The organism is Bradyrhizobium cenepequi (genome assembly GCF_020329485.1).
GTDB lineage: Bacteria > Pseudomonadota > Alphaproteobacteria > Rhizobiales > Xanthobacteraceae > Bradyrhizobium > Bradyrhizobium cenepequi.
The window spans coordinates 113,837-156,252 of sequence record NZ_JAGKJI010000013.1 but is presented as its reverse complement, the minus strand read 5'-3'; the positions used below and the strand labels follow the sequence as shown (position 1 = coordinate 156,252).

The following is a 42,416-nucleotide window of genomic DNA, read 5'->3' as shown; positions in this document are numbered from 1 at the left end:
CCACCGTCGCCTCTCGCGCAAACTTGTTCGCGCAAAAAACTTAGCGCCAGCGTCGGGGCGCCAGAACCACACGACTTCGCCGTCCACGGATAGTCACGCTCGTCAGTCGCAACACCCGCGTCCACCGCATCTCACCGCAACGTTCGTGACGATCGCGAGCCGCCCCTCATTCGGGTGAGACGCGCGGAGTTAAATCACTGATTTGCCCGACGGGTTAAGCGATTTATTTTTCGCGCGAGGGCTGGACGACCCAAATCACGTTGGAATCGCGGACGAATTTTTCTCCGCCGTCATTCCGGGGCGATGCGAAGCATCGAGCCCGGAATCCATTTAACCACAGAGTATGTTGCCCGATGGATTCCGGGCTCGCGCCAAGAGGCGCGCCCCGGAATGACGGAGAGTGAGAGGCCCGTGGCCCATCCCTCGAGCCGCCGCTTGCGCGGCTCCTCGGGATGAGGACCGTCATTTCGGAGAACGAAAGGCCGCCCGCTGCTACGGGCAGTTCATCTCACGCGTAGCGGCCGTGGCAGTGCTTGTACTTCTTGCCGCTTCCGCAGGGGCAATCCTCGTTGCGGCCGACTTTGCCCCAGGTGGCGGGATTGTTGGGATCTCGGTCGGAGGGGGCCGTCTTCGGCACCAGCGAGGCGTTGGCGAAGGACATCTCGTCCTCGCCGGTGTTCGGATCGAACTTGTGCGCTTCCATCGCCGGCAGCACCGGCCGCTCCTCCTCCGGCGGGATGATCTCGACCCGCATCAATTGCGCGGTGACGGCCTCGCGCAGATGCGAGCTCATCTCCTGGAAGAGATTGAAGGCTTCGGTCTTGTACTCCTGCAGCGGATCGCGCTGGCCATAGCCGCGCAGGCCGATCACCTGGCGCAGATGGTCGAGCATGATCAGGTGCTCGCGCCAGAGATGGTCGAGCGTCTGCAACAGGATCGTCTTCTCGACGTAGCGCATCACGTCGGGACCCCATTGCGCGACCTTGGCCGCCATGCGCTCGTCGACGTTCTTCTCGATCCGCGCCAGCAATTCCTCGTCGGCGATGCCCTCTTCCTTGGCCCATTCGTCGACCGGCAGGTCGACATCGAGCACGCGCGTCAACTCGTCCTTCAGCCCCGCCGTATCCCACTGCTCGGCATAGGCATGCTCGGGGATATGCTTGGCCACCAGGTCCTCGATAAAGGCGTGGCGCATATCGGTGACGGTCTCGGCGACACTCTCGTCCCTCATCAATTCGACGCGCTGGTCGAAGATCACCTTGCGCTGGTCGTTCTGGACGTTGTCGAACTTGAGCAGGTTCTTGCGGATATCGAAGTTGCGCGCCTCGACCTTCTGCTGAGCCTTCTCCAGCGCCTTGTTGATCCAGGGATGGATGATCGCCTCACCCTCTTTCAGGCCGAGCCGGGTCAGCATGCTGTCGAGCCGGTCGGACCCGAAGATGCGCATCAAATCGTCTTCCAAAGACAGGAAGAATTTCGAACGGCCGGGGTCGCCCTGGCGACCGGAACGGCCGCGGAGCTGATTGTCGATGCGGCGGGATTCATGCCGTTCGGAGCCGATGATGTAGAGGCCGCCGGGCTTGGCCACCGTCTTCGCCGGCTTGCTGCCTTTCGCCGGTTCGACCTCGACCACCTCCTCGGCTTTCAAGACGATTTCGCGGAAGCGCTCGATGTCGGCCTTGATCTGCTCGATCTTCGTCGCCTTCTCGGCTTCGTCGGTGATGGTAGCCGTCTCCTGCTGGATCCGCATCTCGAGCGAACCGCCGAGCTTGATGTCGGTACCGCGGCCGGCCATGTTGGTTGCGATCGTGATCGCGCCGGGCACGCCGGCTTCGGCGACGATATAGGCTTCCTGCTCGTGGAAGCGCGCGTTCAGCACCGCGAACAGCTTGGCCGGCTTGCCGGCACGGGCCGCGGCATAGAGCTTGTCGAGCGCGCCGTGATTGCCAAAGTCGATCTGCTTGTAGCCGTGCTTGCGCAAGTACTCAGCCAGCACCTCCGACTTCTCGATCGAGGCGGTGCCGACCAGCACTGGCTGCAGCCGCTTGTTGGCGCGTTCGATCTCGGAGAGGATCGCGGCGTATTTCTCCGTCTGCGTGCGATAGACCTCGTCATCCTCATCGAGGCGCGCGACCGGCAGGTTGGTCGGAATCTCCAGGACTTCGAGCTTGTAGATGTCGAACAGTTCGTCGGCCTCGGTCGCGGCCGTGCCGGTCATGCCCGCCAGCTTCTCGTACATCCGGAAATAGTTCTGGAAGGTGATCGAGGCCAGCGTCTGGTTCTCCGGCTGGACCTGAACGTGTTCTTTCGCTTCCAGCGCCTGGTGCAAGCCTTCCGAGTAACGTCGGCCGGGCATCATGCGTCCGGTGAACTCGTCGATGATGACGACTTCGCCATCGCGGACGATGTAATCCTTGTCGCGGGTGAACAGCGTGTGTGCGCGCAGCGCCTGGTTGACGTGATGGACGACCGAAACGTTCTCGACGTCGTAGAGCGACTCGCCCTTGAGCTGGCCGGCGTCGCGCAACAACCCTTCGAGCTTTTCCATGCCGCCTTCAGTCAGCGTCACCGTACGCTGCTTCTCGTCGACCTCGTAGTCGGACTTGTCGAGCTGGGGAAAGAAGGTGTCGATGGTGTTGTAGAAGTCCGAGCGGTCGTCGAGCGGGCCGGAGATGATGAGCGGCGTCCGCGCCTCGTCGATCAGGATCGAGTCGACCTCGTCGACGATGGCGTAATAGTGCCCACGCTGGACCATGTCCTCCAGGCGATACTTCATGTTGTCGCGGAGGTAGTCGAAGCCGTATTCGTTGTTGGTGCCGTAGGTGATGTCGCAGCCATAGGCCGCCTTGCGCTCGGCGTCGTCGAGCCCGTGGACAATCACACCGGTCGTCATCCCGAGGAAGGAATAGATCTGGCCCATCCAGCCGGCGTCACGGCGGGCGAGGTAATCGTTGACGGTGACGACATGGACGCCGCGGCCAGCGAGCGCGTTGAGATAGACCGCCAGCGTCGCCACCAGCGTCTTGCCTTCGCCGGTCTTCATCTCGGCGATGTCGCCCTCGTGCAGCACGATGCCGCCGATCAGCTGCACATCGAAGTGGCGCTGGCCGAGGGTGCGCTTGGCGGCCTCGCGGACGGTGGCGAAGGCTGGAACCAGGATGTCGTCGAGCGTCTTGCCGTTAGCCAGCTCCTGGCGGAATTCGGCGGTGCGGGCCTTCAGCGCTTCGTCCGAAAGCTTTGCGAGCTCGGGCTCCAATGCGTTGATGGCGTTGACGCGGGATTGGTACCCCTTCACCCGCCGGTCGTTGGCGGAGCCGAACAATTTGCGGGCGAGCGCGCCGATCATGCGTAGTTCCTGTTCTTCTGCGTTGCAACCAGAGCGTGGTGCAGCCGATTATCTATCAACTCACCGTGACGCGCCCCGGCAACGGCCCAAACCCGGGCCCGATCCGCCAATTGAGTGGGAAGCAAGCAATCCAAGGTTCACGGCCAAAAACGTAAGCAAAATGAGTGCTATCGCCATTGACACGATCCGGCACAGATATGGCCCGCCCCGGGGGTTGTCAACGCTCGCAAGATGTCAAGGAATTCATCATTTTGTCAGACTTTTCGCGTTGCCAAGCGGGCTTGGTTGGGCGAGTGTCCGCCCCGCTCAAAAGAACGTCCCCTGTTCGAGACAAGTTAAGGATTTTGCATGACGACGTCGTTCGCGGAAATGAAACCCGGCTTGCGTATCGGGCTCGCATCCCTGGCCGTGACCGGCTCGATCGCTGCGGTTCTCGCCTTCGGCCTGCCGGTCCGCGCCGAGGATTCCAATCCGGTGCTCGCCAAGGTCAACGGGCAGGAGATCCGGCAGAGCGACGTGGCGATTGCCGAAGAGGAACTCGGGCCGAGCCTGCAGCAAATGGACTCCGCGACGCGGAAGGACAACCTGCTGGCCTTCCTGATCGACATGAAGATCGTCGCCAAGGCCGCCGAGGACAAGAAGGTCGACAATACAGACGAGTTCAAGAAGCGCCTCGCCTTCACCCGCAACCGGCTGCTGATGGACAGCCTGCTCTCCAGCGAGGGCAAGGCTGCAACCACCGACGATGCCATGAAGAAGGTCTATGACGAGGCCTCCAAGCAGATCACCGGCGAGCAGGAGGTGCATGCCCGCCATATCCTGGTCGAGACCGAGGACGAGGCCAAGGCGATCAAGGCCGAGCTCGCGAAGGGCGCCGATTTCGCCGAGCTCGCCAAGAAGAAATCGAAGGATCCCGGCGCTTCCGATGGCGGCGATCTCGGCTTCTTTACCAAGGAGCAGATGGTGCCGGAATTCTCCGCCGTCGCGTTTTCGCTTGAGCCGGGCAAGATCTCCGACCCCGTGAAATCGCAGTTTGGCTGGCACATCATCAAGGTCGAGGAGAAGCGCAACCGCACCGCGCCTCCGTTCGACCAGGTGAAGACCCAGATCGAGACCTATGTGACCCGCAAGGCGCAGGCCGACTACGTCGCCAAGCTGCGCGAGGCCGCCAAGATCGAGCGCATGGACAAGCCGGAAGAGACCGCCAAGAGCGACTCCAAGCCGGCCGAGGCGGCCCCCACCAAGCCGTCCGACTCCAAGATGGCGCCTCCGGCGAAGAAGTAGTCAGGTGGTCGTCCCGGCGAGGGCCGGGACCCATACTCCGCGGTGCTGGTTGCTTGCATCGCTGCGACGTCCTTTCTTAAACAATCGATGACGGTGGTTATGGGTGCCTGCTTTCGCAAGGGACGACACCGTGACTGTGTCGCGGCCGCACTCCCGCTCCGACAATTGAAATGATACAGAGCGCTTCCCTCCTCGAAGCCGGAAGCACTCCATGCCCACCGCCGTTTCTCCCCTCGCCCCGACCGATGTTCCCGATTTGCCTGCGATCGCGGGCGTCAGGCTTGCGACGGCGGCGGCCGGCATCCGCTACAAGGGGCGCACAGACGTGCTGCTTGCGGTGATGGACAAGGGCACCACGGTGGCCGGCGTCTTCACCAAGTCCAAGTGCCCGTCGGCGCCGGTGGAATGGTGCCGTGCCAAGCTCGGCAAAGGCGGAGCTTCTAAGGGAGGATTTGCCCGCGCGCTGGTGGTCAATTCCGGCAATGCCAACGCCTTCACCGGCAAGACCGGCAAGCAGGCGACCGCGCTGACCGCGCAGATCGCCGCCAAGGCGGTCGGCTGCAGCGTCAACGAGGTGTTTCTGGCCTCCACCGGCGTGATCGGCGAGCCGCTGGATGCGACCAAGTTCGACGGCGTGCTGGCGACGCTGGCCGAGCAAGCTGCACCCGGCGACTGGATGGACGCAGCGAACGCGATCATGACCACGGACACCTTTCCGAAGGTCGCGACCGCGACCGTGAAGCTCGGCAAGGCCAAGGTGACGATCAACGGCATGGCCAAGGGCGCCGGCATGATCGCGCCCGACATGGCGACGATGCTCTCCTTCATCTTCACCGACGCGCCGCTATCATCAGCTGCGCTGCAGCAGCTCTTGAAGAGCGGCGTCGAGGACACCTTCAATGCCGTCACCATCGACGGCGATACCTCGACATCGGACACGCTGCTGGCATTCGCGACCGGCACCGCTGCCGCTGGCGGCGCGCCGAAAATCAGCCGCGCCAGCGACCCGCGCCTGAAAGCGTTCGCCAAAGCGTTTCGCGACGTGCTCGCAGACCTTTCCGAACAGGTGGCGCGTGACGGCGAGGGCGCGCGAAAGCTGGTCGAGATCATCGTCGATGGCGCCACCACCAAGGCGTCGGCACGCAGAATCGCGATGTCGGTGGCGAACTCGCCGCTGGTGAAGACCGCGATCGCGGGGGAGGACGCCAATTGGGGCCGTGTGGTGATGGCGGTCGGCAAGGCTGGCGAGCCAGCCAATCGCGACAAGCTCTCGATCGCCTTCAACGGCATCCGCGTCGCCAAAAGCGGCGCCCGCGATCCGTCCTACAACGAGGCGGAAGTGTCGCAGGCGATGAAGGAGCCGAAGATCCAGATCAAGATCAATCTCGGCCTTGGCAAGGGCCGCGACCGCGTGCTGACCTGCGATCTCACCAAGGAATATGTCGCGATCAACGGCGATTATCGATCGTGATGCGCCGCTTTCTCCCCGTCATTCCGGGGCGATGCGAGAGCATCGAACCCGGAATCCATTGCTCCACCAATACCTGACGCCCGATGGATTCCGGGCTCGCGCTTCGCGCGCCCCGGAATGACGGCGGAGGCGCCGTCACAGGGCGGCGGATTACGCTTTTCGCTTTCGCCCGTTAAAGCTACAGAGAGCTGGAACGCCAATTCGCCCTGCAGTTCTGCATGACCGACATCAAACTCACCCTCGTGGTTGCCTGCGCACTCATTGACGCCGACAAGCGCGTGCTGCTGGCGCAGCGCCCGGCGGGCAAGCCGATGGCCGGGCTGTGGGAATTCCCGGGCGGCAAGGTCGAGGCAGGCGAACGGCCGGAAGCGACACTGATCCGCGAGTTGCACGAAGAGCTCGGCATCACCGTCGCCGAGCCCTGCCTAGCGCCGCTGACTTTTGCGAGCCACCCCTACGAGACGTTCCACTTGCTGATGCCGCTTTATATCTGCCGCCGCTGGGACGGCATGGTGACGGCACGCGAGGGACAGAACCTCGCCTGGGTCCGCGTCAACAAACTGCGCGACTATGAAATGCCGGCGGCGGACATTCCGCTGATCCCGCATCTGATTGATCTGTTGTTGTAAGCGTTCACCCTCCCCTGAAAGGGGAGGGCCGCATGCAGCGAAGCGGAATGCGAACCGGGGAGGGGTCAGATCTCTCCGCTCGGCAGTGTCACTCGTGGAGAGACTTGACCCCTCCCCGCCGCTCATTTCATTCGCGTCGACCCTCCCCTTTTAGGGGAGGGTGACCTATCCGCTTCACCGCCTCTTCCAAACTCGCTTTCGCCGAACCCGGCCGCAGCGGCTTGGGCTGGCTTTCATGCGGGGCCCACCCGGAGAGCCAGATCACGTCGAAGGTGGCGCGGATGCGGCCGTCAGGATCGGCGAAGCGTTCGGCATAGATCTGCGCCACCCGCAAAAGGGTGGCGCGGCGGGTCGGCGTGTGGCGCCGCTCGACCAGGATGTTGGTTCCGCCCATGCGCCGCAATTCCTGCATCAGCGCAAAGGCATTGTCGTAGCGCACCACGATGCGATCGACATCGGTCACCGGCAGTGCGAAGCCGGCACGCTGCAACAGCGCGCCAACATCACGCAGATCGGCGAATGGCACCACGCGCGGCGACACGCCGCCCTCGCATTCGGCTTCGGCGGCGGCAAAGGATTGCCTGAGCTCGGTCAGCGTATCGCCGCCGATCATCGCCGCCAGCAGCAGCCCGTCGGGCCTCAGCGCGCGACGGATCTGCGCCAGCACGCCGGGAAGATCATTGACGAACTGGAAGGCGAGCGCGGAGACCGCAAGATCGACCGAGCCCGGCTGCAGCGTAAGGACTTCCGACGCCTCGAACACAACTTCGTGGACCGACTTGCATCGCCCGCGCAAGAGATCATGGAGTGCGTTGCCCGGCGTCCAGATGTCTGCGGCATCGGCAAACTCCCGCATCACCGCCTGCAATCGCTCCGCCATGTCTTCAGTGACGCGCTCGAGCAGGAACGTGACCGGCGCATCGCGCCGCGCGCGCTTCAGCCGCGCCGACAAAAGAGCGCGATCGAACAATACGGGTGTGGTCGGGTTGGCGGCCATGCCGGTTGGTTACGCCCTGCTCCCGCCTCTGGCAACGCCGTGCTTGAGCTGACGCCTTCGCAACGCTAGCCTCGTTCCATGGGCGCCGAGGCATCACCATCCCGTTCCATCGCAAACCATCTGCGCGGCGCGTTGAGCGTTGCGCAGGGAGCATGGACGCATGCAGCACGGCTCGTGCTCGACATTGCGCTGCCGACGCTGTGCGTTTCGTGCCGCGAGCCGGTCGATGGCGAGGGCGTCTGTGCCGCCTGCTGGGCCAAATTGTCGTTCATTGCTCCACCCTTCTGCCCGCGGCTCGGCATCCCCTTCGTCTACGATCCCGGGCCTCAGCTGTTGTCGATGGAAGCGATCGCCAATCCGCCGGCCTACCAGCGCGCCCGGGCCGCGGTGCGCTATGACGACGTTGCGCGCACGCTGGTGCATGCATTGAAATACCAGGACCGTACCGATCTGGCGCCGGCAATCGGCCGCTGGATGGCGCGGGCGGGGAAGGAATTGCTGTGCGACGCCGATGTTTTGGTGCCGGTTCCCCTGCACTGGCGGCGCGGCTGGAGCCGCCGCTACAACCAATCCGGCGCGCTTGCCCGCGTCATTTCGCGCCAGAGCGGCGTTGCGCTCGCCTCCGATGCGCTGCGCCGGGTGCGGTCGACCGAGCAGCAGGTCGGATTGTCGCGGGCGCAGCGGGCGACCAATGTCCAGGGCGCGTTCAAGGTGGCGCCGGACAGTGGCGCCGAAGTCCAGGGCCGCCGTGTGATCCTGGTCGATGACGTCCTGACCTCCGGCGCGACGGTTGACGCCTGCGCGCGGGCGCTGTTGCGCGCCAAAGCCGCGCAGGTCGACGTGCTGGTGTTCGCCCGGGTTGTCGATAGCCACAAAGCTCCCATATAATCCGGACCAATCTCACAACCGAGCGCTCCATGACCGCTGCGATTGAAATCTACACGCGCCCGGGCTGCGGCTACTGCACCGCGGCCAAGTCGCTTCTGACCCGCAAGAACGCGGCGTTCACCGAGTTCAACATTGCCAGCAATCCGTCCTATCGCGACGAGATGTACCAGCGGGCCGGCGCCGGTTCGACCTTTCCGCAGATCTTCATCGGCAACACCCATGTCGGCGGCTGCGATGATCTCTATGCGCTCGACCGCGAGGGCAAGCTCGATGATCTCCTAGCCAGCGAAGGCGTGGCTTAATGAGTGCCGACAACACCTTCACCGCCGCCATGGTGCAGATGCGTACCTCGCTTCTGCCCGAGCCGAGCCTCGAGCAGGGCATCAAGCTGGTGCGCGAGGCGGCGGCGCAAGGCGCGGACTATGTGCTCACGCCCGAAGTGAGCAACATGATGCAATTGAACCGCAAGGCGCTGTTCGAGCATCTGGCTTCGGAAGAAGACGACAAGTCGCTGAAGGCTTATCGCGCGCTTGCGGCGGAATTGAAGATCCATCTCCATATCGGCTCGCTGGCGCTGCGCTTCTCGCCGGAGAAGGCGGTCAACCGCTCCTTCCTGATCGGCCCCGACGGCAATCTGCTCGCCAGCTACGACAAGATCCATATGTTCGATATCGATCTGCCCGGCGGCGAGAGCTATCGAGAATCCGCCAATTACCAGCCGGGCGAGACCGCCGTGATCTCCGACCTGCCGTGGGGCCGGATCGGATTGACGATCTGCTATGACGTGCGCTTCCCGGCGCTCTACCGCGCGCTTGCCGAAAGCGGCGCTTCCTTCCTCACCGTGCCCTCCGCCTTCACTCGCAAGACTGGGGAGGCGCATTGGCACGTTCTGCTGCGCGCCCGCGCCATCGAGACCGGCTGCTTCGTGTTTGCCGCCGCGCAAGGAGGCCTGCACGAGAACAAGCGCGAGACCTATGGTCATTCGCTGATCATCGACCCCTGGGGCGAAATCCTCGCCGAAGGCGGCGCCGAGCCGGGCGTGTTCCTGGCGAAGATCGATCCCGCCAAGGTCGTGACCGCGCGCCGGGCGATCCCCTCGCTGCAGCATGGGCGGCGCTTCACCGTCGCCGACCCCAAGGCGGGTCCGGAGCATCTGCACCTCGTCCGGGGCTCGGCATGATCCGATACAACCTGCGCTGCGAACAGGGCCATGCCTTCGAAAGCTGGTTCCAGAGTTCGTCGGCTTATGATTCCCAGGTCCGCCGCAAGCTCGTGACCTGCCCGACCTGCGGCACCGCGAAGGTCGAGAAGGCGATTATGGCGCCGCAGATTGTTGGCCGGAAGGGCCGGGACAAACCTGCTCCCGAGCCTGCGCCGGCTACGGCTGCGGAGCCGACAGCAAGCGAAGCCACGCCGCTGATGATGGCGCAGGAGCGCGAATTGCGCGCCAAGCTGAAGGAATTGCGCGACCACATCGTCAAGAACGCCGACAATGTCGGCGACCGCTTCCCCAATGAAGCCCGCGCCATGCACTACGGCGACAAGGAACACCGCGCGATCTACGGCGAGGCCTCGCCGGAGGAGGCGCGCTCGCTGGTCGAGGAAGGCGTCGAGATCTCGCCACTGCCGGCGCTGCCGGACGACCGCAACTGAAGCTCTTTCTTATCTTGACGCGTTTTTCGTCCCGCGAACCGGTACCCACTTCGCTCGAAAACGCTCTGGCTCACGCCGCGATCAAGAGCGCTACACCGATCACAATCAGGATGATGCCGGAAAGCTCGCGCAGCGAGATCGGCTGCTTGAACGAGTAGTACGCCACGCCTTGCGCGAACAACACTTCGATCAGCGCCAGTGTCCGCACATTCGCCGCGGCCGTCAGCGCGAAGGCGAGGAACCAGAATTGCGAGGCGAACGCGCCGGTGAAGCCCGCCAGCATCGAAGGCTTCCAGAGCGAAAGGATCGCCTTGAGCACACCGGGCGCACGCAGGAGCAGATAGATCGACAGCACCAGCGTCTGCACGAACAGGCCGAACACCAGCGTGTAGGTCGACGCCGTCACGAAGGAGACGCCGGGCACGGTGATGATCGCGCCGCGAAAGCCGATCGCCGACAGCGCAAAGCAGGCCGCCGCGACCAGGCCGATGATGGTCGGCTTCACCTCCGCAAACCCCTTCTCGCCGCCGGGCCGCAGCGCTGTGATGACGACGCCGATGGTCGCGATCAGGATCGCGATCACCTTCAATAGCGTCAGGTGATCGCCGAGGAAGACAAAGCCGAAGATCGCGGTCTGGATCGCCTCGGTCTTCAGATACGCCGTGGTCACCACGAAGGAGCGCTCGTTCATCGCCAGCAGCATCAAGCCGGTGGCGACGATCTGGCTGAGCGCCCCGAGCAGGAGCCACGGCCAGAACACCTGTGGCGGCCAGGGAAGCGGATCGCCGGTCGCCGTTATGACCAGTGCAAAGAACAGGACCGAGAACGGAAAGCCGAACAGGAAGCGGATATTGGTCGCGCCCCAGGTCCCGAGCGGCCCGGTCAGCGACCGCTGCATCGCATTGCGCGCGACCTGTCCGAGCGCGGCGACGACGGTAAAGGGAATCCAGAGCGAGGAAATCGTTAGCATTTGCGGGAGAATCGTGGGCGGGCTGGCAAAACGGAAGCACCGTGGCGGGCGCCGCCCGCGCGGTCAACACGGGCGGCGCATGACAGGATTGCGCTCGGGCCGCATAAACGGTGTCGGCCCTGCGAAAGCAGCAAGGACACCGTGTGTGTGGCAATCAGCCCCTACCCCTCCTCCGCGACCACCATGTAGTTCACGTCGATATCCGATGAGATATTCCATTTGTCGGCGAGCGGATTGTAGACCACGCCGGCCTGGTCGGTGATGGTGAGGTGGTTCTGTTGCAGGTGATGCGCGAGTTCGTCGGGGGTGACGAACTTGCTCCATTGATGGGTGCCGCGCGGCAGCCAGCGCAGCACATATTCGGCGCCGACGATCGCGAGCGCAAAGCTCTTCCAGTTGCGGTTCAACGTCGAGAGCACCATCAGCCCGCCGGGCTTGAGCATCGTCGCGCAGCGCCTTACGAACACGCCGACATCGGTGACATGCTCGACCACCTCCATCGCCAGCACGATGTCGAAGCGCTCGCGCGCGTCGATCTCCTCCACCGTGGTGCAGCGATAGTCGATCGCCAGGTGCCCCTTGTCGGCATGCAATTTCGCGGCAGCGATGTTGGTGGCGGAGGGATCGATCCCGATCACCTGCGCACCGAGACGCGCCAGCGGCTCGCACAACAGCCCGGCGCCGCAGCCGATATCGAGGATACGCAAGCCGGACAGGCAGCTGAGGCTCCTGGCGTTGCGGTCAAACTTGCGGCAAGCGGCATCACGGATGTAGCCGAGCCGCAGCGGATTGATCTTGTGCAGCGGCGCCATCTTGCCGCGCGGGTCCCACCACTCCGCCGAGAGTTTTGAGAATTTTGCGACCTCGGCCGGATCGACCGTGGTGCCGGAAAAGTCAGATTGCATGGCCATGATGCACGTTGCCCCTATCGCGCCGTGATGGAATTGCGGAACGCCAGCGGCGAGGCGATCGTCTCGATCTTCTGTCTGCCTTCGCCCACGCCCTTGATGATCACGTCTCCGTAGTTGAGAAAACGCCCCATGATGCTTTGGCTGACATCGACGCTTTCGACCTTGTCGAGACTCATCTCAAACGTTTTCCGGGTGATGAAACCGGTCTTGTGGATGACCCGCAGATTGGTGACGTCGGTCTCGGTGGTCCAGCGATGGAACCAGGCCTTGACGGTCCAGTAGAGCGCCGGGACCGCCGCCACTGCCGCTGCCACAAGGCAGATCTTCATAAGCGCGTCATTGGTCGTCATGCCTGACAACACCAGCAGGATCGCAGCCACGATCCAGGCGCCGATGGCCGGCAGATAGAACACCCAGTGCGCATTGGTCGAATACAGCACCCGCTCGTCCGCCTGCAGAATTTCGTCGATATAGCGCCCCATGGAAACGCCTCAGTTAACCCCGCACCAGAGCCACCCCCATGGCCGATTCCGAGCGCCGCAGGAACCCGCTTGCCCCCGGCCGCTTCGCTATGTATACGCGCGTTTCAGCCCCCGCGCTTGGATTAAAGCGCGGGCAATCTACCTATCCTCACAAGGAATGCACGCGTCGTCATGGGCCGCCTCGTGATGAAGTTCGGCGGCACCTCCGTCGCCAATATCGACCGAATCCGCAACGTCGCACGCCATGTCAAACGCGAGGTCGATGCCGGGCACGATGTAGCCGTGGTGGTCTCGGCCATGTCCGGCAAGACCAACGAGCTGGTGGCCTGGTGCAGCGAAGCCTCGCCGATGCACGACGCGCGCGAATATGACGCCATCGTGGCCTCCGGCGAGCAGGTCACCTCGGGTCTCCTGGCGATCACGCTGCAGAGCATGGGTATCCAGGCGCGGTCCTGGCAAGGCTGGCAGATCCCGATCAAGACCTCCGATGCGCATGCCTCGGCGCGCATTCTCGATATCGACGGCACCAAGATCATGAACCGCTTCAAGGAGCGGAAGGAGGTCGCGGTCATTGCCGGCTTCCAGGGTATCAACCCGGAGACCGGCCGCATCACCACGCTTGGCCGCGGAGGTTCCGACACCTCGGCGGTGGCGATCGCGGCGGCCGTCAAGGCCGACCGCTGCGATATCTATACCGACGTCGATGGCGTCTACACCACCGATCCACGCGTGGTGCCGAAAGCGCGCCGGCTCAAGAAAATCGCGTTCGAGGACATGCTGGAATTGGCGTCCCAGGGCGCAAAAGTCCTGCAGGTTCGCTCAGTGGAACTCGGCATGGTGCACAACATGCCGATCTTCGTCCGTTCCAGCTTCGACAAGCCTGAAGATGTCGACCCGCATGGCACGCCGCCGGGCACGCTGATCTGCAGCGAGGAGGAAATCATGGAAATGCACGTCGTCACCGGCATCGCCTTCTCCAAGGACGAAGCCCAGATTTCCGTGCGCCAGATCGAGGACAAGCCGGGGGTGGCGGCCGCGATCTTCGGCCCGCTCGCGGATGCCAACATCAATGTCGACATGATCGTGCAGAACGTCTCCGAGGACGGCAAGACCACGGACCTCACCTTCACCGTTCCCGCGACCGACTACGCCCGCGCCCGCGACACCATCACCGCGGCCAAGAGCAAGATCGGCTACCAGCGCTTCGACAGCGCCACCGACGTCTCGAAAGTCTCTGTCATCGGCAGCGGCATGCGCAGCCATGCCGGCGTCGCCGCCAAGGCCTTTGCCGCGCTCGCCGCGCGCAACATCAACATCCGCGCCATCACCACCTCCGAGATCAAGTTCTCGGTGCTGATCGATGCCGCCTACACCGAGCTCGCGGTGCGCACGCTGCACACCCTCTACAGCCTCGACCAGGCTTGATCTTCACCTCTCCCGAAGCGAGAGGTCGAATTCGAAGCGAGAATTCGGGTGAGGGGTCCCTCGATAGAGCGGAACCCCTCACGCGCGCTGGAGCCTGTCATCGGGCGCGCCTTCGGCGCCACCCGTTGGCCGCCACCTCTTCCCATGGGAGACGTGACATGGGAGAGGTGAACGGAGCTGCCGCGCGGATCCAACCCACGTTTCTCGCGGTTGCGAGTAAGAATTTCTCTTAGCTACCGCAGCATTGGGCTGACAGAGACGTTATATATTTTGGCAGGCGTTTTGCTTGGCAAAACAAGGCTCGATTGGCTATACGGCCTGATCGGAGGTGCCGCAAACTGTGTCACAGTCTTGGCGAATCCGATTCGGCCGGGTTGCGAGCTTGCGGCGGCGCCGATGGATAAAATTGTTGGATTAGTCGAATTTCTCGCCAGCTACCGGCCACATGGCTTGCTGGCCATGTGGGGGAGGGTTTCAATCTATGCGGAGCGCTTCGGGAGGTCCCCGCGTCCTGTTGAGACGGCTCCGCGAAACCATGGCGGAGCAGGTCTCGGCCCAGGAGCGGCTCGACAAGATCGTGGTCCTGATCGCGGCCAACATGGTGGCCGAGGTGTGCTCGTGCTATGTGCTGCGCGTCGATAACACCCTCGAGCTCTACGCTACCGAAGGTCTGAACCGCGACGCCGTCCACAGGACAGTGCTGAGCGCCCATGAGGGCCTGGTCGGCCTCGTCGCCAGTGAAGCCACGCCGCTCAACCTGAGCGACGCGCAAAGCCATCCCGCCTTCTCGTATCGCCCGGAGACCGGCGAAGAGATCTATCACTCGTTCCTCGGCGTGCCGATCCTGCGCGCTGGCAACACGCTCGGCGTTCTGGTGGTGCAGAACCGCGCCAAGCGCACTTACGTCGAGGAAGAGGTCGAGGCGCTGCAGACCACCGCCATGGTGCTGGCGGAGATGATCGCCTCCGGCGAATTGGCGGCGCTGGCGCAGCCGGGCGCCGAGCCGGCGGCGCGGCACTCGCTGCACAAGACCGGCACCGTCCTCTCCGAGGGCATCGCGCTCGGCCATGTGGTGCTGCACGAGCCGCGCGTCGTCATCACCAACTATATCGCCGAGGATCTGCCTAAGGAGATCAAGCGGCTGGATGCGGCACTGACCAAGCTGCGCGCCGATCTCGACCGGCTCCTGGAGCGCGGCGACGTCGCCGACGGCGGCGAGCATCGCGACGTGCTGGAAGCCTATCGCATGTTCGCCAACGACCAGGGCTGGTCGCACAAGCTGCATGAGGCGGTTGCCACCGGCCTCACCGCCGAAGCCGCGGTCGAGCGCGTGCAGTCCGACACCCGCGCGCGCATGCTGCGCTCGACCGATCCATACCTGCGCGACCGGCTGCACGACCTCGAGGATCTCGGCCATCGCTTGATGCGGCAACTGGTCGGCCAGGACCACGCCCCGTCACGAGAACAGTTGCCCGACAACGCGATCCTGATCGCCCGCGCGATGGGCCCGGCAGCGCTGCTAGACTATGACCGCAAGCGATTGCGCGGCCTGGTGCTGGAGGAAGGCACCGCCAATTCGCACGTCTCGATCGTGGCGCGCGCGCTCGGCATCCCCGCGGTCGGCGAGGTGCCGAATGCGCCCGGCATCGCCGATCCTGGCGATGCCATCATCGTCGATGGCCTCTCGGGCGAGATCTATGTCCGCCCCTCGGCCGAGATCGAATCCGCCTATGCCGAGCGGGTCCGGTTCCGGGCACGGCGGCAGGCGCAATATTCGGCGCTGCGCGACAAACCCTGCGTGACCAGGGACGGCCAGCCGATCGAGCTCCTGATCAATGCCGGCCTGACCATCGACCTGCCGCATATCGACGACACCGGCAGCGCCGGCATCGGCCTGTTCCGCACCGAGCTGCAGTTCATGGTAAGCCCGAACCTGCCGCGCTCCAGCGACCAGCTCGCGCTCTATCGCACCGTGCTGGATGCGGCGGGGTCGAAACCCGTCACCTTCCGCACGCTCGACATTGGCGGCGACAAGGCGCTGCCCTATATGGAGACCGTGGTCGAAGAGAATCCCGCGCTCGGCTGGCGCGCGATCCGGCTCGGCCTTGATCGTCCGGGACTGTTGCGCGGCCAGATCCGTGCGCTCTTGCGCGCTGCTGGCGGGCGTGCGCTGAAGATCATGTTCCCGATGATATCGGACGTTACGGAGTTCGATCAGGCCAAGGCTATTGTCGAGCGGGAACTGACTTATCTGCGCCAGCACGGCCATTCGCTGCCCGAACGCGTCGACGTCGGTACGATGGTCGAGGTTCCGGCGCTGCTCTATCAGCTCGACGAGCTGTTGAAGCGGGTCGATTTCCTCTCGGTCGGATCGAACGATCTGTTCCAGTTCCTGTTTGCGGTCGACCGCGGCAATGCCAAGGTCTCGGAGCGGTTCGACACCCTGTCCTCGCCGATCCTGCGCGCGCTGCGCGACATCGTGCGCAAGGCGCAGGCCACAAAGAAGGTCGCCTCGCTGTGCGGCGAGATGGCATCGAAGCCGATCGGCGCGCTGGCGCTAATTGCGCTCGGCTATCGCTCGCTGTCGCTGTCGGCGACCGCGCACGGCCCGGTGAAGGCGATGATCCTCGAGCTCGACGCGAACAAAGCTGAAGCGATGATCAACCCGCTTCTGGACGCGCCGACCGGCAGCGTGTCCATCCGCGAGAAGCTGACGGAATTTGCGGAAGCCGAAGGGCTCATCTTGTAGCGACGCTCTCGCCAGAGACGCCGCCCTGCCCTTTCCGTCGATTGAGAACTGTCCATGCTACCCGAAGCCAAACTTGATGTCCTGCTCGCCCATCACGCCTCGCTGGAGGCGGAACTGCTCGGCCAGGTGAATTCGGAACGCTACGTCCAGATCACCCGCGAGCTCGCCGAGCTCAATCTGCTGATCGAGGCGGTGAAGGCCTATCGCGCCGCGCGCACCGAGCTTGCCGACATCCAGAGCCTGATCGCCGATCCCTCAACGGACGCAGACATGCGCGGCATGGCCGAGGCCGAGCTCGAGACACTGCATGCGCGCCTTGCCGAGCTCGAGCAGAAGATCCGCATCGCGCTGTTGCCGAAGGATGCCATGGACGACCGCAACGTCGTGCTGGAAATTCGCGCCGGCACCGGCGGTGACGAGGCTTCGCTGTTCGCGGGCGACCTGTTCCGCATGTATGAGCGCTTCGCCGCGCTGCAGGGCTGGAAGGTCGAGGTGATCTCGGCGAGCGAAGGCACGGTCGGCGGCTACAAGGAAATCATCGCCGAGGTGCAGGGCCGCGGCGCATTCGCCAAACTGAAATTCGAATCCGGCGTGCATCGGGTGCAGCGCGTGCCCGATACCGAGACGCAGGGGCGCATCCACACCTCCGCCGCCACGGTGGCTGTGCTGCCCGAGGTCGAGGACGTCGATGTCGACATCAAGAACGAAGACTTGCGGATCGAGACCATGCGGGCGCAGGGCGCCGGCGGCCAGCACGTCAACAAGACGGAATCGGCGATCCGCATCACCCATATCCCGACCGGCATCGTGGTGATGATGCAGGACAGCCGCTCGCAGCACAAGAACCGGGCATCCGCGATGAACATCCTGCGCTCGCGCATCTATGATGCAGAGCGCCAGCGCGCGGAGGCGGCGCGCTCTGCCGACCGCAAGGAAAAGGTCGGCTCCGGCGATCGCAGCGAGCGCATCCGCACCTATAACTTCCCGCAAGGCCGCGTCACCGATCATCGCATCAACCTGACGCTCTACAAATTGCCGCAGGTGATCTCGGGCGAAGCGCTCGGCGAATTGATCGGCGCGCTGACCACCGAGCATCAGGCGGCGCAACTCGCTGCGCAGGGCGCGGCGGCGTGATGGCTCTCGTAGCCCGGATGAAGCGCAGCATAATCCAGGGCCGACGGAGCGGGTTGCGCGAGTCCCGGATTGCGCTGCGCTCCATCCGGGCTACGGATCATGAGTGACTTCGCCGGACAGACCATCGAAACAGCACGACGCGCGCTCGCGGCGCGCTTCAAATCGGCGGCGATCGATTCAGCCGAGCTTGATGCGCGCATGCTGCTCGGCGCGGTGCTCAAGCTCGATCTCACCGGCCTGATCACGGCGGCAGGCCGGACGCTGACGGGGAGCGAAGCTGCAGAACTGGAGGCGTCCGCTCGCCGTCGCCTCGCCGGTGAGCCGGTCGCGCGCATCCTCGGGCAGAAGGAATTCTGGGGATTGCCGCTAAAACTCTCCGCTGCGACACTGGTGCCGCGACCCGACACCGAAACCGTGGTCGAGTTCGCGCTTTCGATCCTGCGTGCGGACGGAGCTTTGGAAAAGCCGCTGCGGATCGCCGATCTCGGCACCGGCACCGGCGCCATCCTGCTGGCGCTGCTTTCCGAGCTTCCTGCGGCGGAGGGCATCGGCACCGACATCAGCGCGGAGGCACTCGAGACGGCGCACGCCAATGCGCTGGCGTCGGGCCTTGGCGGTCGCGCGGCCTTCATCGCCTGCGACTATGCTTCAAGCCTTTCCGGCCACTTCGACCTGATCGTCTCGAACCCGCCCTATATCCCGTCTGTGGATATTGCCGGCCTCGCGACCGAGGTGCGCCAGCATGACCCGCTTGCTGCGCTCGATGGCGGCGCCGACGGGCTGGATGCCTATCGCGCGCTGATCCCGCAGGCCGCCGGTTTGCTGGTCCCTGGCGCTGCCCTGGTTGTCGAATCAGGCATCGGACAGAGCGAGGCGATTGAAGCTTTGATGACGGCAGCTAGGCTCGTCCCGGCCGGTCCACCAAGGGCCGATCTGGCAGGCATCCCACGGGCGGTGGCGTGCCGCAAATTGCCGCGATAAAGTCCTATTGGAACGCAAAAAAACCTCTTGGAATATCCCACGGGAACGACTACGTTCCACTCATGACATCGGTTTGGCCCCGTACGTTTAACGGGTGAAGACCAGGGTTCTCACCGAGAGCCCGCCGATCAAAGGTTCCAAAACGCAGGTCTGTTTGAGCGCAATAGCCGGGGCTGTGCTGCTCTCGACCGCCAAGCGAACGAAAGCCTGTATTGCGCTTGAAGACTTACGTCAGAGAACTGGGCTTGCCTCGGCAGGCTGAATAATTGATCCGCAGGCCGACCGGCCGGCGGTTGGGGAACGCGTCTTTGCTCAACGCGATGGTTGGCGAACTTCGACATTGATCCGAATGGCATCGTGATGCGGTGCGCGCTGGCGTGTGCGCCGGTTGAACGGACAACGTCCACCGCAACGGCAATTTCAACGCTGGTAACTTAGGGCTGGAATACAAAGGCGAGACATGAGAAACGGTCAGAACAACAAGCGGATGCGCAACCGGAACAACAATAATAACAACAACAACCGGCGCGGTCAGAACCCGTTGACGCGGGTGTTCGAATCGAACGGACCCGACATCAAGATCCGCGGCACCGCTTCCCACGTTGCGGAAAAATACGTTCAGCTGGCGCGTGACGCACGCTCGTCCGGCGATCCGGTCGCTGCTGAGAACTACTATCAGCATGCCGAGCACTACTTCCGCATCATCGCCGCGGCCCAGGAGCAGCTTCGGCAGAATCAGCAGCAGCCGCCCCGCGTCGACAACAACGATGTGGCGACCGAAGAGGGCGACGATGACGACGGCTATTCGAGCTTCGGGCAGGAGCCAGGCTTCGTGCCACAACCGCCCTATGCGCGCGAGAACAATCAGCAACCCTATCATCGCGACCAGCAGCCGCGAGAACATCGCGAGCGCGAGCATCGTCCGCAGCCGCAATACCAGCCGCTTCCGCAGAACCAGCCGCAGCCGGTGATCGCAGACAATGGCGGCGTCGACCGCCTGCCCTCCTTCATCACCGGAGGCGCGCAGCCGCAGGTCAATGGCAATCATGAGGGCACTGGCGGCGGAGAACGCAGCGAACGTAGCGAGCGCTTCCCGCGCCGTCGTCGCCGCCCACACGGCCCGCGCCCGGACATCGCCGCACAGCCGCAGCCGAGCGAAGACTTCAATCCGGGGAATGAGTAGTTAGCCCGCGACAAGAAAGTAGGGTGGGCAAAGCGACTTCCACGCCGCGGTCCATCCACGAATAACGACGGAAGCGTGCCCACCACCACGAGCGCAGCACTTGGTGGAGGGCACGTTTTGCTTTGCCCACCCGATTCTACTCTTCAACGTTAATTAGCCGCGCGACGGCGACGGCACGAGCACCGGTTGCAGCGAGGGGATGAGCCGTGCGCGTTCGCGGTTCGCGGGGATCGCGCGATAGACCTGCTTGGTTGCTTCCACGATGTGGACCCCCGCGAACGGCAATGACAGCGCCGCACCAAGGCGCTCCCACGCCATCGCCCAGCGCAGGAACCAACTGCCCGCAACCGGCGGCATGAACAGCGCCTCACCCCAGGCCGTCGGCGTAAACCAGGTCTGCCGCAGCAACTGCGTGATCTGCGCCCGCGAATAGGGCCGGCCATGGCCGAACGGCGTGTTGTCGGTGCGCGTCCATACGCCGCGGCGATTGGGGATCACCGCAATCAGCCGGCCGGACGGCGCCAGCACCCGCCACACCTCGCGGAGCAGCCGCTCCGGATCATCCGACATCTCGAGCGCGTGCACGAGCAGCACGCGATCGACCGCGGCGTCCGCGAGCGGCATCGAGAATTCGTCAACCAGGGTCGCCAGCGCCGGCCTGCCTGTCGGCCATTTCAGAACCCCCTGCGACGCCGGCATGAACGCGATGCATCGCTCACAACCCTCGCGGAACAGCCCGAGATAGGGGGTGGGATAGCCGAGTCCAAGCACGCGCTGGCCTTCGGCCTTCGGCCATCGCTCGCGGATGCCGCGATTGATCAATTGGCGCGCCACGATGCCCAGGCGCTGCGAATAGAAATCGCGGAGATCGATGACGTCCATTCAGCCAACCTAGAGCATGATCCGATCAGATGGAAATTGGATCATTTGAGCATGATCGCCGCGCAAACGCTTTGGTTTGTCGCGAGGGAAAACCGGTACCCGCCTTGCGCCAACGCGCCCCTCCGCGGTTGGATCATGCGGCGCCGTCACGCGCATGTTCCCGGAAATTGCATTGTCGCGGGGGCGTCAACGCCATATTTCCCGCACATATAGGGCGTGTTAGCCTTAACGCCTTGGCCGTTCGCGGGAGCTATCATGACTGCTGAAATCCGTCTCTTCACCTGCCTGACCGACAATTTCGGCTATCTGGTCCACGATCCCGCCACCAAGGCCACCGCCTCGATCGATGCGCCGGAAGCCGGCCCGATCATCGCGGCGCTGGAGCGCGAGGGCTGGAATCTGACCGACATCCTGATCACGCACCATCATCATGACCATGTCGGCGGGGTTGCCGAACTCAAACAGAAATATGGTTGCCGCGTCGTCGCGCCGCACGACAAGACCACGGCGATCGCCAATGTCGACCTGCGCGCCGCCAATGGCGACGTGATCAAGGTCGGCAGCCTGCTCGCCCGGGTGCTGGAGACGCCGGGCCATACGCTTGACCACATCTCCTACGTGTTCGACGGCGAGAAGGCGGTGTTTGCCGCCGACACCTTGTTCTCGATCGGCTGCGGCCGGGTGTTCGAGGGTAACTATCCCATGATGTGGGATTCGCTTTTGAAGCTGCGCGCGCTGCCGGACGATTTCCGCCTCTATTGCGGCCACGAATATACCGCCTCCAATGTCAAGTTCGCGCTGACAGTGGAATCAGACAATCCCGCGCTGAATGCGCGCGCCGAGGAGGTGACGCGGCTGCGCGCGGAGAACAAGCCGACGATCCCGACGCTGCTTGGCGAGGAGAAGAAAGCCAACGTCTTCCTGCGCGCCGACGAGCCGGCGGTGGCCGCCAAGCTGCACATGAAGGGCGCCGAGGGAGCGCAGGTGTTCGGCGAATTGCGCGAGCGCAAGAACAAATCCTGATGCCCAAGCCCCCCGCCGCCGAGATCATCGCACAGCTTGAGCTCAAGCCGCATCCCGAGGGCGGCCATTACCGCGAGACGTTTCGCGATAACGAGGCGGATGCGAGCGGGCGAGCGCGCTCGACCGCGATCTATTTCCTGCTCGCGCACGGCGAGCGCTCACATTGGCATCGCGTCGATGCGGTGGAGATCTGGCACTATTACTCAGGCGATGCGCTGACCTTGCGGATCGCCGATGCGGACGGACAGCGCGAGATTCGTCTCGGACCCGATCTCGCAGCCGGCGAAGTGCCGCAGGCGATCGTGCCGGCGCATGCGTGGCAGGCTGCGGAGTGCACCGGCGATTGGACCCTGGTCGGATGCACCGTCGCGCCGGCGTTCGAGTTCGCGAAATTCGAGCTGGCGCCGAAGGGCTGGGAGCCCAAATAGCTTCGTGGCGCCGTAGGGTGGGCAAAGCGTAGCATGCCCGCCAACAGCACTCCGTCCGCTGTCATTCCGGGATGCGCCGCAAGGCGCAGGCCCGGAATCCATCAGGCCGTACGCGCAGTTGGAGACATGGATTCCGGGCTCGATGCTGTCGCATCGCCCCGGAATGACGAGCGGCAAGAATGCTCACCGCTTTCTCCACATATCCCTCGCGGCGATCAGGCCGCCGCCCGCGATCAGGGCCGCGGCGATGGCGATCGTAGCGGTCGGCTGCGCGAAGCCGGCGACAATCAGGAACGCGGTCGAGAGCAGCGGCGTTGCATAGGAGGCCGCACCAAGCACGCGGATGTCGCCGCGCTTCATGCCAATGTCCCAGGTGAAGAAGGCGGCGCCGACCGGACCGACCCCGAGTGCCGCGATGGCAAGCCATTGCCCTGATGTCTCCGGCCAGACCGTGGTCTCAACCATCTCATGCACGATTGCCGCGAGCAGCGCGGTGACAAGGCAGAAACCGGCCACCGCATCCGTCGGCACCGATTTGAGCCGGCGCGACATCACCGAATAGCTGGCCCACACAAAGGCCGCGACGAACGCCGCGGCAAGACCGGGGATCTGGCCCGGTGTGAAACCGCTGGTGTTGCCGGCGAACAGCAGCACCGTCCCAACAAGCCCTAAGATGGCGCCGATGATGTGATGCGGCGCGAGCCGCTCGCCGGGCAGAAACGCGGAGAACAGCACGATGAGCAGCGGCCAGAGATAGTTCAACAGCCCGGCTTCCGCGGGCGGCGCAAAGCGCAGCGCCAGGAAATACAGCGCGTGATAGCCGAACAGGCCGCCAACACCGACGACCCAGGCAGCCGGCGGCTGCTTCAGCGCGCCGAACGCGGAGGGACGAAAGATGAAGGTCGCGAAAGCGACCAGCGCGCCGATCGCGAACGTCATCGCTGCAAGCTGGAAGGCGGGAATCTTGCCGGTCGCGACCGTCAGCACGGCGAGCAGCGACCACATGATGATCGCGGTCAGGCCGATCAGGGTAGCGGTGCGGGCGGTCATTGATATCATTGTGAGCGAATGCGAGAGCAGTCCGGCTTCTATATCAGAAAAGCTGGATTGCCTCGCCGCTATCGCTCGCAATGACGCGAGCGAACATCACACGTGATATTGGCCGCCATTCACCGTGAGCGTCGAGCCGGTGATGAAGCCGGCGTCGTCGGCAGCCAGGAACACCACCGCGCGCGCGATCTCCTCGGGCTCGCCGAGGCGGTTGACCGGGATCTGCGGAATCACGTTCTTTTCCAGCACATCCTTCGGCACCGCCTGCACCATTTCGGTGTTGATGTAGCCGGGCGCGATCACGTTCACGGTGATGCCGCCCTTGGCGTTCTCCAGCGCGAGCGCCTTGGTGAAGCCGATGTCGCCGGCCTTGGCCGCGGAATAGTTGACCTGGCCGAACTGGCCCTTCTGGCCGTTGATCGAGGAGATGTTGATGATGCGGCCGAACTTGCGGGCGCGCATGCCCTCGATCACCTGGCGCGTCATGTTGAAGAGCGAGCCGAGATTGGTGTTGATCACTTCGTTCCACTGCTGCAGCGTCATCTTGTGGAACGCGGTGTCGCGGGTGATGCCGGCATTGTTGACGAGCACGTCGATCGGGCCGATATCGGCCTCCACCTGCTTGATCCCGGCGACGCAGGCATCGAACGAGGCGACGTCCCATTTGTAAGCGGGAATGCCGGTCTCCGCCCTGAACTTCTCCGCCGCGGCATCATTGCCGCCATAGGTCGCCGCGACCTTGTAGCCGGCCGCCTTCAACGCCTTGCTGATCGCAGCGCCGATGCCTCGCGTGCCTCCGGTTACCAATGCAACACGTGCCATGTCCGTCTCCTCCTTGGTCGCCTTTTTGTAAGCCGACATTGTGCCGGTCTTTTGAAATTCAAGTCATGCTCCAAAATGCAAAATGCCCGGCACGAGACCGGGCATTTTTCTTATCAGCTTGCACTACGGTTGACAGACGATCTTTTCATCATTCAACCCGGCATGCTGCCTCTTGTTCAGTCGCGTGCGATGCACATCGCGATGCCCATGCCGCCGCCGATGCACAGCGTGGCGAGGCCCTTCTTGGCGTCGCGCTTCTGCATCTCGTGCAGCAGCGTCACAAGGACGCGGGCGCCGGATGCGCCGATCGGATGACCGATCGCGATCGCGCCGCCGTTGACGTTGACCTTGGACGTGTCCCAGCCGAGGTCCTTGTTGACCGCGCAGGCCTGCGCCGCGAACGCCTCATTGGCCTCGATGAGGTCAAGATCGCCGATGTTCCAGCCGGCCTTCTTCAGTGCACTGCGGGAAGCCGGGATCGGGCCGGTACCCATGATCTTCGGATCGACGCCGGCCTGGCCCCAGGAGACGATACGCGCCAGCGGCTTCCTGCCTTCCTTGGCCGCCTGCTTGGCCGTCATCAGCACCACGGCGGCGGCGCCGTCATTGATGCCGGACGCGCTGCCGGCGGTCACCGTGCCGTCCTTCTCGAAGGCGGGCTTGAGCTTGGCCATTGAGTCGAGCGTAGCGCCGTGGCGTGGATATTCGTCGGTGTCGACCACGACGTCGCCCTTGCGGGTCTTGATGGTGACGGGGACGATCTCGTCCTTGAACCGGCCAGCCTTCTGCGCGGCTTCGGCCTTCTGCTGCGAGGAGACGGCGAACTCATCCTGCTGGGCGCGGGTGATCTGATATTGCCGTGCCACGTTCTCGGCCGTGTTGCCCATGTGGTAGCCGTTGAAGGCGTCCCACAGGCCGTCCTTGATCATGGTGTCGACGAGCTCGAGCCCGCCCATCTTGACGCCGCCGCGCAGATGCTGCGCGTGCGGAGCCATGCTCATGGATTCCTGGCCGCCGGCGACCACGATCTCGGAATCGCCATTGACCAACGCCTGGTAGCCGAGCGCGACCGAGCGCAGGCCCGAGCCGCAGAGCTGGTTGACGCCCCAGGCCGGGCTTTCCACCGGAATGCCGGCGACGATCGAGGCCTGGCGGGCTGGGTTCTGGCCCTGCGCGGCGGTCAGGATCTGACCCATGATGACCTCGGACACGCGGCCCGGCTCGACGCCCGCACGCTCCAGCGCTGTCTTGATGGCGATGGCGCCGAGGTCATGAGCGGGAGTGTTGGCAAACGCACCGTTGAAACTGCCGACCGGGGTGCGGGCGGCGCTGACGATGACGACATCGTCTGACATGGGCATCTCCTAAGAAGCTTGAGGTTTTGGCCTTCGGATAGCTTGGCGGCGGGCGGCGGCCGGACGCGGGCCTGTCTTTCGACCTCATCCTGTTAACGTCCTTGATGCATGTCAATCGGCCCGACAGCCGAATCCTGCCGCGGCGCACTTAAATTGACCCCGCTGGAGCTTTCCTGAGCAATAACTATGCTTTGGAATTAACCGTGCCGCACAAATCGTTGCCGAGCGGCTTTGAAAATGCTTACCTTTGCTGCGATGCGTGTGCATCACCCCTGCAGCAATGCTGCAAAGGGTCCCCCTTGGTGTTGATATGTGAGCCCCCATGGCAAAATCAGAACACCCTACGACGATCAAGAAATACGCCAACCGGCGGCTCTATAATACCGGAACCAGCACTTATGTGACGCTCGAGGATCTCGCCGCAATGGTGAAGGAGGGCGAGGATTTCCTCGTCTACGACGCCAAGACCGGCGACGACATCACCCGATCGGTGTTGGCGCAGATCATCTTCGAGCAGGAGAACAAGGCCGGCCAGAACCTGTTGCCGACCACTTTCCTTCGGCAGTTGATCCGCTTCTACGGCGACAGCATGCAAATGGTGGTGCCGAAATATCTCGAGCAGTCGATCGACACACTGACCAAAGAGCAGGAGAAGTTCCGCAAGCAGATCGCAAGCACGCTGAGCGGAACTCCCTTCGCGCCGCTCGAGGAACAGGTTCGGCGCAACATGGAGCTGTTCCAGCAGACCTTCTCCATGTTCAAGCCATTCGCGCCGCCGCGCACAGGAGCCGCAACGCCCGAGCCCGAGAAAGTGCCGGAGCCGCCGCCGGATGAAAAGAACATCGACGACCTGCGCCGTCAGATGAAAGAGATGCAGGAGCGCCTCGAGCGGATGTCGCGCGAGACGACGACAAAAAAGGAAGAATAGGGTCTTCCAACTCTGCCACTGAGTTCGTCATTCCGGGGCGTGCCATCGGGTCCGCGCAAAAGCGCGGCCCGATGACAGGCTCCGCGCGAACTATGATGTGCGATTGCACATCAGAGAATCCATTGGGCCACTTGCGCGAACGGGTGAATGGATTCGGGGAGCGATGCTATCGCATCGCCCCGGAATGACAGGCCGTTAGCCTGCCGCCGGCATCGCCTTGTCCGCCGCGTCCCATGGTCGCTTCGGAGAGGCCAATCCGATCAGGCGGCCCTGGATGTAGTCGCAGCCCCAGTCGCGGAGCATTGTCGCGGACGCTTCATCCTGGACCCATTCCGCAACGGTCTTGATGCCGAGCCGGCGCGCGAGGTCGAGCAATGTCTGCACGAAGGCGCGGTCGTCGGCGGAATGCGCGATGTTCTGCACGAAGGCGCCGTCGATCTTGACAATATCGACGCCGAGCTTGCGCAAGTTACGGAACGAGGTGTAGCCGGCGCCGAAATCGTCGATCGCGATCCGGCTGCCGAAATTCTTCAACCGCGTGACGAAGCCGCGCACCTCGTCGAGATTGCGGATCGCCACCGTCTCCGTGATCTCGACGATCAGACGCTCGCCAATGCCGGGATGCGCGGCCATCAGCGATTCGATTCCGGAGAGCCAGTCCGGATCCATGGTGGTGTCCGGCGAGATGTTGAGACTGAGCTGAACCTCGGACGAAGCGGCAAGCTCGGCTACCGCAAGCTCGAGCACACGGTGATCGACCAGCCGGATCAGGCCGAGGCGCTCGGCAACCGGCACGATGTCGGGCGCCGACAGCGCCTGCCCGTCCTCCTGCTGCATGCGCACCAGGCACTCGTAGAAAGCGGGCTGCCGCGACTGCACCTCGACCACCGGCTCGAACGCCACCACAATGCGCCGTTCGTTCAGCGCGGTGACGATCGCGTCGGTGACGCGGATGTTGACGCGGCGCTGGGCGTCGCGCTCGACATTCGGCTTCCAAAGCAGGAACGAGCCGGCGCGCCGGCTCTTGGCGATGTCGAGCGCCTCCTGGGCGCGGTTGATCGCCTCATCGGCATTGCGGGCATGGCGCGGCACGCTGACCGCGCCGATCGACGCCGTCACCGAAACGGGGCCGGACTTGGTCGGCACGATCTCCTCGCGCACGGCCGCGAGAAAGCGCTCGGCGGCAACATTGGTATCGTCGGCGGTGCAGTTGCGCAGGATCAGCCCGAACTTGTTGCCGGAGAATCGCCCCAGCACGTCGCCGCCGCGCAGGCGGGCGCGGATGCGCTTGCCGATTTCCGCGATCACGGCGTCAGCGACATCAAAGCCGAAGGCGTCGTTGATGCGCGCCAGATGGTCGATGCCGATCAGCATGAAAGCGCAGGACGAACGGAAGCGCGTAGCTTCCTCAATCGCCGCGGCGAGCGAGGCGATCAGGTGGGTGCGGTTGAGTTCGCCGGTGAGCGGATCGTGCCGCGACAGCTTCACAAGCTGCTCGTCACGGGCATGGCGCTCGTTGTCGATCCTGATCACGCCCTGGGCGCGCACCGGCCGGCCGTCGCGCCCGGCAAACCAGCAGCCGGTTTCCTCGATCCAGATCACGGGCGCCGAGGTGCTGGCGCGCACGCCATATTCTATGCGGTAGGGCATGCCTTCGCCGCTGCGCAACGGCGCAGGTTGGCCGAGGAGCGCATCGGAGCGAATTGTGTGCGAGGGCTCGATCAGCCTGGAAAAGGACGCGCCGCTCGCAAGCGCCTCCGGCGCAAGATCAGGGAAAACCGAGGCCACATTGTCGCTCCAGACCAGCGCATCGGAGGCGATGTCCCAGACAAACGTCACTTGGCCGAGCGAAGCCAGGATGTCGGCGGCTGGCGGGATGGAAGGCATCTGCTGTCGCCTCGTTTCAGGACACGGCCAAGTGGATACGACCGACGCACGTGACAGTGGGTAAGTGATTCCAAGCTTGGAGTGTGCCTCTGTTTCCTGTCAGACCTTAGGTAAAGTTCATAAATAATCTGGAAACCACGTTTTGCCGACGCCGGGAACAAAAGTTCGTGCGCCGGCATGGACCTTGCGAGTTCAGGTTGAAGGGGATGGTAGCGTCCCGAAACGTGACAATCGAGCGGGATTAACGATGCCGGAAGCCGGCGGATCAAGGCAAGTGCTGGAGGGCGAGGTTTCGACCGGTGCCACAGTCGCCTCCGTTGAACTCGTGCCGGTGACCGAATCCCTGCACTACGTATCCAAACGGCCGCTGCCACGACCTGATGCGGGCTTCGTGACCCAGCTGATCGCGACCGCGGCGCTGACGCCGCAGACCCGTCCGCTGCGGCGCGGGACGCTTGCGGATGCGCGGACCGCCTATGCCCCCCGCCCGCAGGCGCGGCGTGGTGCGCCGCACGCGCCAGATCATCTGATGGCCGGTCAGGTTTAACCCTCCCCTAAAAGGGGAGGGTCGACGGGAATGAAATGAGCGGCGGGGAGGGGTCAGGTCTCTCCGCTGATATACTGCCCGAGTGGAGAGAGTTAACCCCTCCCCGGTTCGCATTTCGCTTTGCTACATGCGATCCGACCCTCCCCTTTCAGGGGAGGGTGAACGCGCTGATCCTACAGTCGACCAGTCAGCGCCGTTCGTGATCGGGCTCGGTAGGCGGATTGCGGCCCGGCTGCAGGTCGGGGGAGGCGACCGTGGGTTGGGGGTGCGTCGGCTTCGAATGATCCTGCAGCACCGATTCGGCGACCGACGCTGCCGCCGGTACCGTGTTCGCGGGCGCTGTTGAGGCAGCTGGTGATGGCGCCGGCGCAGGAGCCGGCTGCGGGACTGGGGCCGGCGCGGGTCGCGACGGCGGCGCTGGCTCCGGCTCGACCTGCTGCACCCCTCTTGCGGAAGCACGTGCAGCACGGCGGGTGCGCAGCGCAATCCCGGAGATGAAATCCACAAGCGCCAGCAGCGTCAGTAAACCAAAGGTCGACGTGCCGAATTTCGGCCACAGCATGAATTCGGCGGCTGCCGCGCCGAACACGATCAGCGACAGCAAGTGATCCATCACGAATTTGGCGCCTGGGCGCGCGCCCTTGATGACCTCGAGCAGCAGCAGCACGATGCCGAGCGCGAGCAGGATGTCGCTCAGCGTCACCGGCCATTCCGCCCCCGACATCAGCGTCACCGTCAGCAACGGATCGGCGAGAGAAACGCCGGGCATCAGGAAGACGATGATGTTGTAGACCGCGAGCGGAATCAGCAGCAGCGGAAAACCGACCATGCGAGCGAGGCCTTAGCGATGGAAACCAAGAGCGAAACGCCTTCCGGATCACGCTCTACGTGCCGACGCAAACCGTATCGCACTCATTGGCCGATGTCAGGCGGGCCCAATCAATTGTGAACCCGGCCTTGCAGGTTGCAAAGCCGGGAATCCAAATGTCTTCGATCCGCCGGGATCAGGATTCTTTCTTCTTCAGAACCTGCCGGCCCTTGTACATGCCAGTCTTGAGGTCGAGGTGGTGGGGGCGACGCAGTTCGCCGGAATCCTTGTCCTCGACATAGGTCGGTTTCTTGATCGCGTCCGCCGAGCGGCGCATGCCACGACGCGACGGCGAGGTTTTTCTTCTGGGAACAGCCATAACGGTCCTTTAGCGGTGTTGCGGAGGCATCGTCCGAAATGAAGGACGCGCGTCAAAAGCGAGCTGCGATGCCGATAAGGCCGCGCTTATAGAGGAACGGATGGTGTAAGGCTAGAGCCTGACGCGCCAAAAACAGCCCAAAATCAGCTCAAAGGCCGCGATTTTCGCGCCAGCAGCGCTGAACCGCGCTCGCGCGGGCCATATAGGTCGCGCCGAGGCGGCGTACGCCGGGGCTGGGATTGCGGGCGCTGCGCCTGACGGGGTTGGGCAGGATCGCCGCGAGCAGCGCGGCCTCGCGCGGCGACAAGGTCGCCGCCGAACGGCCGAAGGCATATTGCGAGCCGGCCTCGGCCCCGAACTGGCCGGACGGACCGAGTTCGGCAATGTTGAGGTAGATTTCCAGGATCCGCTGCTTTGGCAGCACGAAATCGATCCACATGGCAAGCGGCAGTTCCAGCGCCTTGCGGACCATGCTGCGGCCCGGCCACAGGAATAGGTTCTTGGCGACCTGCTGGGTAATCGTCGAGCCGCCGCGGCCTGGCGCGCCGTCTTCGGCATCGTCGATCGCATCCTGCAGCGCGTCCCAGTCGATGCCGCGATGGCTGCAGAATCTCGAATCCTCCGCCCCCACCACCGAGCGGGGGAGATACGGCGAGATCGCGTTGAAATCGACCCATTGCCGTCTAACCGGCGCGCCCTTCAGGGTGCGCCACGCCATCAGCGTCGAGACCGGATGGCCGGACCGGTAAAGCGGCGTCAGCACGTAGGGCACGAGCAGCCCAGCCACCAGCAGCAGCAAAAGGATCCGGACAATACGCAAATTGGAGGTTCCGGCTGAAAGCGGGTCGGCGCTGCCGGCAATATTGGCCGGTTTCGGATGAGATTTCGCGACATTTGGGTGGTTTTTCCAGCGCTTTTAAGGCGCAGCCTTCGGCCTAGCGGAATTGACGAAGCCGGTGCCATCAACGATTGTCCGCCCCGGAATCCGACCTGGAGCAATTCTTAATGACGACCGGTACTGCAGAATTCGCCAAGCGGCTGGACCAGACCGCTGACGATACCGAGGCCCTGCTGGCGAAACTATTGGCTGACACCGTGGAGCGGGACGAGATCGTTCGCCCGAAGCGGCTGATCGAGGCCATGCGCTATTCGAGTCTCGGCGGCGGCAAGCGCCTGCGGCCGTTCCTGGTGGTCGAAAGCGCTGCTGTGTTCGGCGTGCCGCGCGACGCTGCGCTGATGGCAGGCGCTGCGCTCGAATGCATCCACGGCTACTCCCTGATCCATGACGACCTGCCGGCGATGGACAATAGTGATCTGCGCCGCGGCCGTCCCACCCTGCACAAGGCCTATGACGATGCGACCGCGATCCTCGCCGGCGACGCCCTACTCACGATTGCCTTCGATATCATCACGCGCGACGAGATCCATCGCGATGCGGGCGTCAGGCTGGCACTGACCCGCGCGCTGGCGCGCGCCTCCGGCGTCGGCGGCATGGCGGGCGGGCAGATGCTCGACCTTGCCGGCGAGGGCCGGTTCGGCGACCGCGAGCCGGTGGACGTGGCGCGGCTGCAACAGATGAAGACCGGCGCACTCCTACGCTTCGGCTGCATCGCCGGCGCCATCCTCGGCCAGTCCTCCGAGAGGGAATACCAGGCGCTCGACGATTTCGGCCGCGCGCTCGGTGAAGCCTTCCAGATCGCCGATGACCTGCTCGACGTCGAGGGCGACGCTGCCGCGCTCGGCAAGCAGACCGGCCAGGATGCGGCGCTCGGCAAGACCACCTTCGTCACCCAACTCGGCATCGAGGGCGCCAAGCAGCGCGTCCGCGATCTCCTGGCGCGCGCCGATGCCGCCTTGTCAGTGTTCGGAGCAAAGGGCGACGTGCTGCGCGCGGCAGCGCGGTTCGTCGCGGAGCGCAAGAATTAGAGAGAGAGAGAGAGAGACGGTTTTGTGACGGAACTTCTCCCTCGCCCGCTCTTGCGGGGAAAGGGCCGGGGTGAGCGACTCTCTCCGCGAACACGGTGAGAGATGAATGCGCGGAGACTCCCCCTCACCCGAAATTCAAGCTGCGCTTGAATTTCGACCTCTCCCCGCAAGCGGGGCCAGGTGCATCCGAGCCCGCTTCTTGATCTCCAAGGGCAACCATCAGGTTTGATGGCAACGAGGCGGACGATGAGCAAGGAATTCGAGGAACACCTTGTTCGTTTCCGGAAACTGCCGAGCCTCGTGCGCGTGGTGTATTCGCGGCCGCGCACCTTTATCTCGGTCGTAGTCGGCGTCGCCGCGTTCTTCGTGCTACCGGCCTCGTGGCGGCCGGTGACGCGGCTCCTGATCGGCTGGGACATCTTCGTCGCGCTTTATCTCGCCCTCGCCTTGACGATGATGTCCAAGTGCAGCATCGCCTACATCCGCCGCAATGCGATCCTGCAGGATGACGGCCGCTTCCTGATCCTGCTTGTCACCGCGCTCGGCGCTTTCGCGAGCCTTGCCGCGATCATCTTCGAGCTCGGCGCCTCCAAGAACAGCCCGGAAGCGCTGACGCTCGCGATCGTCACGATTGCGCTATCCTGGGCGCTGATCCACACTGCGTTTTCGCTGCACTATGCGCACGAATATTATCGCGGGAAGGAAGCCGGCGGTCTGCAGTTTCCCAGCGGCAAGGACCATGTCGAAGCCGACTATTGGGACTTTGTCTATTTCTCGTTCGTGATCGGCATGACCGCGCAGGTCTCCGACGTCGGCATCACCGACAGGATCATCCGCCGCACCGCCACCGTGCACGGCATCATCTCCTTCGTGTTCAACACGGCGCTGCTGGCGTTGATGGTCAATATCGCGGCGAGCGCGATCTAGGGTTTACAGTTTTGAGAGCGGCCGATCCGCGAATTCGTTCACCTCTCCCGCTTGCGGGGGAGGTCGGCGCGAAGCGCCGGGGGGCTCTCTCCCCACGGAGAGTCCCATCGTGGAGGCACCCTCACCCCGGCCCTCTCCCGCAGGCAGGCGGGAGAGGGAGCGCACCGCCATCGTTATTTCTCGCAATCTAGTTGCAAACCTGGACGTTGCCGCCGCCGCCCTCGTAAGGGCCGCCTTGCGCGGTGGTGCGGAATTCGAGGCGGCAGCCGCGGGCGACCGGGCGGCAGCCGCCGCGGTCACACACGATCTGGCCTCCGCCCCCGCCGCCTGAAGAGGCTATCGGTCGGGGAATGCGGACAGCGGGCCGTTCGCGCTCGCGCCGCGCTGGACGATCGTCGGAATCGCGCTTGGCAACCGGCTTCTTCTCGCGCCGCTTCTCGCACTCATTCTCGTCATTCAGGAATGAGCCTTGGCCGCAGACGATTCGGGCGCAGCGGTCGCCATCAGCCTTGTAGCCATGCTCGCAGACGAGCGGGCAGACGCGCGAGGATTTCAGCTTGATGGCATCGAGCGTGTCGACATTGGCCACCTTGGTGTCGAGCCTGGTTCCGGCATAGCGGTTGAACAGCGTCAGAGACCGTTGCGAGGCGGCGTTCCACTCGCCATCGGCCGCGCTGGTGAGGCAGCCGACGCGGCGCAGTTCGGCCTGCACCGACTTGGTGACGTCGACTTGCGGCGAGCCGGTGCTGAGCGCGGCTACATTCACCGGTTTGTCCTTGTCGGAAGGCGCGGCTGCCGCCTGATCCGCGGCAGCCTTGTCGGCGGCGATCTTGTCGGCCAATGCCTTTTCGGCCGCGAGCCGCTTCTGCTCGGCGACCGCCGCCTGATCCTGCGCGACCTGCTTGGCTTTTTCGGCGGCGAGACGCGCCTGTTCGGCGGCCCTGGCGTCGGCGGCCGCCTTCGCCTGCTCGGCCCGCCGGGCCCCTTCGGCGGCGAGACGGGCACGCTCCTGCTCCGCCGCCCGCGCCTTCTCCGTGGCGGCGACGCGGGCCTCTTCGGCAGCGATCTTCTCGAGCTGGAGCTTGGCCAGGCTCGCATAGAAGCCGTCGGAATGTTGCGCGAGGAAGGCGTTGAGCGCGCTCTTGTTGCCGACCTGCAGCGCCAGTTCGTAATCGCGGCGCATGTCGGCTTGCAGATTAGGTGCAGGCGCGGCAGGCGCCGCCGCCTTGACCGGCGCCGGCACCAGCGGCACGTCCTCGCCGCCGAGCGAGCCATAAACGAACGGCTCCTGGCGGTTATTGGTCAGCTTCAGCACGTCGTCGCGGACGTAGCCGAACGCGCGCCGCACATCGAGCCCGGGCGTTGTCAGATGCTTCGAGAGCGCTGATGTGAAGGGGCTGTTCTTGCCGTCGCCGTCGGCGGCGGTGGAGCCGGCCTTGGCTGAGTACGCAATCAGCACGTTCGGGCTGGTCGGCTCGACCTTGGCGAGGCCCTGCCCGATCGCGCGCGAGGCCACGGTACGCTTCATGGTCTTGGCGAAGGGATTGTCGCGGCAGGCATCGAGGATGACGAGCCGCAGTTTCTTGGCCGGCTCGATCGCGATCAGGACACGGTCGAGCGAAAATGCCTCATCATAAACGTCGGTGTCGCGTTCGAGCTTCGCGTCGACCGGAATGAGGTAGTTGGCGCCATCGACCTCGATGCCGTGGCCGGCGTAATAGACCACGGCGATCTCGGCATCGCGGCTACGGTCGGCAAAGTCGCGCAGCACGCGGCGGGTCTCAACCGCTGGAAGATCGCGGCGGAAATCCACCACGTCGAAACCGGCGGCCTTCAGCTTCGCCGCGATCAGCGCGCCGTCGTTGATGGGGTTGGGGAGCGGCGCGGCGTTCTGATAGGCGGAGTTGCTGAGCACCAGCGCCACGCGCTTCTCGGCGAAGGCCGGCTGGCACATCAGAAGCAGGAACAGCGCCGGAATGAGGCGATGCAATCCCGGAAATCCAATCGATTTCATTATCGCACCTTCAAAAAAATGCCTGTTCAGCATGATAGCAAAGCCTATCAGACGCCCCGGCCGGGTTTGGTGAGCCAGGTCACGAAACGAGCCGCACCAGCCGATAAGCTTTAGTACCGCGGGACGAACGATGGTTCGGGCCGCCAGCCCGGTAGTGGTGGCGCAGATGCCCCCGGTTGCGCGTTCTGCTCCACCCGGGCTACCAGGGGATCCACAAGGGAGGAACCAACCATGAGCCAGGACCGATCAACCGTCGAAGCCGTCGTGCAGAACTATTTCGATGGGCTCTATGAGGGCGACGCCGACAAGCTCGGCACGATCTTTCACCCGTCCGCCGACCTGCGCTGGCTGGAAAAGGGCGAGCTGCAGGTGCTGACCGTGCCGGACTGGCTCGACCGGGTGCGCAAGCGGCCGTCGGCGAAGGCGGAAGGCAAGCCGCGCGAGGATTTCATCGTCACCATCGACCGCTCGGACGACTCCACCGCCTTCATCAAGGTCCGCTGCCAATTGCCGCCGCGTTATTTCACCGACTATCTGGTGGCGATGAAGCTGAAAGACGGCTGGCAGATCGTCTCGAAATCCTATCGTTACGACCTGCGGGAGTAGGCCCGCCCGCACCTGGCGGATCGGCGGCCGGTTTTTTCGATCTCGCACGATCGAGCCGTCCATCGCGCATTGACCTTGCCTGTGCTTCCGGGCCAATTGGACCGGCCATGGAAGCCAGATTCCAGACCTTCCTGATCCTGCTTGGCGTGCTGGCGGGCACGGCACTGTTGGCCCGGCGCATCAATGTCGCGCCCGCCATTCTCTTGATGCTGGCCGGCATCGCGCTCGCCTTCGTGCCGGGCATGCCCAGCATCGAATTGCCGCCGGAACTGGTGCTGCTCCTGGTGCTGCCGCCCCTGATCTATATGGCGGCGGTGGCGATGAGCTGGCGCGAGTTCAAGAACAGCCTTCGTCCAATCGTGCTGCTCGCCGTCGGCTGCGTGATCTTCACGGCGGCGACGGTGGCGACCGCTACCCACTACCTGATAGGGCTGCCCTGGGAGGTCGGGTTCCTGCTGGGCGCGATCGTGGCGCCGCCCGACGTGGTCGCGCCGCTTGCGATCGCACGCCGGCTCCACCTCCCCCGCCGTGTCCTCGTCATACTCGAAGGCGAGGGGCTGGCGAATGACGCCACGGCGCTGATCCTCTATCGTTTCGCCATCGCGGCCATCGTCACCGGCACGTTTTCGCTGCCGATCGCGATCGGCGAGTTCGCGGCCATCGTCGTCAGCGAGGTTGCATTCGGCATCGTGGTCGGATGGTTGAGCCTGCGCGCCCGCCAGCGCTCGCACGATCCGCAGATCGAGATCACGCTCTCGCTGATCACGCCCTATGTGGCCTATTGGCTGCCGGAGCACCTTGGCGGCTCCGGCGTGATCGCCACCGTGGCCTGCGGCCTCTATGTGAGCTGGAACGGGCCGCTCCTGATCCCTTCCGCCACCCGTCTGCAGGGCATCTTCTTCTGGGACTTGGTGATCTACCTGATCGAAGGCGTCCTGTTCCTCCTCACCGGCTTTCAGGTGCGCTCGCTCTACGAGAGATCGAAGGCATTCCCGCTCGACGACATCCTTTCCACCATCGCGCTGGTGGTGGCGGTCATCATCATCGCGCGCTTTGCCTGGGTATTTGCCGCAACATATCTGCCGCGGATCCTGAGCGAGCGCGTGCGACAGCGCGATCCGCAGCCGCGCTGGCAATGGGTATTCACGATCTCCTTCGTCGGCGTCCGCGGCGCGGTGTCGCTGGCCGCCGCGCTGGCGCTGCCGCTTTCGCTCGCCAGCGGCGATCCCTTTCCCTATCGCGACATGATCCTGTTCGTTTCCTTCGGCGTCATCTTCATCACGCTGGTGGGATTCGGCTCGACCCTGCCCACCGTGGTGGGGTGGCTCAACATCGCCAAGGACGGCCGCGCCGAGAGTGTCGCCGAACATGAAGCCGAAATTGCCGCCCGGCGCGAGGCGCTGGCGGCCGCGCTCGCATCGCTCGATGCCATCACCGACGAGCGCGAGCTCTCCGACGAGGTCGTGAAGCTGCTGCGGGCGCGGCACGATATCCGCACCAGCCAGCTTCCGGCCGCGCTCGACCCCGACAAGAATGACGTCTCCGCCAACGGCACCGAGCTGACGCGGGAATTGATCGCAACCGAACGCAAGTTCATCCACGCCCTGCTCCGCGACGGCAAGATCACCGACGAGACGCGGCGCCGGATCGAGCGCGATCTTGATTTGGAAGAAGCGAGCCTGGCGAACCGCGAGCATCGGAAGATACCGTTGTAGGGGCACGCTACCGCGAGGCGCAGAATTCCTTCACCGCACCGACCACGGCGGCGCCGGTCATGTCCTGACGCTCCGTGGACTCCATTGCCATCTCTTCGTCCCGGTTGATGATCGAGCCGGCCTCGAACAGGACGGCGGGCACGCGGGTCTGTGCGAGCACGATGAGCTGGTCGTATCGATAGACCCCGACCCTCTTGTCCAGCAGTTTTCGCCGATACCGCCCCATCAACGGCTGCGCATATTGGCGAGCATATCGCAGCCCCTGGGCCTTCATTTGCTTGCCGAGCAACCGGGCGAACCTCAGGCTGGTCCGGAATTTCGGATTGTCGTGAGAAACGAACAGCGAATAACCGCTGAACTGGTCGCTGAAATGGCTCTGCGCTCCCTCGAACTCCCATTCTTCGAGAAAGGAATCAGGCACCGAGTCATGGTGGATCGACAGCACCAGATCGGCCTTTGAATCGTTGATGACAGCGGCGCGCTTGAACAGGCTCGGCCGGGCCGGGCCTTCCGTCACCAGGAGGCTGGTTTCCGCAAAGCCTTCCGACTTTAATCTGTCCTCGATGCGTTTGGCGAGACGGAGATTGAAGTCGAATTCCGGGATGTTGCGAGCGCTCCTCGCGCCGGGTGCTTCGGCGGTATGGCCGACATCGAGGATGACTTTGAACTTGGACCGCTCGCATTTCGAAGGCGCGATCTTCGGCGCGGCCCTGACAATTCCGCGCGCCCATGCGGCATATCCCGCGTCGAGCGACACGAGCGACAATATGACGATCGAACCTATGATGATCGGACGGTGGCGCCACACACCCGGCATCGTAGCCTGGATGCGGCGAAGCGCAATCCGGGATCGGTCTCGTTCACATCACGCAGGGCTACGCCCTACTCCGCCGCCGCGTTCTGGCCGGGACCGCCGACGAAGCCCGCGGGATCGCCGAAGCGCTCGGTCATGACTGCCGCCAGATCCTTGGTCTTGCTGGTGACGCAGGCGCCGGAACGGACGGTGTAACGATCCTGATGCGCAACATGCGGCGGCACCTCGCCCTGCTGCAGCGCGCGGGCCGCGTCCATCACCAGCTTGCGGAAATGCATGATGCCGAGGTCGGTCGGCCCGAGATGCTCGCGGGTGCGGTCGGCGATCGGGCCCTGGCTGTCCTGCACCGCGGCGTCCTGCTCGGAGACACCCTTGATGCCGGTGTAGCTCTTGGTCTTCTGCAGCTTGCGATCGATCAGATAGTCGTTCGACCTGTTGCGCAGCGGCACATAATTCTCGTCGACCTCGGCGATCACGCCGTTGCCGCGGTCATAGGCGTCGCGCTCGGCTTGCGTGATCGGCCGCTCCGGATTCCACGCGTAGGTGTAGATCCAGCAGTTGGTGTCGGTGACCGGCACGAAGCTCTGGCCGAAGATGTTCTCGCCCGGCATCGCGCTCGGCGCGTAAGCGTGAACCGGCATCAGGAACTGGGCGATGCGCCAATAAATATTGTCGGTGCCGGTGAGACGCCCGCCCGCGATCGCGAGCCCCGCGTCATGCGGGTTGATCTTGATCACCGGCCGCGGATCTTCGGCGATCCAGCGCATGTGGTCGGTTGCCACGCGCACCAGCGGGTTCACGAAATGCTTCTTGATGTCGAGGATCTCGTTCTCTTCCTTCTCGAACGACAGATGCGCGAAGGTGAAATGCGCGGTGTCGATCGAGCCTTCCAGCGCCTGCACCCAGTTGCAGTCCTGCCACTTCTTGCTGACGTAGCGGTGCGACGGCGGCACCAGCGCCATCTCCAGCGCCGGCAATTCTGGTACGAGGTCGGCCGGACCCATATAGGCCCAGATGATGTCGCCCCACTCGCGCACCGGATAGGACTTGATGCGGATGTGATCCTTGGCGTTGAGATCGGGATAGGAAGTCGGCATGTCGACGCAGCGCCCGTCGGTGTCGAACTTCCAGCCGTGATAGACACAGCGGATGCCGCATTCCTCGTTGCGGCCGAGCCAGAGATTGGCGCCGCGATGCGGGCAATATTGGTCGATGACGCCGACGACGCCGCGTGAGTCGCGGAAGGCGAGCAGCTCCTCGCCGAGGACGATAATCTTCTTCGGCTCGCTGTCAGGCTCGGGCAGTTCCTCCGACAACAGCACCGGCAGCCAGAAACGGCGCAACAGCTCGCCCATTCCCGTGCCCGGCCCGCTTTCGGTCAGGAACTTGTTGTCTTCCGCGCGGAGCATGGGGCGTCCTCCGATTTTTGTTTTGGTTGTGACGAAGCTTGGCGCAGAGAAGACCAACCGTCAACGCATCTCCGCTTACACCGGCCGCTCACCCTTCACCGTGACGCGCGTGCCTGATCGGGTGTGGGGCCAGTAGTCCCACATCGCGCGGTGCTGGGTGCAGCGATTGTCCCAGAAGGCGATCGCGTTTTCGGTCCAGCGGAAGCGGCACTGGAACAGCGGGTTTTCCGCGTGCTGGTAGAGATAGGCGAGGATGGCGTCGCTCTCGTCGCGCGGAATGCCTGATATGTGGCGGGTGAAGCCGCGATTGACGTAGAGCGCCTTCTTTCCCGTCACCGGATGCGTGCGCACCACCGGATGCTCGGCATTCGGATAGCTCGGCCTGTCAGCAACGCCGTAATTGGCGTAGAGCCCGCGATAGATCGGCTCGCCGTCATGCAGCGCGGTGAGCCCGTCGAGATAGGCCTTCATCCGCTCCGACAGCGCCTCATAGGCCGCATACATGTTGGCGAACAGCGTGTCGCCGCCGTGCGGCGGGCACTGCCTGATGTAGAGGATCGAGCCCATCGGCGGCTCCAGATCGCAGGACACGTCCGAATGCCAGCCTTCGCCATTGGCACGCGGCGAATCCTTGTCGGCGTAGATCTTCATCAGCGCGGCATCGTCGCCCTCATGCGGCGCGGCAGGGTGGATATGCAGCTCACCGAATTTTCGACCAAAGGCGAGATGGTCTTGCGCCGTGATGCTTTGATCGCGGAAGAAGATCACAAGATTCTCGGCGAGCGCGCGATGGATCTCGTCCATCTGGCGATTGGAGCGAGCATCGTCGGAGACGAGCTGTGCGATGTCGGCGCCGGAAATCTCCGCGCCGATGATCGGCGTCAGCTTCTCGACACTGATGGTCTCGTAGGGTTCGCTTTCGTCGGCGAGATGCTTGTAGCGGGGACCTTGCTTGCCGGACAGCGAGCTCATGGGCGGTGCTCCCAATGGTTGTTATTGGGAGCATCGTATCTCGGATGGAGCGAAGCGCAATCAATCCGTCGTCCCGGCCTTGAGCCGGGACCCATAACCACAGGATTGCGTTTTGCGATGACTCGGAGTGACAGCCTGCCTAACCACAAAATCCTGTGGTTATGGGTCCCCGCTTTCGCGGGGGACGACGCGGGAGAGAGCCTACTCCGCCGCGGTCACCGTGCTTAGCGCACTGCTGCCCTGGCCGTAGCGCTGGTCGATATAGTCGATCACCAGCGCCTTGAAATCCGCGGCAATCGTCGGGCCGCGCAGCGTGCGGAACTTCTTGCCGTCGACGAAAACCGGTGCGGCCGGCGCTTCGCCGGTGCCGGGCAGCGAGATGCCGATATTGGCGTGCTTGGATTCGCCGGGGCCGTTGACGATGCAGCCCATGACAGCGACGTTGAGCTGCTCGACGCCGGGATACTTCGTCTTCCAGGACGGCATCTCGTCGCGGATGAAATCCTGGATCGAGCGTGCCAGTTCCTGGAACGTGGTCGAGGTGGTGCGGCCGCAACCCGGGCAGGCCGCAACCAGCGGCACGAAGGTGCGGAAACCCATGGTCTGCAAGAGTTCCTGCGCGACCTGGACTTCCAGCGTGCGGTCGCCGCCGGGCTCAGGCGTCAGCGAGATGCGGATGGTGTCGCCGATGCCGTCCTGCAGGAGGATGCCGAGCGCGGCCGAGGAGGCGACGATGCCCTTCGATCCCATGCCGGCCTCGGTGAGGCCGAGATGGATCGCGTAGTCCGAGCGGCGCGCCAGCTCCTGATAGACCGCGATCAGATCCTGCACGGCCGAGACCTTGGCCGACAAGATGATGCGGTTCTTGGGCATGCCGAGCTCGATGGCGCGGGCGGCCGACAACAGCACCGATTGCACCATGGCTTCACGCGTGACCGCACGGGCATCGCGCGGGTTCGGCGAGGCCGTGTTCTCGTCCATCAGCTTGGTGAGCAATTCCTGGTCGAGCGAACCCCAGTTCGCACCGATGCGAACCGGCTTGTTGTTCTTGTTGGCGATCTCGATGATGTCGGCGAACTGCGAATCGCGCTTGTTCTTGAAGCCGACATTGCCGGGATTGATGCGGTACTTGTCGAGCGCCTCGGCGCAAGCCGGATATTCGGCGAGCAGCTTGTGGCCGATATAGTGGAAGTCACCGATCAGCGGCGTGGTGATGCCGCGCTTGCGCAGACCGTCGCGGATATGCGGGACGGCGGCGGCGGCTTCCTCGCGGTCGACCGTGATGCGCACCATCTCCGAGCCGGCGCGCGAAAGGGCTGCGACCTGCGCAATCGTGCCATCGACATCGGCGGTGTCGGTGTTGGTCATCGACTGCACGACGATCGGGGCGCCCCCGCCGACGGCGACGTGGCCGACCATGACCTGGGTTGTCTGATGCCGGGGCTTCGGGCCAGCGACATCGCTCAAGAGTTCGGGCTTGTTCATGGCGTCTCGAATATCAGGTTTTGGTGACATTCACCAAGGGGGGCACAAAGCTGTGCTGGCGCTTTATCGGATCACATGTTTTCTAACGAAGATTCAACAGGTTGCGCCTAAAGCCGGGTAAAGTGCGAACGGGCGGCTGCAGGGTATATCGGGCCGGATTCGGAGGATTAAAGGGCAAGGAAACACGGAAAGCCCGCCTTTTCATCTCCGGCTGCGCGCCATAGCCTGACGTGAAGGCAAATGCGGGAGGCGCAGATGGCGACGCGGGATGGGCTTATCATCACGACGGAACTTGCCGACATTCTGCACCAGCCCGATCTCCGCCTGTTCGACTGC

General features: G+C 64.0%; 39 protein-coding genes (1 of these 39 cut by a window edge). 21 read left to right on the top strand and 18 right to left on the bottom strand.

Features of this window, described 5'->3' with window-relative positions:
- Window positions 1–508 precede the first annotated feature (508 nt).
- The gene (secA, locus tag J6497_RS16805) at window positions 509–3,346 is read right to left on the bottom strand and encodes a preprotein translocase subunit SecA (RefSeq protein WP_225705379.1); all 2,838 of its coding nucleotides are present in this window, start codon (window positions 3,344–3,346) and stop codon (window positions 509–511) included.
- Window positions 3,347–3,694: 348 nt separating this feature from the next.
- Here secA and J6497_RS16800 point away from each other — a divergent pair, with 348 nt between their 5' ends.
- The 3 genes from J6497_RS16800 (at window position 3,695) to J6497_RS16790 (ending at window position 6,730) form a co-directional block, all read left to right on the top strand.
- A complete protein-coding gene (locus J6497_RS16800) occupies window positions 3,695–4,630 on the top strand; it encodes a peptidylprolyl isomerase (RefSeq protein WP_225705378.1) in 936 nt (311 codons plus the stop codon).
- 211 nt (window positions 4,631–4,841) lie between these two features.
- Window positions 4,842–6,101, top strand: coding sequence for a bifunctional glutamate N-acetyltransferase/amino-acid acetyltransferase ArgJ (argJ, locus tag J6497_RS16795; RefSeq protein ID WP_225705377.1), 1,260 nt, complete (start codon window positions 4,842–4,844; stop codon window positions 6,099–6,101).
- A gap of 218 nt (window positions 6,102–6,319) precedes the next feature.
- Window positions 6,320–6,730: a (deoxy)nucleoside triphosphate pyrophosphohydrolase gene (locus J6497_RS16790; RefSeq protein WP_225705376.1), complete on the top strand. Its 411-nt coding sequence runs from the start codon at window positions 6,320–6,322 to the stop codon at window positions 6,728–6,730.
- Window positions 6,731–6,857: 127 nt separating this feature from the next.
- On the opposite strand, the gene J6497_RS16785 is transcribed toward J6497_RS16790, so the two are convergent.
- On the bottom strand, window positions 6,858–7,727 hold the full coding sequence (locus tag J6497_RS16785; RefSeq protein WP_225705375.1) for a methyltransferase domain-containing protein: 870 nt from the start codon (window positions 7,725–7,727) through the stop codon (window positions 6,858–6,860).
- A gap of 78 nt (window positions 7,728–7,805) precedes the next feature.
- Between J6497_RS16785 and J6497_RS16780 the strand changes: the two genes are divergently transcribed.
- The 4 genes from J6497_RS16780 to J6497_RS16765 are packed head-to-tail and all read left to right on the top strand — an operon-like array spanning window position 7,806 to window position 10,268.
- The gene (locus tag J6497_RS16780) at window positions 7,806–8,615 is read left to right on the top strand and encodes a ComF family protein (RefSeq protein WP_225705374.1); all 810 of its coding nucleotides are present in this window, start codon (window positions 7,806–7,808) and stop codon (window positions 8,613–8,615) included.
- Window positions 8,616–8,644: 29 nt separating this feature from the next.
- Window positions 8,645–8,917, top strand: coding sequence for a glutaredoxin 3 (gene grxC / locus J6497_RS16775; RefSeq protein WP_225705373.1), 273 nt, complete (start codon window positions 8,645–8,647; stop codon window positions 8,915–8,917).
- Window positions 8,917–9,795, top strand: coding sequence for a carbon-nitrogen hydrolase family protein (locus J6497_RS16770; RefSeq protein WP_225705372.1), 879 nt, complete (start codon window positions 8,917–8,919; stop codon window positions 9,793–9,795). The genes grxC and J6497_RS16770 overlap by 1 nt, the downstream gene beginning before the upstream one ends.
- Window positions 9,792–10,268 (top strand): DUF1178 family protein, encoded by a 477-nt coding sequence (locus J6497_RS16765; RefSeq protein WP_225705371.1) that lies wholly within the window; start codon window positions 9,792–9,794, stop codon window positions 10,266–10,268. Before J6497_RS16770 ends, J6497_RS16765 begins: the two co-directional genes overlap by 4 nt.
- A gap of 70 nt (window positions 10,269–10,338) precedes the next feature.
- Here the strand turns inward: J6497_RS16765 and J6497_RS16760 are convergent, their stop codons facing one another.
- The 3 genes from J6497_RS16760 to J6497_RS16750 all read right to left on the bottom strand — a co-directional run bounded on the left by J6497_RS16760 (window position 10,339) and on the right by J6497_RS16750 (window position 12,631).
- A complete protein-coding gene (locus tag J6497_RS16760) occupies window positions 10,339–11,238 on the bottom strand; it encodes an EamA family transporter (RefSeq protein ID WP_225705370.1) in 900 nt (299 codons plus the stop codon).
- A gap of 161 nt (window positions 11,239–11,399) precedes the next feature.
- Window positions 11,400–12,149, bottom strand: a complete 750-nt coding sequence (ubiG, locus tag J6497_RS16755; protein WP_225705369.1) for a bifunctional 2-polyprenyl-6-hydroxyphenol methylase/3-demethylubiquinol 3-O-methyltransferase UbiG — start codon at window positions 12,147–12,149, stop codon at window positions 11,400–11,402.
- A gap of 14 nt (window positions 12,150–12,163) precedes the next feature.
- On the bottom strand, window positions 12,164–12,631 hold the full coding sequence (locus J6497_RS16750; protein WP_225705368.1) for a PH domain-containing protein: 468 nt from the start codon (window positions 12,629–12,631) through the stop codon (window positions 12,164–12,166).
- A 171-nt stretch (window positions 12,632–12,802) separates the two neighbouring features.
- On the opposite strand from J6497_RS16750, the gene J6497_RS16745 reads away from it, so the two are divergent.
- From J6497_RS16745 to J6497_RS16725, 5 genes are all read left to right on the top strand, one after another.
- Complete coding sequence (locus J6497_RS16745) at window positions 12,803–14,056, top strand: aspartate kinase (RefSeq protein WP_225705367.1); 1,254 nt, start codon at window positions 12,803–12,805, stop codon at window positions 14,054–14,056.
- Between the two features lie 481 nt (window positions 14,057–14,537).
- A complete protein-coding gene (gene ptsP, locus J6497_RS16740) occupies window positions 14,538–16,805 on the top strand; it encodes a phosphoenolpyruvate--protein phosphotransferase (RefSeq protein WP_225705366.1) in 2,268 nt (755 codons plus the stop codon).
- 48 nt (window positions 16,806–16,853) lie between these two features.
- On the top strand, window positions 16,854–17,939 hold the full coding sequence (gene prfA, locus J6497_RS16735; RefSeq protein ID WP_225705386.1) for a peptide chain release factor 1: 1,086 nt from the start codon (window positions 16,854–16,856) through the stop codon (window positions 17,937–17,939).
- A 99-nt stretch (window positions 17,940–18,038) separates the two neighbouring features.
- The gene (gene prmC / locus J6497_RS16730; protein WP_225705365.1) at window positions 18,039–18,920 is read left to right on the top strand and encodes a peptide chain release factor N(5)-glutamine methyltransferase; all 882 of its coding nucleotides are present in this window, start codon (window positions 18,039–18,041) and stop codon (window positions 18,918–18,920) included.
- 460 nt (window positions 18,921–19,380) lie between these two features.
- On the top strand, window positions 19,381–20,103 hold the full coding sequence (locus J6497_RS16725) for a DUF4167 domain-containing protein (protein WP_225705364.1): 723 nt from the start codon (window positions 19,381–19,383) through the stop codon (window positions 20,101–20,103).
- Window positions 20,104–20,256: 153 nt separating this feature from the next.
- Here the strand turns inward: J6497_RS16725 and J6497_RS16720 are convergent, their stop codons facing one another.
- Window positions 20,257–20,985, bottom strand: a complete 729-nt coding sequence (locus tag J6497_RS16720; RefSeq protein WP_225705363.1) for a methyltransferase domain-containing protein — start codon at window positions 20,983–20,985, stop codon at window positions 20,257–20,259.
- 255 nt (window positions 20,986–21,240) lie between these two features.
- On the opposite strand from J6497_RS16720, the gene gloB reads away from it, so the two are divergent.
- Together gloB and J6497_RS16710 are read left to right on the top strand one after the other, a co-directional pair.
- Window positions 21,241–22,008 carry a hydroxyacylglutathione hydrolase gene (gene gloB, locus J6497_RS16715; protein ID WP_225705362.1) on the top strand — a complete coding sequence of 256 codons (768 nt, stop codon included), beginning with the start codon at window positions 21,241–21,243 and terminating at the stop codon, window positions 22,006–22,008.
- Entirely contained in the window at window positions 22,008–22,436 is a 429-nt protein-coding gene (locus J6497_RS16710) for a cupin domain-containing protein (protein ID WP_225705361.1), read from the top strand. Before gloB ends, J6497_RS16710 begins: the two co-directional genes overlap by 1 nt.
- Before the next feature lie 183 nt (window positions 22,437–22,619).
- Here J6497_RS16710 and yddG read toward each other — a convergent pair whose 3' ends face one another.
- The 3 genes from yddG to J6497_RS16695 form a co-directional block, all read right to left on the bottom strand.
- Entirely contained in the window at window positions 22,620–23,486 is an 867-nt protein-coding gene (yddG, locus tag J6497_RS16705) for an aromatic amino acid exporter YddG (RefSeq protein WP_225705360.1), read from the bottom strand.
- A gap of 96 nt (window positions 23,487–23,582) precedes the next feature.
- Window positions 23,583–24,308, bottom strand: a complete 726-nt coding sequence (gene phbB, locus J6497_RS16700) for an acetoacetyl-CoA reductase (protein ID WP_225705359.1) — start codon at window positions 24,306–24,308, stop codon at window positions 23,583–23,585.
- A gap of 176 nt (window positions 24,309–24,484) precedes the next feature.
- Window positions 24,485–25,663 carry an acetyl-CoA C-acetyltransferase gene (locus J6497_RS16695; RefSeq protein ID WP_225705358.1) on the bottom strand — a complete coding sequence of 393 codons (1,179 nt, stop codon included), beginning with the start codon at window positions 25,661–25,663 and terminating at the stop codon, window positions 24,485–24,487.
- Between the two features lie 322 nt (window positions 25,664–25,985).
- On the opposite strand from J6497_RS16695, the gene phaR reads away from it, so the two are divergent.
- Entirely contained in the window at window positions 25,986–26,591 is a 606-nt protein-coding gene (phaR, locus tag J6497_RS16690) for a polyhydroxyalkanoate synthesis repressor PhaR (RefSeq protein WP_225705357.1), read from the top strand.
- Between the two features lie 195 nt (window positions 26,592–26,786).
- Here phaR and J6497_RS16685 read toward each other — a convergent pair whose 3' ends face one another.
- Window positions 26,787–28,478 (bottom strand): putative bifunctional diguanylate cyclase/phosphodiesterase, encoded by a 1,692-nt coding sequence (locus J6497_RS16685; protein ID WP_225705356.1) that lies wholly within the window; start codon window positions 28,476–28,478, stop codon window positions 26,787–26,789.
- A gap of 247 nt (window positions 28,479–28,725) precedes the next feature.
- On the opposite strand from J6497_RS16685, the gene J6497_RS16680 reads away from it, so the two are divergent.
- Window positions 28,726–29,025 carry a hypothetical protein gene (locus J6497_RS16680; protein ID WP_225705355.1) on the top strand — a complete coding sequence of 100 codons (300 nt, stop codon included), beginning with the start codon at window positions 28,726–28,728 and terminating at the stop codon, window positions 29,023–29,025.
- A gap of 187 nt (window positions 29,026–29,212) precedes the next feature.
- Here J6497_RS16680 and J6497_RS16675 read toward each other — a convergent pair whose 3' ends face one another.
- From J6497_RS16675 to mtgA, 3 genes are all read right to left on the bottom strand, one after another.
- Window positions 29,213–29,854: a hypothetical protein gene (locus J6497_RS16675; protein WP_225705354.1), complete on the bottom strand. Its 642-nt coding sequence runs from the start codon at window positions 29,852–29,854 to the stop codon at window positions 29,213–29,215.
- Between the two features lie 175 nt (window positions 29,855–30,029).
- Window positions 30,030–30,212 (bottom strand): 50S ribosomal protein L32, encoded by a 183-nt coding sequence (gene rpmF, locus J6497_RS16670; protein ID WP_007598106.1) that lies wholly within the window; start codon window positions 30,210–30,212, stop codon window positions 30,030–30,032.
- Window positions 30,213–30,360: 148 nt separating this feature from the next.
- A complete protein-coding gene (mtgA, locus tag J6497_RS16665) occupies window positions 30,361–31,032 on the bottom strand; it encodes a monofunctional biosynthetic peptidoglycan transglycosylase (RefSeq protein WP_225705353.1) in 672 nt (223 codons plus the stop codon).
- Window positions 31,033–31,217: 185 nt separating this feature from the next.
- Between mtgA and J6497_RS16660 the strand changes: the two genes are divergently transcribed.
- Together J6497_RS16660 and J6497_RS16655 are read left to right on the top strand one after the other, a co-directional pair.
- Complete coding sequence (locus tag J6497_RS16660; RefSeq protein WP_225705352.1) at window positions 31,218–32,138, top strand: polyprenyl synthetase family protein; 921 nt, start codon at window positions 31,218–31,220, stop codon at window positions 32,136–32,138.
- 246 nt (window positions 32,139–32,384) lie between these two features.
- Window positions 32,385–33,065, top strand: a complete 681-nt coding sequence (locus J6497_RS16655; RefSeq protein WP_225705351.1) for a DUF1345 domain-containing protein — start codon at window positions 32,385–32,387, stop codon at window positions 33,063–33,065.
- 187 nt (window positions 33,066–33,252) lie between these two features.
- Here J6497_RS16655 and J6497_RS16650 read toward each other — a convergent pair whose 3' ends face one another.
- Window positions 33,253–35,079: a caspase family protein gene (locus J6497_RS16650; RefSeq protein WP_225705350.1), complete on the bottom strand. Its 1,827-nt coding sequence runs from the start codon at window positions 35,077–35,079 to the stop codon at window positions 33,253–33,255.
- Between the two features lie 231 nt (window positions 35,080–35,310).
- Between J6497_RS16650 and J6497_RS16645 the strand changes: the two genes are divergently transcribed.
- Complete coding sequence (locus tag J6497_RS16645; protein WP_225705349.1) at window positions 35,311–35,685, top strand: nuclear transport factor 2 family protein; 375 nt, start codon at window positions 35,311–35,313, stop codon at window positions 35,683–35,685.
- A gap of 107 nt (window positions 35,686–35,792) precedes the next feature.
- Window positions 35,793–37,400 (top strand): Na+/H+ antiporter, encoded by a 1,608-nt coding sequence (locus J6497_RS16640; protein ID WP_225705348.1) that lies wholly within the window; start codon window positions 35,793–35,795, stop codon window positions 37,398–37,400.
- A 7-nt stretch (window positions 37,401–37,407) separates the two neighbouring features.
- Here J6497_RS16640 and J6497_RS16635 read toward each other — a convergent pair whose 3' ends face one another.
- The 4 genes from J6497_RS16635 to ispG all read right to left on the bottom strand — a co-directional run bounded on the left by J6497_RS16635 (window position 37,408) and on the right by ispG (window position 42,080).
- On the bottom strand, window positions 37,408–38,208 hold the full coding sequence (locus J6497_RS16635) for an N-acetylmuramoyl-L-alanine amidase family protein (protein WP_225705347.1): 801 nt from the start codon (window positions 38,206–38,208) through the stop codon (window positions 37,408–37,410).
- A 74-nt stretch (window positions 38,209–38,282) separates the two neighbouring features.
- Window positions 38,283–39,623, bottom strand: coding sequence for a Rieske 2Fe-2S domain-containing protein (locus tag J6497_RS16630; protein WP_225705346.1), 1,341 nt, complete (start codon window positions 39,621–39,623; stop codon window positions 38,283–38,285).
- Window positions 39,624–39,698: 75 nt separating this feature from the next.
- Complete coding sequence (locus J6497_RS16625) at window positions 39,699–40,595, bottom strand: TauD/TfdA dioxygenase family protein (RefSeq protein WP_225705345.1); 897 nt, start codon at window positions 40,593–40,595, stop codon at window positions 39,699–39,701.
- A gap of 201 nt (window positions 40,596–40,796) precedes the next feature.
- Entirely contained in the window at window positions 40,797–42,080 is a 1,284-nt protein-coding gene (gene ispG / locus J6497_RS16620) for a flavodoxin-dependent (E)-4-hydroxy-3-methylbut-2-enyl-diphosphate synthase (RefSeq protein WP_225705344.1), read from the bottom strand.
- A gap of 255 nt (window positions 42,081–42,335) precedes the next feature.
- On the opposite strand from ispG, the gene J6497_RS16615 reads away from it, so the two are divergent.
- Window positions 42,336–42,416, top strand: the beginning of a protein-coding gene (locus J6497_RS16615) for a sulfurtransferase (RefSeq protein ID WP_225705343.1). It continues 795 nt past the right edge of the window; 81 of the gene's 876 nt are visible here — the first part of the coding sequence; it begins with the start codon at window positions 42,336–42,338; the stop codon falls past the right edge of the window.

Coding starts and splice junctions, on each gene's coding strand:
- J6497_RS16695 (WP_225705358.1), bottom strand. CDS start 25,663: ATGTCAGACGATGTCGTCATCGTCAGCGCCGCCCGCACCCCGGTCGGC.
- J6497_RS16765 (WP_225705371.1), top strand. CDS start 9,792: ATGATCCGATACAACCTGCGCTGCGAACAGGGCCATGCCTTCGAAAGC.
- J6497_RS16725 (WP_225705364.1), top strand. CDS start 19,381: ATGAGAAACGGTCAGAACAACAAGCGGATGCGCAACCGGAACAACAAT.
- J6497_RS16780 (WP_225705374.1), top strand. CDS start 7,806: ATGGGCGCCGAGGCATCACCATCCCGTTCCATCGCAAACCATCTGCGC.
- J6497_RS16710 (WP_225705361.1), top strand. CDS start 22,008: ATGCCCAAGCCCCCCGCCGCCGAGATCATCGCACAGCTTGAGCTCAAG.
- rpmF (WP_007598106.1), bottom strand. CDS start 30,212: ATGGCTGTTCCCAGAAGAAAAACCTCGCCGTCGCGTCGTGGCATGCGC.
- ptsP (WP_225705366.1), top strand. CDS start 14,538: ATGCGGAGCGCTTCGGGAGGTCCCCGCGTCCTGTTGAGACGGCTCCGC.
- J6497_RS16660 (WP_225705352.1), top strand. CDS start 31,218: ATGACGACCGGTACTGCAGAATTCGCCAAGCGGCTGGACCAGACCGCT.
- prmC (WP_225705365.1), top strand. CDS start 18,039: ATGAGTGACTTCGCCGGACAGACCATCGAAACAGCACGACGCGCGCTC.
- J6497_RS16800 (WP_225705378.1), top strand. CDS start 3,695: ATGACGACGTCGTTCGCGGAAATGAAACCCGGCTTGCGTATCGGGCTC.
- ispG (WP_225705344.1), bottom strand. CDS start 42,080: ATGAACAAGCCCGAACTCTTGAGCGATGTCGCTGGCCCGAAGCCCCGG.
- J6497_RS16685 (WP_225705356.1), bottom strand. CDS start 28,478: ATGCCTTCCATCCCGCCAGCCGCCGACATCCTGGCTTCGCTCGGCCAA.
- J6497_RS16785 (WP_225705375.1), bottom strand. CDS start 7,727: ATGGCCGCCAACCCGACCACACCCGTATTGTTCGATCGCGCTCTTTTG.
- J6497_RS16770 (WP_225705372.1), top strand. CDS start 8,917: ATGAGTGCCGACAACACCTTCACCGCCGCCATGGTGCAGATGCGTACC.
- J6497_RS16645 (WP_225705349.1), top strand. CDS start 35,311: ATGAGCCAGGACCGATCAACCGTCGAAGCCGTCGTGCAGAACTATTTC.
- J6497_RS16650 (WP_225705350.1), bottom strand. CDS start 35,079: ATGAAATCGATTGGATTTCCGGGATTGCATCGCCTCATTCCGGCGCTG.
- yddG (WP_225705360.1), bottom strand. CDS start 23,486: ATGACCGCCCGCACCGCTACCCTGATCGGCCTGACCGCGATCATCATG.
- secA (WP_225705379.1), bottom strand. CDS start 3,346: ATGATCGGCGCGCTCGCCCGCAAATTGTTCGGCTCCGCCAACGACCGG.
- J6497_RS16625 (WP_225705345.1), bottom strand. CDS start 40,595: ATGAGCTCGCTGTCCGGCAAGCAAGGTCCCCGCTACAAGCATCTCGCC.
- J6497_RS16720 (WP_225705363.1), bottom strand. CDS start 20,985: ATGGACGTCATCGATCTCCGCGATTTCTATTCGCAGCGCCTGGGCATC.
- J6497_RS16750 (WP_225705368.1), bottom strand. CDS start 12,631: ATGGGGCGCTATATCGACGAAATTCTGCAGGCGGACGAGCGGGTGCTG.
- J6497_RS16675 (WP_225705354.1), bottom strand. CDS start 29,854: ATGGTCGGTTTTCCGCTGCTGCTGATTCCGCTCGCGGTCTACAACATC.
- J6497_RS16630 (WP_225705346.1), bottom strand. CDS start 39,623: ATGCTCCGCGCGGAAGACAACAAGTTCCTGACCGAAAGCGGGCCGGGC.
- phbB (WP_225705359.1), bottom strand. CDS start 24,308: ATGGCACGTGTTGCATTGGTAACCGGAGGCACGCGAGGCATCGGCGCT.
- phaR (WP_225705357.1), top strand. CDS start 25,986: ATGGCAAAATCAGAACACCCTACGACGATCAAGAAATACGCCAACCGG.
- gloB (WP_225705362.1), top strand. CDS start 21,241: ATGACTGCTGAAATCCGTCTCTTCACCTGCCTGACCGACAATTTCGGC.
- J6497_RS16680 (WP_225705355.1), top strand. CDS start 28,726: ATGCCGGAAGCCGGCGGATCAAGGCAAGTGCTGGAGGGCGAGGTTTCG.
- J6497_RS16790 (WP_225705376.1), top strand. CDS start 6,320: ATGACCGACATCAAACTCACCCTCGTGGTTGCCTGCGCACTCATTGAC.
- J6497_RS16745 (WP_225705367.1), top strand. CDS start 12,803: ATGGGCCGCCTCGTGATGAAGTTCGGCGGCACCTCCGTCGCCAATATC.
- J6497_RS16760 (WP_225705370.1), bottom strand. CDS start 11,238: ATGCTAACGATTTCCTCGCTCTGGATTCCCTTTACCGTCGTCGCCGCG.
- J6497_RS16640 (WP_225705348.1), top strand. CDS start 35,793: ATGGAAGCCAGATTCCAGACCTTCCTGATCCTGCTTGGCGTGCTGGCG.
- grxC (WP_225705373.1), top strand. CDS start 8,645: ATGACCGCTGCGATTGAAATCTACACGCGCCCGGGCTGCGGCTACTGC.
- J6497_RS16655 (WP_225705351.1), top strand. CDS start 32,385: ATGAGCAAGGAATTCGAGGAACACCTTGTTCGTTTCCGGAAACTGCCG.
- argJ (WP_225705377.1), top strand. CDS start 4,842: ATGCCCACCGCCGTTTCTCCCCTCGCCCCGACCGATGTTCCCGATTTG.
- ubiG (WP_225705369.1), bottom strand. CDS start 12,149: ATGGCCATGCAATCTGACTTTTCCGGCACCACGGTCGATCCGGCCGAG.